37 protein-coding genes and 2 pseudogenes are annotated in these 44,564 nt (G+C 39.2%); 7 read left to right on the top strand and 32 right to left on the bottom strand.

The window, feature by feature from the left end; genetic code table 11:
- Positions 1 to 458 precede the first annotated feature (458 nt).
- From IEO70_RS12825 to IEO70_RS12805, 5 genes are all read right to left on the bottom strand, one after another.
- Positions 459 to 929, bottom strand: a complete 471-nt coding sequence (locus IEO70_RS12825) for a hypothetical protein (protein ID WP_190998771.1) — start codon at positions 927 to 929, stop codon at positions 459 to 461.
- Positions 919 to 1,299: a hypothetical protein gene (locus IEO70_RS12820; protein WP_190998770.1), complete on the bottom strand. Its 381-nt coding sequence runs from the start codon at positions 1,297 to 1,299 to the stop codon at positions 919 to 921. Before IEO70_RS12820 ends, IEO70_RS12825 begins: the two co-directional genes overlap by 11 nt.
- Positions 1,300 to 1,576: 277 nt before the next feature.
- Complete coding sequence (locus IEO70_RS12815) at positions 1,577 to 2,386, bottom strand: DUF368 domain-containing protein (RefSeq protein ID WP_190998769.1); 810 nt, start codon at positions 2,384 to 2,386, stop codon at positions 1,577 to 1,579.
- Between the two features lie 157 nt (positions 2,387 to 2,543).
- A complete protein-coding gene (locus IEO70_RS12810; RefSeq protein WP_190998768.1) occupies positions 2,544 to 3,056 on the bottom strand; it encodes a VanZ family protein in 513 nt (170 codons plus the stop codon).
- A 270-nt stretch (positions 3,057 to 3,326) separates the two neighbouring features.
- Positions 3,327 to 4,649, bottom strand: a complete 1,323-nt coding sequence (locus IEO70_RS12805) for a PcsB-like coiled-coil domain-containing protein (RefSeq protein WP_190998767.1) — start codon at positions 4,647 to 4,649, stop codon at positions 3,327 to 3,329.
- A gap of 385 nt (positions 4,650 to 5,034) precedes the next feature.
- Between IEO70_RS12805 and IEO70_RS12800 the strand changes: the two genes are divergently transcribed.
- Entirely contained in the window at positions 5,035 to 5,991 is a 957-nt protein-coding gene (locus IEO70_RS12800; protein ID WP_190998766.1) for a patatin-like phospholipase family protein, read from the top strand.
- 22 nt (positions 5,992 to 6,013) lie between these two features.
- Here the strand turns inward: IEO70_RS12800 and IEO70_RS12795 are convergent, their stop codons facing one another.
- The 6 genes from IEO70_RS12795 to IEO70_RS12770 all read right to left on the bottom strand — a co-directional run bounded on the left by IEO70_RS12795 (position 6,014) and on the right by IEO70_RS12770 (position 15,540).
- Positions 6,014 to 6,550, bottom strand: coding sequence for a GNAT family N-acetyltransferase (locus tag IEO70_RS12795; protein ID WP_190998765.1), 537 nt, complete (start codon positions 6,548 to 6,550; stop codon positions 6,014 to 6,016).
- Positions 6,551 to 6,810: 260 nt separating this feature from the next.
- Complete coding sequence (locus IEO70_RS12790) at positions 6,811 to 7,641, bottom strand: crotonase/enoyl-CoA hydratase family protein (protein ID WP_190998764.1); 831 nt, start codon at positions 7,639 to 7,641, stop codon at positions 6,811 to 6,813.
- A 162-nt stretch (positions 7,642 to 7,803) separates the two neighbouring features.
- Entirely contained in the window at positions 7,804 to 12,255 is a 4,452-nt protein-coding gene (locus IEO70_RS12785) for a coiled-coil domain-containing protein (protein ID WP_190998763.1), read from the bottom strand.
- Positions 12,233 to 12,979, bottom strand: a complete 747-nt coding sequence (locus tag IEO70_RS12780) for a DUF6063 family protein (protein ID WP_190998762.1) — start codon at positions 12,977 to 12,979, stop codon at positions 12,233 to 12,235. The genes IEO70_RS12785 and IEO70_RS12780 overlap by 23 nt, the downstream gene beginning before the upstream one ends.
- On the bottom strand, positions 12,980 to 14,488 hold the full coding sequence (locus IEO70_RS12775; RefSeq protein WP_235973604.1) for a hypothetical protein: 1,509 nt from the start codon (positions 14,486 to 14,488) through the stop codon (positions 12,980 to 12,982). It lies immediately after the preceding gene.
- On the bottom strand, positions 14,479 to 15,540 hold the full coding sequence (locus IEO70_RS12770) for a Wadjet anti-phage system protein JetD domain-containing protein (RefSeq protein ID WP_190998760.1): 1,062 nt from the start codon (positions 15,538 to 15,540) through the stop codon (positions 14,479 to 14,481). Before IEO70_RS12770 ends, IEO70_RS12775 begins: the two co-directional genes overlap by 10 nt.
- Positions 15,541 to 15,783: 243 nt before the next feature.
- On the opposite strand from IEO70_RS12770, the gene IEO70_RS12765 reads away from it, so the two are divergent.
- The gene (locus tag IEO70_RS12765; RefSeq protein ID WP_190998759.1) at positions 15,784 to 16,560 is read left to right on the top strand and encodes an SDR family oxidoreductase; all 777 of its coding nucleotides are present in this window, start codon (positions 15,784 to 15,786) and stop codon (positions 16,558 to 16,560) included.
- Positions 16,561 to 16,638: 78 nt separating this feature from the next.
- Here IEO70_RS12765 and fadH read toward each other — a convergent pair.
- From fadH to IEO70_RS12680, 18 genes and pseudogenes are all read right to left on the bottom strand, one after another.
- Positions 16,639 to 17,292: pseudogene (fadH, locus tag IEO70_RS12760) on the bottom strand (2,4-dienoyl-CoA reductase); the annotation flags it as partial.
- Between the two features lie 93 nt (positions 17,293 to 17,385).
- On the bottom strand, positions 17,386 to 17,769 hold the full coding sequence (locus tag IEO70_RS12755; protein ID WP_190998758.1) for a MaoC/PaaZ C-terminal domain-containing protein: 384 nt from the start codon (positions 17,767 to 17,769) through the stop codon (positions 17,386 to 17,388).
- Positions 17,770 to 17,781: 12 nt separating this feature from the next.
- The gene (locus IEO70_RS12750; RefSeq protein WP_328820930.1) at positions 17,782 to 18,180 is read right to left on the bottom strand and encodes an FAS1-like dehydratase domain-containing protein; all 399 of its coding nucleotides are present in this window, start codon (positions 18,178 to 18,180) and stop codon (positions 17,782 to 17,784) included.
- 27 nt (positions 18,181 to 18,207) lie between these two features.
- The gene (locus tag IEO70_RS12745) at positions 18,208 to 19,392 is read right to left on the bottom strand and encodes an acetyl-CoA acetyltransferase (RefSeq protein ID WP_190998756.1); all 1,185 of its coding nucleotides are present in this window, start codon (positions 19,390 to 19,392) and stop codon (positions 18,208 to 18,210) included.
- Positions 19,392 to 20,807 (bottom strand): OB-fold domain-containing protein, encoded by a 1,416-nt coding sequence (locus IEO70_RS12740; RefSeq protein ID WP_190998755.1) that lies wholly within the window; start codon positions 20,805 to 20,807, stop codon positions 19,392 to 19,394. The genes IEO70_RS12745 and IEO70_RS12740 overlap by 1 nt, the downstream gene beginning before the upstream one ends.
- Before the next feature lie 35 nt (positions 20,808 to 20,842).
- Positions 20,843 to 22,015, bottom strand: a complete 1,173-nt coding sequence (locus IEO70_RS12735; RefSeq protein WP_190998754.1) for an acyl-CoA dehydrogenase family protein — start codon at positions 22,013 to 22,015, stop codon at positions 20,843 to 20,845.
- Positions 22,016 to 22,185: 170 nt separating this feature from the next.
- Entirely contained in the window at positions 22,186 to 23,283 is a 1,098-nt protein-coding gene (locus IEO70_RS12730) for a CaiB/BaiF CoA transferase family protein (RefSeq protein WP_190998753.1), read from the bottom strand.
- Positions 23,284 to 23,297: 14 nt separating this feature from the next.
- Positions 23,298 to 24,209 (bottom strand): SDR family NAD(P)-dependent oxidoreductase, encoded by a 912-nt coding sequence (locus IEO70_RS12725; RefSeq protein ID WP_190998752.1) that lies wholly within the window; start codon positions 24,207 to 24,209, stop codon positions 23,298 to 23,300.
- Between the two features lie 103 nt (positions 24,210 to 24,312).
- Positions 24,313 to 25,596, bottom strand: a complete 1,284-nt coding sequence (locus IEO70_RS12720) for an acetyl-CoA hydrolase/transferase family protein (protein WP_235973601.1) — start codon at positions 25,594 to 25,596, stop codon at positions 24,313 to 24,315.
- Between the two features lie 52 nt (positions 25,597 to 25,648).
- On the bottom strand, positions 25,649 to 26,842 hold the full coding sequence (locus IEO70_RS12715) for a thiolase family protein (protein WP_190998750.1): 1,194 nt from the start codon (positions 26,840 to 26,842) through the stop codon (positions 25,649 to 25,651).
- Positions 26,842 to 27,726 carry a hydroxymethylglutaryl-CoA lyase gene (locus tag IEO70_RS12710; protein WP_190998749.1) on the bottom strand — a complete coding sequence of 295 codons (885 nt, stop codon included), beginning with the start codon at positions 27,724 to 27,726 and terminating at the stop codon, positions 26,842 to 26,844. Before IEO70_RS12710 ends, IEO70_RS12715 begins: the two co-directional genes overlap by 1 nt.
- A gap of 19 nt (positions 27,727 to 27,745) precedes the next feature.
- Positions 27,746 to 28,921 carry an acyl-CoA dehydrogenase family protein gene (locus IEO70_RS12705; protein ID WP_190998748.1) on the bottom strand — a complete coding sequence of 392 codons (1,176 nt, stop codon included), beginning with the start codon at positions 28,919 to 28,921 and terminating at the stop codon, positions 27,746 to 27,748.
- Between the two features lie 21 nt (positions 28,922 to 28,942).
- A complete protein-coding gene (locus IEO70_RS12700; RefSeq protein WP_190998747.1) occupies positions 28,943 to 29,725 on the bottom strand; it encodes an enoyl-CoA hydratase/isomerase family protein in 783 nt (260 codons plus the stop codon).
- 48 nt (positions 29,726 to 29,773) lie between these two features.
- Positions 29,774 to 30,964, bottom strand: coding sequence for a CaiB/BaiF CoA transferase family protein (locus IEO70_RS12695; protein WP_190998746.1), 1,191 nt, complete (start codon positions 30,962 to 30,964; stop codon positions 29,774 to 29,776).
- A 330-nt stretch (positions 30,965 to 31,294) separates the two neighbouring features.
- Positions 31,295 to 31,426, bottom strand: coding sequence for a hypothetical protein (locus IEO70_RS20220; RefSeq protein ID WP_268938752.1), 132 nt, complete (start codon positions 31,424 to 31,426; stop codon positions 31,295 to 31,297).
- A gap of 569 nt (positions 31,427 to 31,995) precedes the next feature.
- A complete protein-coding gene (locus IEO70_RS12690; protein ID WP_190998745.1) occupies positions 31,996 to 32,784 on the bottom strand; it encodes a tyrosine-protein phosphatase in 789 nt (262 codons plus the stop codon).
- Positions 32,785 to 32,809: 25 nt separating this feature from the next.
- Positions 32,810 to 33,592 carry an SDR family NAD(P)-dependent oxidoreductase gene (locus tag IEO70_RS12685; protein ID WP_190998744.1) on the bottom strand — a complete coding sequence of 261 codons (783 nt, stop codon included), beginning with the start codon at positions 33,590 to 33,592 and terminating at the stop codon, positions 32,810 to 32,812.
- 69 nt (positions 33,593 to 33,661) lie between these two features.
- Positions 33,662 to 33,834 (bottom strand): annotated as a pseudogene (locus IEO70_RS12680) (CoA transferase); the annotation flags it as partial.
- Between the two features lie 233 nt (positions 33,835 to 34,067).
- On the opposite strand from IEO70_RS12680, the gene IEO70_RS12675 reads away from it, so the two are divergent.
- The gene (locus IEO70_RS12675; RefSeq protein ID WP_190998743.1) at positions 34,068 to 35,603 is read left to right on the top strand and encodes a 2-isopropylmalate synthase; all 1,536 of its coding nucleotides are present in this window, start codon (positions 34,068 to 34,070) and stop codon (positions 35,601 to 35,603) included.
- A gap of 26 nt (positions 35,604 to 35,629) precedes the next feature.
- Here the strand turns inward: IEO70_RS12675 and IEO70_RS12670 are convergent, their stop codons facing one another.
- Together IEO70_RS12670 and IEO70_RS12665 are read right to left on the bottom strand one after the other, a co-directional pair.
- A complete protein-coding gene (locus IEO70_RS12670; RefSeq protein WP_190998742.1) occupies positions 35,630 to 37,012 on the bottom strand; it encodes an MFS transporter in 1,383 nt (460 codons plus the stop codon).
- Between the two features lie 49 nt (positions 37,013 to 37,061).
- On the bottom strand, positions 37,062 to 38,717 hold the full coding sequence (locus IEO70_RS12665) for an FAD-binding dehydrogenase (RefSeq protein WP_190998741.1): 1,656 nt from the start codon (positions 38,715 to 38,717) through the stop codon (positions 37,062 to 37,064).
- A gap of 310 nt (positions 38,718 to 39,027) precedes the next feature.
- Between IEO70_RS12665 and IEO70_RS12660 the strand changes: the two genes are divergently transcribed.
- From IEO70_RS12660 to IEO70_RS12650, 4 genes are all read left to right on the top strand, one after another.
- Complete coding sequence (locus IEO70_RS12660; protein WP_190998740.1) at positions 39,028 to 40,164, top strand: glycosyl hydrolase family 18 protein; 1,137 nt, start codon at positions 39,028 to 39,030, stop codon at positions 40,162 to 40,164.
- A 355-nt stretch (positions 40,165 to 40,519) separates the two neighbouring features.
- Complete coding sequence (locus tag IEO70_RS20215; protein WP_268938751.1) at positions 40,520 to 40,642, top strand: hypothetical protein; 123 nt, start codon at positions 40,520 to 40,522, stop codon at positions 40,640 to 40,642.
- Positions 40,639 to 41,295 carry a PspA/IM30 family protein gene (locus IEO70_RS12655; RefSeq protein WP_190998739.1) on the top strand — a complete coding sequence of 219 codons (657 nt, stop codon included), beginning with the start codon at positions 40,639 to 40,641 and terminating at the stop codon, positions 41,293 to 41,295. The genes IEO70_RS20215 and IEO70_RS12655 overlap by 4 nt, the downstream gene beginning before the upstream one ends.
- Positions 41,296 to 41,600: 305 nt before the next feature.
- A complete protein-coding gene (locus tag IEO70_RS12650) occupies positions 41,601 to 42,323 on the top strand; it encodes a MerR family transcriptional regulator (RefSeq protein WP_190998738.1) in 723 nt (240 codons plus the stop codon).
- Here IEO70_RS12650 and IEO70_RS12645 read toward each other — a convergent pair.
- A complete protein-coding gene (locus tag IEO70_RS12645) occupies positions 42,315 to 44,336 on the bottom strand; it encodes a HelD family protein (protein WP_190998737.1) in 2,022 nt (673 codons plus the stop codon). The genes IEO70_RS12650 and IEO70_RS12645 overlap by 9 nt on opposite strands.
- Positions 44,337 to 44,564 lie beyond the last annotated feature (228 nt).

Below are 44,564 nucleotides of genomic sequence, written 5' to 3'. Positions count from 1 at the left end.
AGCATACCTCTCTTAAGATTGGGCATTTTTTGAAATCCACTTGTTTTCTCCTTACTTTTCTTCGCTACTTGCTTCGTTTAGTTTTTTTATTTTCACAGAAAAAACCGTCACCGGTCCTTTTTCATTTTTGATTTTACTCCCCGATACTACTTCAATGAAAAATGAGACATGCGGGAACCGAAAAGCGGAAGCGGCCCCCAAGTAAGGAACAGCGACTAAGAACACTACGTCCGCATATCTTCGTCGCTGTGACTCTCGTCCTGAGAGCCTCCGACCTGCATAAGACGAATCACGTAGGAAATTGTAAAATTTCTGAAGTGGTTTGGCTTATGACCTCGAGGTGCTGGGCGCTGGAGCTGGACGTCTATACACTTTTTCAACTTATACACCATGTGATTTTATAATTCCTAAATATTCAAAAACCCCCTGAAAGAATCTCTTTCAGGGGGTGAAGAAAATTACTGTCTAAAAATTATCGCGATTACTTCATCTAATGTCATGTCACTCTGAACTTCAAACGTCCCAGGACGCAAATCATGAACTAAATCTTTTTGTTCGACAAGTTTAGTAAAATCCTGTCTGTTCGCAATAATTTTTGCGCTCACTAGTGCATCACCGACATCAATGCTTGTCATGCCTTGTGTAACGGTAATCATAGTTCGGTAAACAACTGTCTCTGTTGTTTCTTCAGGTGCTGCTTGTTCTTGACTTTCTTCAGCTTCAATTTGAGCTGCAGCCAGTTCATCAGCATATTCTACTTCCGTTAAAACTTTATAACCTTCGTTAGTAAGAGCTGTTTTCATTTCTTCAGTTGATAAACTTCCTTGTTCTCCATTGGAAGAATCACCCGAAAGAAAATAAACAGAGCCGCTCACTACTGTTGCCAACAAAAGCCCTGCTGCAAAGCTGCGAATTAAATTAGCTTTCATCGTCAACATTTCCTCTCTTCGGTTTTATCGTTTTAAATGGTTCAATCATTTTTTCAATTTCATTTTCTGATAGGTTTGTTTTAGCGGCAATTGTTTTAAGTGAATACTTACGTCTATGTAAATCTACTACTTCACGTAAAACGGCACGTTGCTCAGAAGAACTTTTAAGATTTGCTTCATAAGCAAGAATTTCAAGATCCAATTCCACATTAGAAATTTGTTCTTGCAGCTGATTTACTTCTTTAATAAATGTTGCAGAAAGCACTTCATTTTCTCGTTTTTGATCCTGCTTAGTCTTGCTAGCTATATAAAACGATAAAATGAGCAACACAACAGCAGCTGCTAGTAAAATAGCTAAAGCCCATTCCATCACCTATTCCTCCCTTACTTCAATCTAAAAACCCTTACGATAAACTATTATACAACTTAAATAGCTAAATAGCATGTTAATAGAAAATTACAAATTTTACATTTTGAAATATAAAAGCAGTATAACCCACGAAGAATTATACTGCTTCCATTTAGCTTTAGGAAATTATAAAAATTCATATTGTATATAAGCCAAAACAATTGTATCAAAGTTCAGCTTCTGCGCCCAGCACCTATTGCCCTTCAGCAACGTCTTTGTAACTCTCATCCTGAGAGCTTTATGCGTTCTTTCTGCTGAAATACAATGTAATACCTAATCCTGCCGCGAATGTTGCAATTGATGCAACCATAGTTCCTGTACTTGATGGAACTCCCGGGAAAACGACAAAAATCGAACCTACGATCAAACCGATAATGACTGCATACGTCATAAAGTGATGATTTTTCAGCAAATAGCTAATAACCTTACTGCTGACGATAAAGCCAAGTGCAACCCCTGCACCTACAACCATAATGATTGGGATGTTAAAGCTTGAAATAGCCGCGATCACAGATGAATAAACACCTAAAATTAACAATATGAATGAACCGCTAATGCCGGGAAGCAACATCGCCATACTGGCCATCCATCCTGAGAAAAAAAGACCGATTCCCGATTTTAAAGATAATGATGTAATAACCGCCGTTTCAACAGGTTTTACAAAAGCTAATGATGCAAGGAAAATAGCCACAATTGTAAGAATTACATAATGTTTAGTTGTAAACTGGCTTTTCACATCTGCTTCTTTCACAATAAAAGGCAATACGCCGATAATTAATCCAAGAAAAAAGAATTGTGTAGGATCGTAATGATTTTCCAATAAATAATCGATCAGCTTGCTCAGCAATAGAATTGCTGAACCCATTCCAATTGCAAGAGGAATTAAGAATCCAATATGCTTTTTCCACTCTCTGCTGAAAAATCCGTTTATAGAAGCTAACAATCTGTCATATATACCTAAAATAAAGGCAACAGTGCCTCCGCTTACACCTGGAATCAAATCACTGACTCCCATAAGCATACCCTTATAAATATTTTTCCATTCCACTGTAATGTATTTACCTCCGAAATATAAATATCTGATATACATAGTACCGTTAAACTATGGAGCAATTCAAGGTGAACTATTACAAATTCCGCAATGAAAGTTTTTCCAATATAAACTTTATGAATCTTCGGTGCTAGCTTATCAATAATTATCTATTTTAGGCATTATAAATAACCAGACCTAAAACGCTTAGTATTGCTGCTATTGGTGCAATTAGTGTCACAGCAAACTTAACTTTACTAAAAACCACGAACTTCTTTAATAATATTCTATAAGCTATTATTCCTATAAAGCCACCTAATCCATTCAAAATTACATCATCAATGTCACTAGCGCCAACTTTAAATACGAATTGTAGGATTTCAACTAATGTACTAATTAAAATTATCCATGAAATATTTTTTAATATGCTTTTTTCTTGAATAAATAGAGGTAAATAAACCCCTAAAGGGACAAATAAAACAATATTACCTACTACATTAGAAAACGCAAATGCACGCAAAAGTTTATTGTCACTAAACAGATAACTGCCTATACTGTGAAATGGCACAATATTTATTGAACTAAACGAATGTGCCTTCATAAAGAGTAACCCAAATAGTATTACTAAATAAAATGCAAAAACTGAATACAATAAAATATTCAGTAGTATTTGTTGCCGAATTTTCATAACCTTTTCCTTTTCAAATTTAATGCTTTAACATATTTAATATTAAAAGGTAAGCAATTTGTACTTTCATTACTATGACTATCTACTAACAAGAACCAAACTAGTTAATTATCAAGATATTTTGACGATCCCCATTAAAACGAATTATCCAATAAATGTTTGTTCTTATTGTAACCCATTATTTGAAGGGTATCCATTTTCAACATCATTCTTTATCAGAGCCAAAAAAAAGAAACAACCGCGATATCGGTTGTTTCTTCTCACTATAAATTATATTGCCGCTCCAGCTCTTCCTAAATAGTTATAAACGTTTTTAACCCAATTGACATTTAAATTGTTAGGATCGTTCGTTGCGCCAACAGGCGAATATCTTGAATGAATTGCTTCAACAGTGTATAAGCCATCGTTAATATATAGACGCGTTAATACAGATCCCATGTATTTTATACTATCTTCAATCGAATTAAATTTCATAGGCCCGTTGAAAATAAATCCGCCTACATTGTTATAGTTATTTAACCAAGCGCTATTGCCGCCCGTTTCAGACATTGCTATTGCCGCCATAAATGCCGGATTGATTCCATAAGAATGTCCCACTTGATAAAAGACAGAACCATAGCCACTTAACTTCCCTGTTAAGATATTCTCAACACTTGAAGCCGTAACACCTGACATATTACGGACATCAAATCCTCTGCCAGACGATGCCGTATTGGAGCTTATGTTGCTATTATTATTAGAAGAACCACTGTTAGATGACGAACCATTGGAAGCCGAATTCTGACTTTCTTGAGCCTGTTTCTCTTCCTCAAGTCTTCTTTGTTCTGCTAATTTTCTCTGTTCTTCTTCTTTTATTTGCTGATCCAAACTATTAGATTCTTGCTCCAACTGAGCGAACTCTGCTTGAAGTGACGAGATGTTATCAATTGTCCAGCCATATTTGCTGTTCAACTCTTCCATATACTCGTTTTTCTTTTGCTGTTGCGCATCCAATTCAGCTTTTGTTCGATCAAGCTCTGCTTGGACCTTTTCAGCTTCTGCCAATTCAGCTTTTGCCTCTAATTTTAGGTTATTATATTCCTCTTCTTCTTTCTCATATGTATCCATAAGAGATTGATCAGAATCAATAATGTACGAAACAGTTAAAGCGCGATTAACAAAATCTGCAATACTATTAGATTCAATTAGAATTGAGAAAATACTGGAGTCAGACTGTTGTTCCTGCAGAGCAACAAGTCGATTCGAGATGATTTTCAAACGCTTATCAAGCTGTTCCTTCGCTTCTTGTTCTTTAATCTCTAACTCGGCAATTCGCTCTTTAATTTGTATCAGCTCTGAAGTTTGTTCATACATTTGGATTTCTAAGTTGGCAACTTGCAAGGATAGAGCTTGTAATTCTTCATATGCCTGTTGCTTTTGTGCAGCTAGTTCTTCAGCCTCCGCCCTTTTTGCTGCCATATCCTCTTGTACAGCATCCGCTTGTTGATTGACAGCATCACGCTGTTCCGTTAATGAAGTAGCACTGACGGGTAAACTAACCGCGAGGGTTGTAATGAGGGCACTACTAATCATTAAATGTTTCTTCCAATTCAAAATGCAATCACATCCTATAAAATTCTGTTTACAATTGATGAAATGGTATTGCGACATCATCGAAATAAGAAATCGAAGAATTAATGTGAACTCTTCAACATTAATAGTCAATGATTCTCTCAACTATTAACTTTAGGCGGCCCAATACACATAAGGATAGCGTAATTCTTATTTGAGAATCAACCTAAAGAACTTCGAATGTCAGAAATTACTAGAGTTTTCTTGCTGTTTTTATATAAAAAAATCCAAATGTAAACATATATTTACATCAGTTACAGTAAATGAGCATATATTTTTTAATTCATCCTTTATTAAAATTCAGTTCAAACGATAAACAAATTTATTGGTTAAAATTATTTCAAATATTAAGTAAAGGGATTTAATTATGACTATAAACCCCATTAACAAACTAGAAGATTTGAAAATCGGGCTGGTATTAGCGGGAGGCGGCGCTAAAGGAGCATATGAGGCGGGAGTTTTTAAAGCTTTATCAGAATTGAATTTAATTGATTATATCGATGTGGTTTCCGGGACATCTGTTGGAGCTGTAAATGCTCTTTTACTGGCTATGAATGATAACAAAATGATGAAAGAAACTTGGACGCATCTTTCCTACTCAAAGTTAATCATATCACAAGAAAATATAAAAATGCATAAAACTCCGGTACTGATTGAAAAATTAAAAAGAGTGAGTAACGGTGAAAGTACGATCATCGAGGAATTGAAATCCAGTGATATCGGCTTGCTTTCCCAGCTGGGCGTCAAGCATTTCATAGAAGAATTTGTTGATATAAAACTGTTAAAAAAATCGAGCAAGAGCATATACGCCTGTGCTTACAATATCGATGACGAAAAACCTGATTATTTTAAGTTAAATGACTATAACAAGGAAGAAATGATAAATATAGTATTAGCTTCATGCGCAATTCCGTATATTTTTAGACCTATTGTCATAAATGGAAAACGATATGCTGATGGAGGCATAAAAAATCCCGCTTATTCACGTAATAATACCGACAATGTCCCGATTTATCCGCTTAAGAAGTATAATTTGAACTTTATAATTGTTACTCACCTTTCTTATGCGACAAAAGTAGAAGTAATCAATAATGCAATACCGATTATCAACATTTATCCATCGACACCGTTAGAAATGATTAATGGTGCCGGAAGCTTTAAAATCAGCAGAAATTCATTAGAAAAACATATAGAATTAGGTTACCGTGATGCTATGGTCATTTTAGCTCCAATCGTCATAAAGATTCTTAAAGGCATTGAATTTGAAGACTTAATAAAAAAGAATGATGAAAAAACAGCCGCTTACTTGATTGAAAAATCATGATTACCGGCTGTTTTCCTTACCTTTATCGACCCTGTTCCCATTCTTCACATAATAATCCCATTCTAATAGAATCATAATAGTTGCCATCATAAAAACGAACTTTCCGAATACGAGCTTCCATTTGCATTCCAAGCTTCTCGCCAACTCGAATCATGCGCTCGTTTCCGGACCAGGTTGTATATCCCACGCGCACAAGAGGCATAGAATGAAAGAGATGATCAATCCACAATTTCATCGCTCGAGTTCCTAGCCCTTTACCCCAATTGCCGCTTTCATAAAAAACAATGCCCATCTCCAGCCATAAAGACGGCTCATGTTCCCAATAATAAGACACCGTTCCACATATATTGCCACCTATTTCAATGACCCAAGGACTCTCTTTTCCAATCCATGATTGTCCAATCGGCAAAAATTCTTCATACGTCTTTGAAGCATGAGGATAATAAGGTGCATCCCATTTCTTCCATTCCGGCTGATTTACCTTATATACCAATTCCCAAAGTCGCTGCAGATCTTTCTCTTCCACAGGCCTGATAATTAATTCTCCATCATGATACATATAATCCCTCACCTCATAGCTGATTAGATACCTCTTCATCATTATGTATTTCAAGATTAATAGAGACGTTCTTTATTGATTTCTTGTAAAATCCATTAAATAATTTCTTAATTTCTTGCTTCTTAAGGACAGACTTCTTTGTTTGTTCGTCAATTTCATAGTTACATAATATTGCTTTTTCAAGGAAATTTCACCATTTCCTGTAAAATAATACGTACTTGAATGATTTGGATTTTGTATCCTTCATTCAAGTGCAACTGTTACTCTTCCTTCCACCAAGGATAGAATGAAGGCAGATCCTCACTTACTTTCATTGAAAATTGTGCCGGCCGTTTTTCCAAAAAGGAGGCTACTCCTTCTTTCGCATCTGATTGATTACCAAGATAGTGAATGATTTTCGATTCAATTTTGTGAGATTCCAGCGGATGAGAGGCGCCGAGCATTTTCCACAATAATTGTCTCGTAAGTGCTACTGAAACTGAGGAAGCGTTTTCGACAATTTCTTTCGCAATCTCCTTGGCAGTCGACATTAAGTCTAACGGAGAGGCGACTTCATTTACTAATCCGCTTATTAAAGCTTCCTCAGCTGTAATAATTTTTCCTGTCATCGTCCACTCCAACGCTTTACTGATACCGACAATCCTCGGCAAAAACCAGCCACTGCATGCTTCAGGCGCAATTCCACGACGAGTAAAGACAAAACCGAATTTTGAAGTGCTGCTTGCGATACGAATATCCATCGGCAATGTCATCGTTGCGCCGACTCCGATAGCAGCACCATTAATCGCCGCAATCATCGGCTTATTCATCTCAAAGATCCGCAAACTTAAGCGTCCGCCCCAATCACGAAATTCAGCTTCTTCGTTATCATCACTTGCAAACGTATCAGATCCTTTTCCTAAATCAGCTCCGGCACAAAATGCCCGTCCATTTCCCGTGACAATAATCGCTTTAATGTCATCATCCAAGTCAGCCCGATCCAAAATATCAATCAATTCATTAACCATCGCTTCTGTGAATGCATTCAAGCTTTCCGGCCGATTAAATATAATTGTTAAAATATGATTCTCTTTTTTGCAGATGAAATTCATAATAAGAACCCCGCTTTCTGTTTTTTGTTATTACAAAGTCCACATCGATAGATTTATATCCTATCATCATTTTATACCATTTAATGGTAGAACTATATGAAAATATTTGACAGAATAAGAAACAAGGTGAAAGCAAATGCCCTCACCCTGTTCATATAAATATTAAATGACTGGCTCTTCCTGATAAATACGGAATGCAGGTACAACTGTTTCTGTAACTATCTCCTTACCTTTTTCACGTAAGAAATCTAACTTATAATAGGAATCAAATCGTTGGCTGATTTCCGTTTTCACCAATTCAGGCGGTGTTACGACGATTAGCTGGAATTTTAATTTTTCCGCTACAGCAAAGATAGGATCGAGTACATGGGCAGATGCGGCTTGTCCGAATGGATTATCGCATACAAGTGGTACCCAGCTTTGATCTGCTTCACTTTTTACCGACAGTAGCATCATCATCATAACCATACGTGCAGACAGCTTTTGACCGCCACTGCCGTCTGATTTCGTTTTCGATCCTTGGTTGATCGTTTGCCATGTCGAATAATGCTCTTTTTGCGGCCTACCGTACATAAAAGCATTATCGGTGCGCATATTGTACACAAGCAGTTCCGGATAGCGATTTCTAAGTGATACAAACAGAATTTGCTCATCGCCGATCAGTTGTTTAATTTCATTGTCCAAGTCACGATTATTATCATCGATTGACTCGAACTTCGCTGTTATTTTTTCAATTGCCGAAACGAAGTGCTGTTTTAGCAATGGTTCGATATCTTCCGCTTTTTTCGGCAGAATATCTTCTTTTAATGTCACAAGCGGGAATGCACCGCGTTCGTTTTTAATCTTCATTTTAGCGATCATTGAACGGATTGCATCACTTATGCTCATTACCTTCATGCTGGCACGGCTCGCCCAGAATGTTTGAGCACGCTCAGCACGTTCTTTATCTCTTTCAAGCTGTTCCAAGCCGCTTGCCGAGAAGCGTTTCATATTGAGCAAGATGCCTTGTATATGTTCGTAATGGCGAGTGTCGAGATGATCCAATGTCATTAACACATCGTTTTTAAAACGAAGCTCCCAATCCTTGCCTTCGATCAGCAGCTTTAATTTACGCAATGCCTGATCGGCTCTGATTCGTTTTTCTTTTTCCTCTTCCTGCAAGTTTTGGTGTTTTTCGCACCATGCCAAAATACAAGCTTTTCCTTGTTTTTGAATTTGCTCAAGATCATCTGTCTCAAAAGCGGCAGCCTCTTCTTTTAAAATCATCGACAGTGTAATTCTGTCGCCTTTATGAGCAGCGATACTTGCTTCTGTTTCGCTGAATAGCTTTTCCGTCTTCTTTAGTTCACTTTTCGTGAGCTTTGTGCGGTCTTTGATTTCTGATTCTTTCACATCAAGATCGTCTTCCCATTTTTCAGGTTGCTTCCCGTGCTTCGATACTTTCTTTTCCGCTTTATCACATTGCTCTTCTGTATGCTTTAATGTTGTTTCAGCAACGGTAACGGCAGTCCCTTGTTCACGTTCAGTCTTCTCACTATCTTTTGCTTCTTTTTTAGCTGCTTGCAGCATTTCTTCCAAAATGTTCATTGGTTCCCCGGCAACTTCCACTGACTTCCAATCTGGGTTTTGCGACTGCAGTTTTTTCTCGATCTTCTTCTGTTGCTTTCGTTCCGCTTCACGGTTAGCCTGAATCGCAAGCAGTTCCTGTGCTTGTTCTTCTTTCGACTTTTGAAGCTGCTTTAATTCATGAATGCTTCCTTTAATGTCATCAAGCACATGCAATGACAGGCTCGGAGTTTCCCCATCATATGGAACTGTTTCTGCAGGCGGAAAATGAACGTCATCAACAAACTGTTGAATTTCTTTCATTTCCTGCTCCAAAGTTAGTTTCCATTCCATATGCGTCTGATTCCATTGCATTGTCATTTGCTGCAATTCTTCATTTTCTTTCTCGACTTCCGTCTGTTCAGATAAAAGAAGCTGATATTTTTTATCTTTCTCTGCTTTTACGCGTTTGTTTTCTTCATTTTCTTCTTTTTCTTTTTCAAGCAGCTCTAATGTTTCTATATCTTTCATGCATGTTTCAATAATCTTTTTCGTTGCTTCGACTTTTTCATGTAAAACCGTTTGCTGCTCTTTCTCTTTCTCTTCGTCTTTTAAAATCGATTGCAATTCATCTTTAGTAGCACGAATAGCCGCTTCTTCTATTTGAATGTTTTTTTCAATTTCAATACAAAGCGTTCCTGCTGATAGACGATCGATATCTTTAATTGTACGGCGAAGCTCATTTTCTGTTTTGGAGATTTCGTTTAATATATCACGCTTCTCCTCAATTTGCTTCGTCATTTCTGTTTGCCATGTAGAAAAAGCTTGATAATCTGTCAGAAGCGTTTCTTCTGTCCCGTGAATAACGACGAAAGATGACTTGTCTTCCCCTTGCATTTCTTCACGCATATATATAGGAACAGGGCTTTTGAACATTCTCCCTTTAAGCACTTGCTGATTAATTTTTTGCCATTGGTTTTGATAAACGACTAAACCATAAGGCAGTAAAGGATATGTTTGCAAGTGCTGGATTCGTTCTTCCTCATTTAACGTTTGTAAAAACTGTGTGCCGTAAAAGACGTCAATTCCGGTCTTTTCATCAATCCATTCTTTCAGCTCTTTTATATCTTGATTGGCAATCCAATAATGTTCATCATTTAAATATTGATCGACTTGCAACTCCCACAGCTCTTTTTTCAGTTGCTCGCTTTGCTCATTATTTTGATGGAGCAATTCTTCAATTCTGGAACTATATTTAGAGAGCTGCGCATGTGAGAACGGACCTGTTGCATCATGTAAAAGCATTTGCAAGCGCTCAAGCAATTCAAACTCTGTCTGTTGTTGCTTATTGAATGCCTCTCGCAGTTCATTGCATTTCACTTCTTGATGCTGCAGTGATTGACGAAGTTCTCCGACCGTCAATGAAATCGTGTTTTGCTTTTCGATCGATTGTTTTTCTTTTTGCTGAAGCGTCTCCAACTCTGACTTATAGCTATCTTGTTTTTGCTTCAATGATTCGATGTAGCCGGGCAAGTCATATTTCAGACGGTCCCCGAACAACTTAATTAGTTCTTCCTGCTTCATTTCAAATTCATGTGTTTTTGTATAAAGACTATCGATTTCTGTTTTAATTTGCGCGATTTCAGCTGTCTTTTTCTTATCGACTTGCGTCAGTTCTTTCGCTCGCTTTTCATTATGACGTTTAAAACTTAAGAAATGCTCATTTTCTTCTTTAATAGCAGTAAAAGCTTGATCCCAAATTAGTTTTGCTTCCTTTTTGATTTCTTCCATGCGAAGATTAACTTCTTCTAAACCGCTGTTTTTCTCCAACGTTTCAATTTGCTGTGTAAGCGAAGCAATGGTTTGCTCAATATCGCTCCATTCTTTTAACTGAACAGCGAATGACAGCTCGTCTTTCTTTTCATTCCGTTCTTGGACGAGTTTTTTCAATTCTTCATGTTTTGCTTTTTCTTCAGTTAATTGCTTTTGCCATTTTGCCAGTTCTTGATGAGCTCTTGCATATTCTAAGTTGTCTTTCTCGAATCTTAGCTGCTCAGTTTGTTCGTTCAGTTCCTCCAGCTTCTTCTCTAATGCCACTAATGCATCTTTTTCGAGCTCAATGACATGATCGAGCGCGCCAAGTAGCTGTTGACCTTGCACCGTACTTGCTGTTACCACTTTTTGATGCTCGACACCAACTGCAATCTGCTCTTCGAACGGCACGATATCTTCCAAAAATTCTTTATGTGCTTGTTCACGCTTTAACAAGACCGGCAAATCCTTGGCAATACTGGCTTGGCTTTTGAAAATCTCAACAAGATCGTTCTTTTGATGCTCAGCACGATGAAGGACTCCGCTCACTGTCGGAATGATTCGCTTTTGGAAAAGCGAATGATCGTCTTCCGCACCTTCAAAGTATTTACCGACACCGCCCTCATCCTTATTGATGTCCTTCATAATGTCCCAATCTTTACGGTTAATTCCGTATGTATCAAGGATTCGGTAATGCTTCTTCGTATCGCGGTACACATCATAACCGTTCCATTTGAAGTAGTCTTTCAGTTCCTCCGTTTCAGCAACCTTACCATCTTCAAATAAAGGAATATGCTCTAAAGCTACATCTTCTTTTCTGTCGAATTCTCGAGCGTAAAAAGTTATATTCGGTATGATTCTATCTTGTTTTTCCGTTGATTGATCATCAGCGCCTTCTTCATTAAAGGAAATACGTTGCTCAGCCGAGAACATCCCACCTGTCACAAGATGTCGTTTATCGGCGCCATCAAGTTCCCATTGAATTAATACATGGAATGTATACGGGATAAACTGTTCATTTTTATTGAAGAAAAATTGCTGATAATAACGGTTATTTTGTTTTCCCCAAGCCGTTCCCGGCTTTAAAACTTGGAAAATTGTCTGTAAAAATACGCCCTTGCCTCCACCATTCATCATGGCAATCAGCCCGTTCGTCGAAGTAATATCATTATGAAAATCAAAGGTTGTATCTTGATATTGCTTCTGCATACCGTCATATTTCAAACCAACTATTCTAATGCGATGGATCTTCGGCATGTTCTTCCTCCTCCTTCGTCATTAATTCTTTCATAGCTTCATAGCGGTCATAGTCATGATATAAATACTCAATCCGTTCAAACAGCTCCTGCTTAGGAATCGCTTTTGGTATGTCATCACGGTCAAGGACAACAATCAACCCTTCTGTCTCCAATACACGCATAGCTGTTGCTATCAGACCAATCCGTGTACGCTTGTTGCCTTTTTTCTGCGTCCATTCATTCGTATCTACTTCCATATGCGTCCACGTTGTTACAATCTCGTTCATATCAATCATTTCCTCTTCGCCGAAATGCGTATTTTCCTTCAGCATAAGCGACCAGCCGACTACCAGTTCATTTACTTTTCTCTCAAGCGCATAAAAAGTGATGCCTTCACGCTTAGTGCGGATTTTTGCTGCCTGATTTTGATCGACCGCCGCAATGAAAGCCATCATAATGATGCTGAGCAAATTAAAATGTTTCTTGCTCTCGACTTGACGATGTTTATCGCGCATATGTGTGAAGTTCGTCGCAAATACCGAACCTGTCGGCTGTACAACAAGATGAATTCGTTTTGGAGATTCAACAAGAAATGTTCCGGCCTCGTCACAAAGCATGAGCACAACTTGTCTCACATCCGGCTCATAATATAATTGAAAGTATTCGCTGTCTTCATCGATTACTTTTTCTTTTAGTAATGCGAAATACACAGCTGACGCTTTTTTTATCGTTTCTGCATTCATCTATTTGCCTTCCTTTATACATAATTTAAATGGCGTAATTTTTGTCCGGTACCATATAATCGGTTCTGCGCGATGGTCGAATTCCGTATACAGTTCAGCGCCTTCAAGCACTTTGAATTCTGGATGCTCATTGATTAATTTATGGAGAAGAATTTCTCGTTCATCACTAAGTTCCGCTTCCTTGCGGTCATTAACCCGCACGCGGAGGGGTTTGCGGTCGAACATCATCCATAAATCGACCGTCTCGCTCTCAGCAAACCATTCATCTTGTGCTTCAAGAGGCAATTGTCCTAAATCCGCTAAAGAAAATTCGCCAAATCTCTGCAAGTGCTCAAAAACATGCTTCCAGGCACTGACAACAGAAGACCAGTCTGTTACTCTTTTCTCGATTAATTCATCTTCTTTTTCTTCCTCTTCTTCGATGTCAACAATTAATCTGTCCGCTAACTCCTGCTCGCCCCATATCCAATCAAGCGGCAAAATGAATTCATTTTTAGGTGAAAATAACGGCGCCAAAATTTGTTCGACAACAGTGAAGTCCTTTACGCCTTCTTTCATAAGCCAATTTTCATATATATGCTCACGGAAGGACACTAAACTATGCTCCCAGAACAAGGACGGATTTTCAGCCTTCAGTTTCATTTCGTAGGAAATATTTTGAATTACAAGCTTGGCGAAGCGATCATGCAATTGTCTCGTATGCTCAAATTTGTCCTGTAGCACAATCAGTTCTTTTTGCACTTGATCGCTTTCTTCCGTTCTTCTCGCTTTTTCGAGCATAGAAGTAATTGTTCTGAAATGATTTTTTTCCTCTTCAAATTGCTTTTCAATTTCAGCTCGGTTATCTTCTCGCTGACGCTCCTGCTCAATCACTAATATTTTCGGATTGTTCATCATCTCTTTTTGGAAAGCATATTCCTTTGCCATTAAGCGATTAACTCGTGAAACGAGATGATCCAAGTTTCGAGTCGCTTTTTTGAAATTGCCGTTCTTAATCAGCTGCATACTGTACAGCTGTTCAATTGTTATCGAGAATTCTTCCGCCATCTCTCGGCTCATAAAAATCATTTCTTGGGCAACGTCTGTTAATTTATAAACTATCGAACCGCCCATTTCCAGATTCGTATACAGTTCATCCATCGTCACGTAACGGAACGTCTGCGTTTCCCATGATTTTTTATTTTCATTAAAATACAGCGCTTCGAAAGGCTTGCTGTATTCTTCTTTACCTTGATAGAGCAGACCGCTCGTAATTCGCTCTATTTGCTTTTCATCTGCTTCAAGCTTCATTTGCTTTACAATATCCTCAACCATGAAGGAAATATCTGATTTGCTTCGGTCGCTGTCATCATTCAGCTCACGGTAAAAAATCGTCAACAAAACCTGCATCAAGATTGATTGTATGTATGGTTTCAGTTCGCCGATTTCCATCCCTTTTCCAAGCTCAAACAGCGGATTGAGCCTCTGCATACGTTGTGCGAACCCTTCCCATGATTCGTTCAAGTCCATCTCCCCCATGATTCTATTGTCAATACTTCCTGCGGTATACGTTTTCGTTGTTGCCATAAATCCATCATGATCGCTTTCTCATCCTCTGAGAACCATGTGAAGAAGGCATCACGGTCTGTTTCGTTTTCAACCTGTTTTAACTGATCATTTGCCTGTTCGCTACAATCCAACATTTTTCGATAAATTTTTAATGCCGGTTGCATCGCATAGTCTTCGTATCGTTTCTTCAGGCGGACAAAAATACTGTATCCTTCCGCGTCGATGTCTCCCGCATAATAAAATAAATAATCGTTCGGCGGAAAAAGACGTTCAAAGAACGAAAGACTGCTTTCAATCTGCTTGCCCGCTCCATAAATAATCAGCTCCGGCTCATAATCGAGTTGATTTCTTTCCATGAGCTTTATGCAAGTATGGTAGAATGATAGATTCTCTACAATAAGCACACGCTTTATATCTTTAATTTCTTTACCAGGCTTCAGCCAATGAACGAATGGCTGTCCTTCTTTTACAGCTTTAATCTGTTCGACAGTGACACCGATTCGTTGTAAGAATCCTTTTCCTTCCGGGAACAATTTATCATCCGTCAGAAATTTTTCATGACCGAACAATTGCAGACTTCTTTCTTCTATTGAAATAAGTTCTCGGGAATCATTTGAGTGGATAAAATGATATAAACTTTCAATCCGTTTCCATTCGGCATCTGTTTGCCATTCCGGATGATTTTCATAATAGGAGAAATCAAAGAGATCGCTCAGCTTCATCATTTGCAGTCGGTCCCATGTCGACTCTCCTTTTTTCACGTTTACCCAATAGTAGAGTGAAAGAGACGGGACTTTTCCGTTTTGCTGTTTATTGAGGATTGGCGTCATTTGCCCCTCTTCCTCCAGCAATCGTATGGCATCATAAAACATCGAGTAGCCATCCATATCGAAATAATCTTCCGTTTGCTGTCTTATTTGAAATTCAAGATCATTTATATTGATTTTTTTCTTTTGTTTCGGATGTTGAATATCTTCTATAAAACCTCTGACTTGCGTTTCAACACGATTCATTCATAAACCTTCTTTTCATGATAATTACTATAAAAGTATAACAAATGCTGTCAATGATGAACACCTATTAAACAAGGGATTTCATGCTATTTCAAAAGTTAGAAAAAACGGCACAGGTCCTTTTTCATTTTTGATTATATTCTTATATAGTAGATATATTCTTTTAACGGAAACCAAAGAGGGTTAAAATATAAATATGGATAAATATGTATTCCTGAACTAACTTTCAATTGGAGGGATCTTATGAGCGCACTTAAAGATAAAATCGCCATCGTGACAGGAGTAAGCCGTCAAAAAGGAATTGGAACCGCAATATGCAAAGAATTAGCTGAGGAGGGTTGCCATATCTTTTTCACGTATTGGACGGATTATGATCGCCGGATGCCGTGGAGCGTTGAATTGGAGGAGCCATTGAAATTGAAAGAGGAATTATTGCAAAGCGGCGTGTCAGTTTCATGTATGGAATTAGATTTAACTCACCATGATGCACCAGAGCTGCTAATCAATAAAGTCATTGAAAAGTACGGTATTCCTGATATTTTGATAAATAACGCCGCTTATTCGACTAATAATGATTTTTCTAATTTGACTGCTGATGAATTGGATAAACATTATAAGGTAAATGTTCGTGCGACAGCACTGTTAAGCAGTCAATTTGGGCAAAAGTTCAATAAGAAATCCGGAGGAAGGATTGTCAACATAACTTCAGGTCAGTTCCAAGGACCAATGCCGGGCGAATTGGCTTATGCCGCAACTAAAGGGGCTGTTGATGCGCTGACTATCACATTGTCGGCAGAATTAGCCCCGCTTGGCATAACTGTCAATGCCGTAAATCCGGGCCCTACTGATACCGGCTGGATGACTGAGGAAATTAAAAAGCAGCTGTACCCGATGTTTCCTTTTGGACGAATCGGTCAACCGAAAGATGTAGCAAAAGTCATTAAATTTTTGGTAAGCAGTGAAGCAGACTGGATTACGCGACAAATTATCCATTCCGAAGGCGGATTTAAAAGATTTTAATCAAAAAATAAATAAAAGCCGTTAAGTGACCATAGTAGTCATTATTGGCTTTCAAGCAATCAAATTATTAAACTTTGTCTAATTATTTAACCATTTGCCTCCATCAATCGTAATGCATTCTCCATTAATATATTCAGACTCAGGAGACAATAAGAAGTAAGCTAAACGAGCAACCTCTTCCACTTTTCCGAATCTTTTTAGCGGTATCGAATTAACTGCTTGCTCATATACGTTACGCTCCTCTACTAATCGCTTTACTCCCTCTGTATTTTCAATTGGTCCTGGGGCTATTGCATTTGCTCGAATTCCATACTTGCTGCCCCATTCGACCGCCAATGTTCGCGTTAATGACAGAACGCCCGCCTTCGCTGCTGCAGAATGAACGGTACCTGGGCCGGCACCCCACGCATAGGTTGCAACGATGTTCAAAATACTTCCTGATTGCTCTCTTTTAATCCACTCTTTCCCAACTGCCTGTGAGCAATACCAAGTGCCGTTTAACACTATATTTATAACAGAATTCCAGCCGTTTATAGACAGGTCCTCAGCCGCGCAAACGGAATTGCCGGCTGCATTATTGATCAAGCCGTCTATTTGGCCGAAGTGCTCTACAGCAGTCTATACCATTTTATTAACATCTTCCGGGTTACGGACATCCATCTGAAAGTCGAGTACGTTCCCTTGTAAAGATGCCAACTCTTGTTTTGCATCTCTTAAACGTTCGGCACTCCTCCTTTTCTATTTAATTAAATAAAAATAGAGCCGGGAGTTATGTGAGAATGCTGAAATAGAAGATGAAATCCGCAAGCTCTATCAGTATCCTAATCACTTTTTCTTTATCTCAAAATACGCTTTAACCTTTACTTCACCATCTTCATTCACAGCTTCCGCTTGGCAAATCCAGCGATTGGCAGTTTCTTCTACTACACTTCCGGTTACTGTAATTTTCTCACCGGGTCTTGTCATCGCTTTAAAACGAGAGGAAAACTTCGCTAAATCTTTGACGGAAAACCATTGCCCGATTGCTTGGCCGACAAATCCCATAATCATCATCCCGTGAGCAATTACTCCGCCCAGGCCTGCTGATTCAGCAAACGGCACAACGGTATGAATTGGATTAAAGTCACCGGATGCACCGGCATATTTGACAAGCTGCGTATGCGTAATTTCTTCTTTTACAAGCGGTTCAAAAACAGTGCCTGCTTCCATATTTTCTCCTCCTTAATGTCGCTCGATAATGGTCGAACGGGCAATTAGTACTGTTTCCCCGTTCTGATTTACAAATTCCTTTTTCAAAATGAAGAAATTCATCGCTGCTTTTACATAGACATTTTCCACAATACCGTTCACCGTAATTACATCGCCCGCTTTAATTTCGCCAAAGTATTCGTATTCCTGTTCACCATGCAGTACTTTCTTCACGTTTAAGTTAAGCAGTTCGGAAGTCGATGCCCCTCCTCCCCAGAAATCAATAACTGTCGGAAATGTCGGCATGATTGCTTCTCCGTTCAAATACTCTTCTTTTAGATCGCCTATTGCCAATGCCAACTCTTTAATTTTTGATTTTTCTACTGTAAAGGTGTAAGTTTCCAGCTTCTTTCCGATTAAATCTTCAATCACTTTATTCAACTAATTCACCCCATTAAATTAAGATAATTCCTTGCCGACAATCGATATAAACGAAACGCATTGCATCGGAGTGCCTCCTAAATTATGCGTTAATCCGATCTTCGGATTATTAAGCTGTCGTTTTCCTGCTCTTCCCTGAAATTGCAGATACATTTCATAAAGCATCCTTAAACCGCTTGCCCCAATCGGATGGCCGAAAGACTTCAAACCTCCATCCGGATTGACAGGCAGCTCTCCTCTAAGCTCGAAAGTACCGTCTAAAACATCCTTCCATCCCTTGCCTCGTTCACTAAATCCTAAGTCTTCATATATGACTAATTCTGTCGGCGTAAAGCAGTCGTGTACTTCGGCCATGTCGATTTCTTTGCGCGGATTTTTAATGCCGGCTTCGCGATAGGCAGCCAATGAGGAAGCGACATTTTCTTTTATATAAGTAAAATCATAGTCTTGACGCAATCTTCCGTCTCCCGGACCCGCTGCAATTGCAAGCGCTTTAACATACATCGGATCTTTCCGATATTTCAGTGCATCTTCCGAACGGACAATAATTGCAGCTGCTGCACCATCAGCAACACCGGAACAATCCATTATGCCAAGCGGAGCTGCAACCATCGGTGATTTAGAAATTTTCTCAATTGGCACTTCGCTGCGATATTGCGCCTTCGGATTTAAAGAGCCGTTATAATGATTTTTCCATGCTATACGCGACAATACTTCTTTTCCTTGTTCGGCTGTCAGACCGTATTTCTTAAAATAAGCGGGCGCCAAAAATGAAAATGAAGCCGGGGCGGAAATATTAGGCGCCGTTCCATCGCTTGGCGGTCTGGCTGTATTCAAACCGCTATATCCGGAATCTTTCAGCTTCTCGACGCCAATAGCCAGTACAATATCATACGCTCCGGATGCTACTGCATAGCAAGCGTTACGGAATGCTTCTGAACCGGTAGCGCACATATTTTCCACTCGTGTAACCGGAATGAATTGCGTCTTCAAAGGTCCTGATAATGTAATACCGGCATAACCGGATGTCATCGTACCGAGCCAGGCAGCTTCTATATCCGTCGGCTCAATACCGGCATCTTCAAATGCTTCATAGGCAGCATCTATAAGTAAATCATCAACACTTTTATCCCAATGCTCGGCAAATCTGGTACAGCCCATTCCTATTACGGCTACTTTATCGCTAATGCCTTTTTTGCTCATTATTTTTCACCGCCTTTTATCCGCACTGGACGCGCTTTCCAGAAATAATTGCTTATTCCGCTGGCGACGTATAATCTTCTGAATGTCATTTCTACATCCATACCGATTTCGACTTCTTTCGGATTGCAATCAGTCAATTCACAAATCACCCTTCCTCCATTATCAAAATCAATTACAGCGACAATCATCGGTGGAGCGGGAGATGCAGCCAAATAATCAATTGTATAAGTTGCCACTTTGGCCGACTGACCGATAAACCGATAGTCCTCCATCTGATCTTTAGCATGGCATTGCGCACAAACCCGCTGCTTCGGAAATTGCGGCGTTCCGCACTCTCTGCATTTTGAACCGGTAAATGATAAATTTTGCTGATAGCCCCGATATAGAGCCGGAGCGGATGGTCGGTCAATATCCGGTCTGCGCGGAGGTTCAACTCTCAGTAAGTTTTTCCATCTTAAGTAATCACTGTAGGATGTTTCATTATTTTTTATATCCAAATAGCCTTGAATACCTTTTCTGTTTTGCAATTTTTCAATTGCATCCGTGACTTCTACAAGAATGACATCCAATCCTTCCGCAAAAGCGATGATCAATAACTTATCGCCCGGCTTAGCGGTTTCCAATGCAGCAATTAACATCATTGAAATGTGGGCAGTACCTGCTGCTCCAATTGAATTCAAGAGAGGATCTTGCACTTGATTGTTTTGAAAACCTAATGCAGAGGCTGCCTGTATATGTGCTCTTGTTCCAGGCCCGGAAAGGATGACTTTATTGATTGCATCTGCGGTACAATTGTTTTTCTCCAGAAATGGAGTGACAGTCTGCTTTACTTGTTTCAAAAAAGTTGTGGTTCCAAAACGTTCCTCCCAATTTTGCGTAAAAGGTTCCGTTTCGTTTCTCCATTGACTTATAATCTCGCCTTGCATCGTTTTATAGTCGATGATTTTCGCAATTACATCGCTTCCGCTTCCTATTAAAAAGGCCGCAGCACCATCTCCAAACCATTGTTCATTTTGACCTTTCGGGGCGCTAGTACGACAATCAGCTGAGATAATTAACGTTCGCTCATTCTCACGGGCTAATAATAGAGAGGAAGTACCGCTTCTTAAAGAAGATGTTGCTTCGATTCCCTGAATGTTATCGTTTAGCTGCAACGCTCCAGCAATTGTCGCAATTGAGCCTTTTTCTTTATAGGGCGCACTGACTGTCGTAAAGTAAACTGCTGCAATCTCACTTGTATCTGAATTTTTTAAGCAGTCTAGTGCGGCTTGAACCCCCATTGATACACTATCCTCGTCATAACCTGCAACTGCTTTTTCGCCTCCAAAAACAGGTTTACCGAAAAATTCGCCGATTTTCTTGCGCTGAAGACGATTATAGGGAATATAGGCGCCATACGAAACAATCCCTTTCATCTAAACCTCCCCCTCTCGACATTATTGTTCAATACTCATGCATTGACTGTTGGAGCTGTTTTTTTATATTCCTTATGCAATTGGGCTGCAATAATATTCTTTTGAATTTCCGAAGTTCCTTCATAAATTTTTGTAATGCGGGCATCACGGTAATATCTTTCAATCGGATATTCTTTTATATAGCCGATGCCTCCATGAATTTGAACGGCCTTGTCGGCAATTCGGTTATAAATCTCCGAACCGAGAAGCTTCGCCATCGCTGCTTCTTTTATGACATTCATGCCTTGATCAACCATCCATGCCACTCGATATGTAACGGAACGCAATGTTTCCACATCCAATGCCATTTCCGCTAAATAATGCTGGATAATCTGCTGTTCAAAAATCGGCTTTCCGAACTGTTCTCTCTCGTGCGCATATTTAATGGAAAGTTCCAATAGTTTTTGGCATGATCCAAGGTTACGCGCAGCTAAGCCTGCACGCCCATTCGCCAAAATCTTCAGTGCATTTACGTAGCCGAATCCCTCTGTGCCAAGCACGTTTTCTGCCGGCACCTCACAATCTTCAAAAAATAATTCTGATGAATGTGAGCCGCGTAAGCCCATTTTTTCTTCTGTTTTACCGATAATCAAACCTTTAAAATCTTTCTCTACAATAAAGGAAGTGATTCCTTTTGCACCTTTGCTTGAATCAGTCACAGCCATAACGGTAAATACATCTGCTATCGGAGCGTTCGTAATGTAATGCTTCGATCCGTTTAATATAAATTTTTCTCCTTGACGAACAGCTTTTGTTTTTAAAGCAACCGCATTTGAACCTGCACTTGGCTCAGTTAATGCGAATGCTCCAATCAGTTCACCCGATGCCATACCAGGCAAGTATTTTCTTTTTTGTTCCTCTGTTCCCATTTCAACAATTCCTACTGAACCAATTCCGGTATGAGCGCCAATGACAGTCGTATATCCATTAGAAGTCCTGCCTATTTCTTCATAAATGGCACATTTCCCGACCATGTCGGTACCCAAGCCGCCATATTCTTCGGGAATACTGAGTCCGAAAAGTCCGATTTCCTTGCTCATTTGCATAATGTGTTCCGGAATAAGATCTTCTTTTTCAATTTGATCAGCTAATGGATCGACCGTGTTATCTATAAAATCCCTTATTGCTTTTTTCATTTCAATTAGTTCCGGAGGTAAGTTAAAATCCATTCAATCACTCCTCATTCAGTTTACCAACTGGATTTCCTATAAACTCTTCTACAAGCTTTCGTCTAAGTACTTTTCCGACAATCGTTTTCGCCTGTAAATTGAATTACCGCCAAATCCTCCTGCGGATTGATATTTAATAAGGGAATTGATATCCATTCTGCAGTCCCTTTCTATTTCACTTTTCCTTCTATATGGGAGATAATCTGTTCGGTATGCTCACCAAATTCAGGTGCAGTCTCAGCAGATATATCCAAAGCGTGATAATTCGTTAATGTATAGCAGAGGTCTTCCGTCTTTACGATCAATCCTCTATCCTTCATTAAAGGATGGTTGACTATCTCACTTGTTTCTAATACAGGTGCCAAGCAGCAATCTATTTCCAGCGAGAATTTGCACCACTCAGCAAATGTTCGGCTCGCAAACAATGCTTTCAATTCCTCAAAAGTCGGATTGCTCTCTTCCGCTAGTGAAAGATGTGCCGGGACCCATGCTTCTTTTCCGACGGCTTTACAGAAGTTTTGCCAAAATTTCGGCTCTAAAGCTCCTAAACTGACAAAACGATGATCACTCGTTTCATATAAGTAGTAGCAAACAAGCTTATTATTCAACTTGTCTACCCCGTGTTCTTCACCTGTTGCATTAGCTATCATGACATGATTAGACATTAATGGCACCAAGGAGTCTGTAATAGAAAGGTCGATGTAGGAGCCTTCACCTGTCTTGAATCGTTTCACTAGAGCAGCCAAGATTGACTCACTCGCAGAAATACCCCCGATAAAGTCTGCAATTGTATTGCTCGGCTGCACAGGCCGACCATCTTTATCCTTTAATTGTGAAAGCATGCCGCTTAGTGACAAATAGTTTAAATCGTGCCCGCCCAGATGGCTCATTCTGCCCGTCTGTCCATAGCCTGTAAGCGAACAATAAATAATATCTTTCTTCACTTTAACCGCCTCGTCATAACCGATACCAAGCCGATCTATTACACCAGGACGAAAACTTTCAAGGACAACATCTGCTTCAGCTATAAGCTTTAAAGCAAGTTCTTGATCTTTTTTATCCTTTAGATTTAGTACAATGCTTTTCTTCTTGCGGTTTTGTGCCAAAAAGACATAACCTGCTCCGTTATCATCAAGAGAGTTCCGGGCCGGGTCACCATAAGGAGATTCAACTTTTATAATTTCGGCACCTAAATCCGCCAAACGTAATGTTGTATGTGGACCAGGCAAATATTGAGAAAAATCAATTACACGAATTCCTTCAAGCATGTTTTTCACCCCTTCTATAATAATGGTTCATACGGGAATACATCTGCACTGACTTCCAGCGGTGTAAAACTTGATTGCAAAGAGCCTTTGATATCACTTAAGCTATCAATCGACCAGCCTTCTGCATTATAAACGGAGCGTACCGGGCGAGGCTGAGAGAATACTATAATTTCTTTGCCTCTCACCCCGAAAATTTGACCTGTCACATCCGATGCCTCATCTGAGCTTAAAAATGCTACAAGCGGTGCGATATGCGCCGGAGACAACTGTTTTAATTTCGCTACTCTGGCTTTTTCTTTATCTGTTTCTGTCGGTATCGAACCAATTAATCGGCTCCAGGCAAAAGGAGCGACAGCATTTGATGTCACATTATAACGAGCCATGTCCAAAGCGGCAATTTTGCTTAATCCCGCAATACCTAGTTTTGCAGCTGCATAATTGGCCTGGCCTATATTGCCGATTAAACCGGATGTAGAAGTGAAATGGATAAAACGCCCACTCTTTTGCGCCTTGAAATATGGCGCTGCCGCTCTTGTCATGTTGAATGAACCTTTTAAATGAACAGCGATGACAGCATCCCATTCCTCTTCACTCATTTTGAATAGCATACGGTCTCTTAAAATACCTGCATTATTGACGACAATATCGATTCGTCCGAATGCATTTAATGCTGTTTGGACAATATTATTCGCGCTTTCATATTCTGCGACCGAATCATAATTGGCAACAGCTTCTCCGCCTGCCTCTTTTATTTCATAAACAACTTCATCTGCTACTTTCGAATCATTGCCTGATCCATCAGCGCCTCCGCCTAAATCATTTACAACAACTTTTGCGCCTTCTTTTGCCAAAAGCAAAGCAATTTCCCTTCCGATACCTCGTCCTGCTCCTGTAACAATCGCGACTTTATTATTCAGGTTACTCATTCGCTTTTAGTCTCCTTTTCAAAAATATATTAAAATGCAGGGGCAAAATATGAGAAACATACTAAGGAGACAAATTAGATCCGCCCGCATTAATGTAAAAGACTCATTTCATCATTTGCTCGTTCATCTGGGATGTCAGTTCTGCCCGAAAGTCCGGATGGGCAACAGCAATTAACTCTTTCGCTCTTTCTTGCAACGACTTTCCAAACAGCTTAGCAATTCCAAACTCAGTAACGACATAATCAATTTCAGATTTTATAGAAGTCACATATGGCACATCAAATTTTATTCGCGATTCCTTACCTTTTTTTGCTGTAGAGGGCAACGCGATAATGGCTTTTCCACCAGGTGAAAGTCTGGATCCGAGAATGAAATCCATTTGACCTCCGACACCGGCAATCGGGTAATTACCTACTTGTTCAGCGTTGATTTGTCCGGTGATGCTGACCTCTAAAGCCGAATTAACCGAATAAAAGTTGCTTATATTCGAGATAATGGTCGCATTATGGGTATAGTTAGTCGGCATAAGCTCTATCTTTTCGTTGCGATCGCAATAGTCATACAACTCATTCGTACCTGTAAGAGTCGTGCATACTGTCTTATGGCGTTTCACTTCTTTTCGCTCATTCGTCACAACCCCCATCTCCATCAATTCAATGACAGGGTCAGTGATTGATCCGGAATGGATGCCAAGTCCTTTTTTATTTTTAAGCGACAGCAAGACACTATTGGCCACTTTTCCAACACCAACTTGAATTGTGGCGTAATCCGGTATTAATGAGGCCACATATGTACCGATTTTCAGTTCTTCTTCAGATGGTTTTCCATATGGAATTGTAAGTAGTTTATGTTGCGATTCAATAAAATGATGAATTCTCGAGACGTGCACAAATGTATCGCCATAGGTAAAAGGCATATTTTGATTAACTTCTGCAATCACGATTGCAGCATGTTGAATGAGCGTTTGGACTACATCTACCGAAACGCCTAAATTACAATAGCCTTCATCATTAGGCGGCGATACTTGTATAAGCGCGATATCGATTTTCTCTTCTTTAATCAATTCCGGAATTTCGGATAAATTAACCGGCACATAGTCGCAAGTTTTATTAATGAAGGCCTGCTTTAATTGTGCTGAACTTAGAAATGTACGGATTTTGAAATGTGAAAAACATTCAGATGCTGCGTAAATACATGGACTCCCTATTACTATGTTATACAAAGAAACTTCCCGAAGCCGATCCTTTTGCCGGACTAGTTCTTCTACTAACGTTTGCGGCTCGTTGCAAAAAGGCGCCAAAAATACTTTATGATAGGATTGAATAGTAGAAACAGCTTGCTCCACAGTTGTTTTTCTATTCTCGTAAATTGCTTTCCAATCTGTCATATTCATGTCTTCTCAACTCCGTAGTTTTTAAGTAAATGCTTTATTCCTTCTTCTAAACTTGTAAGTTTTCTACAATCGTTGTAATTCCTAATCCTCCGCCGATACAAAAAGTGACTAATCCGTACTTTTCACCGCGTCTTTCCATTTCGTGAAGCAGTTTCGTCATCAGCACTCCTCCAGTACCGCCAAGCGGATGGCCTAACGCGATAGCTCCTCCATTTACATTTACCTTATTAAGGTCAAGATTAAGCTCTTTAATTACTGCCAATGCTTGTGTGGCAAAAGCTTCGTTCAACTCAATCAAGCCAATATCTTCTAACTTTAATCCGGCTAATTGTAGTGCTTTTCTCGTTGCCGGTGCCGGACCGATTCCCATAATTTCCGGAGATACTCCGGCTGATGCCTGAGCGATAATTTTTGCTTTCGGTTTTTTGCCGTAGCATTCAGCCGCGCTTTCTGACATCATCAATACCACACCAGCGCCGTCATTGCGGCCACTTGAATTACCGGCTGTTACTGTTCCGTTCTCTTTAAATACCGGCTGCAATTGCGATAACTTCTCCAACGATGTTTCACGCGGATGCTCATCTACTTTGAAATCAATCGTCCCTTTTTTCGTTTTCACTTCAAACGGAACAATCTGGTCGACAAATAATCCTTTTGAAATGGCATTCAATGCATTTTCTTGACTTCTCAAAGCAAATTCATCCTGCTCCTCGCGGGAAATTGAGTACTTTTCCGCTAAGTTCTCTGCTGTCATTCCCATTGTCAAATGTCCGTATGTTTCAATCGGTTGCGCCCGCGGCTGGCTTTCTGTGTTTGAATCAAGCAATTCTCCGTTACCGGCCCGATAGCCGTAGCGAGCTTTACGAAGATAAAACGGCGCTGTACTCATACTTTCGGCGCCTCCGGCAATGACAATATCCGCCAGACCGCACATAATTTGCTGAGCGCCGCTATTCATCGACTGAATGCCGGAACCGCACTGCCGATGAACTGTATACCCCGGAACTTCTATGGGAAAACCGGCTCGAAGCAATGCTAATCGCGCAAGATTAGGAGCATCCGTGCTTTGCTTTGCCTGACCCAGAATCACTTCATCAACCGCTTCTTTTGTTATTCCCGTTCGCACAGTGATTTCATCGAGCACTTTTGCAGCTAAATAATCAACTTCAACATCCTTTAATGTACCGCCCATTCGACCGACTGCTGTACGAACAGAATCTATTATTAAAGCTTGTTTCATTACAACCTCTCCTTAGCATGGATTTCGATACGGGAAGACAGACTTTTTGCGAATGGAGCTGCCTTCTGCAACTGAAGATAATCAATATTCGTTTGACAGCCCATCTGCTCGAGCATCTTCACTAACTCTTCTGTCGCAACATTACCTGTTGCACCCGGAGAATACGGACAACCGCCTAATCCTCCGATTGAACTATCAAATTTCTCTACGCCTGCCTGCATAGCGGCAACAACATTCGCCAGTGCCATTTTCTCTGTATCATGAAAGTGACCGACAAAGGTTGCATTAGGATACAAATCTCGCAATCTCGAAAAACGTTCGTATACCATTCTCGGATTTGCTTTTCCGTTCGTATCTCCAATGTCAATTTCATCTGCCCCAAGTTCACTGAAACGATCACAAACGGATTTCACTTCTTCAAATGTCACTTCTCCTTGAAAAGGACAGGTAAATGCCATCGAAACGTATGCACGTACAAACATCCCTTTTGCCTTTGCTCTTGCAAAGATCTGCTCGCAATCATCGAGAGATTCTGATGTCGTTTTGTTCACATTCTTTTTATTGAAAGTATTGCTGGCACCTATGAATACCGCTATTTGCGGTGCGTTGGCAGCGATTGCCCGTTCGAGAGCTTTTATATTTGGAGTTAAAGCAATGAATGTAATTCCGAGTTGTTTGCAAAAGTGGGCGATTTCTTCAGAATCGGCCATTTGAGGAACCCATTTCGGGTGAACAAACGATGCTGTTTCCATTCTTGAAAAACCAGCCGCGGCCAATTGGGTGATGAGCTGTTTTTTTTGTTCGGTTGAAATAGGCAACGGTTCATTTTGCAAACCATCACGCGGACCAACCTCAATAATTTCAACTTCATTCGGAAAGTACAATAAGACTACCTCCTAATTCTTAATAGGATCTAGGTAAGCCAAGGACATGCTCCGAAACATAGGAGAGGATTAAATTAGTCGAAATAGGAGCTACTTGATATAATCTTGTTTCTTTAAATTTCCGTTCAATATCATATTCTTCCGCAAAGCCAAAACCACCGTGAGTCTGTAGAGCGACGTTCGCCGCCTCCCAAGAAGCATCCGCTGCCAAAAGCTTTGACATGTTTGCTTCTGCTGCACATTTTTGTCCGGAATCGAATAATTCCGCTGCCTTAAAGCGCATTAAATCAGCCGCTTCAATATTTACATGTGCCCGCGCTATCGGGAATTGCACTCCTTGGTTTTGACCAATTGGACGATTGAAAACGATTCTTTCATTCGCATAATTAGTAGCACGTTCGATGAACCAGCGGCCATCACCGATACATTCGGCTGCTATCAAAATACGTTCAGCATTCATGCCGTCCAAAATATATTTAAAGCCTTTTCCTTCCTCACCGATTAAGTTTTCAACCGGCACTTCTAAATCTTCTATAAATAGTTCAGTTGTTGCATGATTCATCATTGTTCTGATTGGCCGAATTGTAATGCCGTTACCGACAGCTTCTCTTAAATCGACCAATAAAACCGACAAACCTTCTGTCTTCTTTTTCACTTCCTCAAGCGGAGTTGTGCGAACTAGCAGTATCATTAAGTCTGAGTATTCAGAACGGGAAATAAATACTTTTTGACCGTTCACGATGTATTTATCTCCTCGTCGCTCTGCAAAAGTTTTCAATTTTGTCGTATCTGTACCCGTATTCGGCTCTGTTACGCCAAATGCCTGCAGTCTCAAGGAGCCGTCTGCTATTTTAGGCAAGTAGTGCGCTTTTTGCTCCTGGCTGCCGTGACGAAGCAGTGTGCCCATAATGTACATTTGCGCATGACAAGCACCGGCATTGCCGCCGGAACGATTTATTTCTTCTAAAATTATGGAAGCCTCTGTAATGCCTAAGCCGGAACCGCCGTATTCTTCCGGAATAAGCGCCGCTAAGAAGCCATTTTTCGTAATTTCAATCACGAACTCCTCCGGATAGGCCAATTTTGCATCTAACTCTCTCCAATAGGCATCAGGAAACTTACTGCAAATGTTTCGGACACTCGTTCTAAGTTCTTCATGAAATTTAATTTTTTCTTGGACACTTATTTGACTCATTCTCGGATTCCTCCTAATTATTTATCTGCCGCTAAATTGAGGAGCTCTTTTTTCTACAAAAGCACGGACACCTTCAAGACGATCTTCCGTATTGATGCACTGATTATAAAATTCTATCTCTACTTTTCTGGCATCCTCATTCGGCATTCCGAACAGTGTATCTATAGAAGCTTTACAGTTCTGCACAGCCAACGGGGCATTAGCGCTTATTTTTTCAGCCATCTTAAGGGCAATTTCTTTAATTTCAGACGAATCAGCTAAAGCATTCAGCAACCCGGCCGCATTTGCTTCTTCTCCGGGCACCATTTTCCCGGTACAAACCCATTCCTTCACCTTATGAACTGGAATACGCTTCGTCAACAATCGAGTACCGCCGCCGCCAGGCATAATCCCTCTTGTTACCTCAGGCAATCCGAATACCGAAGTGAAAGATGCTATAATCATGTCGCAGTTTAAAACGATTTCAAAACCGCCGGCCAAAGCATATCCATCTACAACTGCAATAACCGGCTGCTTCAAATCCTGAATGCTATTAAACATTTCTTGAAACAATAAGTGCTGATTTTTCCATTCGATTTCGTTCATACTATTTCGCTCTATTAAATCTGCTCCTGAGCAAAATGCTTTCTCATTGGATGATGTTAATAACACTACACGGACATCGCTATCTGCTATAGCTTGAAAAGTTTTTAATAATTGCTCGGCCATTTCCGTATTAAATGCATTCCTGCTCTCAGGTCGATTTAAAATCACTTCAGCAATATACCCGTTTGTGCCGATCCGTTTCCAATCAACGAACGCCATATTTCTCCCTCCGTTTTATGGGAAATTTTTCAATCCGTTAATTCCTTTTTATTTTTTTAGCCGTCCAATTACTCCGTTTTCCTCTAAAGATAAAATATTTTCTTTTGAATAGCCGATTTGAAGCAAAATCTCCTCAGTATGCTCGCCAAGCATCGGCGAATGAGCATATATTTCACCGGGTGTTTCTGAGAATTTGATTGGGAAACCAATTTGTTGAATCTTTCCTGCTGTCGGGTGCTGCATCGTTGTAAACATTTCTCTTTCTATTATTTGCGGATCTTCATATAATTGATTTAAATCATAAATTGGTCCGACACATGTATCTTTAGTTTGCAGCAAATCAAGCCAATACTGCTGATTTTGCTGTTTAAACAATTCGGCCATTTCTTGTTTGAGACACTGCTGTACTTCTTCAGGACCCTCATGAAGGTCAATCCATTCCGGCTTGCCTACCAGCTCGCATAGTTCTATCCAAAATTTCTTCTCAGCTGCGCCGACTGACAGAAATTTGTTATCTTTTGTTTCATACACATTGTAAAAAGCAAAATGCCCATCAAGTCGGTTTTTCCCTCTTTCGGGAACGGCTCCTGAGGCAAAGTAATCAGATGCCGCAGCATACAGCCATGTTATCGCACCGTCAAGCATCGAAACATCGATATACTGACCTTTGCCTGTCTTTTCTTTATGCAATAAAGCCATTGTAATCGCAGAAAGTGCCATCAGCGCCCCTCCGCCGAGATCAGCTATTTGCACTCCGGGAATAACAGGCTTGCCGTCCTTTTCACCGATTAAACCTAAAATACCGCTGTAGCCGACAAAGTTAATATCATGTCCGGGAAGCTTACTATATGGACCCGTTTGGCCATATCCGGTCAAAGAACAATATATAATTCCTTCATTAAGCTTTGCGATTTCTTCGTAACCGATGCCTAAACGGTTCATTACACCCGGTCTGAAACTTTCTATAATAACATCACTTTCCATCGCCAGCCTTTTAAAAATCTCCCTGCCCTCTACAGATTTCAAATTGAGCTCGACACTTTTTTTATTCCGGTTGATCGTTAGATACCGGGCACCGATACCGTTGATTGCCGGCTTTCTCCAGCGAATATAGTCGCCGGTTTCCGGCTCCTCCACTTTAATAACTTCAGCACCATAATCCGCCATCATTAATGTGCAATATGGTCCCGGAAGCAATCGGGTTAAATCCAGCACTTTTATGCCAGTCAAAGCCCCCATAACTCCACCCCTCTAATAATCTTTAAACCTTGTAAACTTCCCGCTATGTAATGTAATAATCTATTGATAATCTCATCAATGTTACAACAACCGCATTTACTGGAAGCGCTTTCTGTCACAAGTTAAAATGTCAAATGCATTTTAATGCTGGAACACAATATTTTTCTATAAATTCCATCACACCACTTTCCATATTATACCATTATCTTACGAATCATTTTATATAGAAAAAGATTTTCAATCAATAAAATTAATAATCAGGTCATTTTTCTACAAGCAGGGTGGCTTCTAAAATGTCTGCTTGACACTTAGAATACCCATCTATCCTCCTTAGCGAATAATCTTAAATGTTCCAATAGATTTTGCTAACATACGTCCGCCGGCATCTTTTATGCCTAAATGATTGTTAAATGGACTGTTCCCATAGATTTTCCTCTGCTCTTCCAAGGATTCTATATTCATGTATTACCTCCATTAACTTAAAGGTCAATCTTCAAATCTTTAATGCTTCCTTGTGAATGATTAATTGAGTATGCCATGCCAAAAGCGATAATTGACACAGTTAATCGGCGGGTTAGCAAAACATACTACCGCAATACGTCCGTGTTTCTCTAAAAAACAGTTCTCTTCATTAATCCCCCCTTTTTTTCGATCTGTATGAAAAACTCAAAAGAATTACATTTTCCGGGGGCATATATTCATCTAAATATATGCAATTCTTATGCCAAGAAAAACACTATTGACAATTGGTTCATTTAAAGTAAAATTGTTTGCTATGTAAGACAGCTGAAGTGCATAGTTGTATCGAAAACAAGACAGTGTCTCATTTTATAAACATCTGGAAATGAGACACTGCTTTCGTTCATTCAAGATTCGGCAACCAAATTGCAATCTCCGGAAAAATCATCACTAATACCATCGTAATTTTTATGAATAAGCCGTTCACAATTTTATAAAAAATTGACAGAATATAATTTATAAATAATTAGGAGCAATCAGCAGAAATGAATTCTAGCAGATTGCCCCTATTTTCACACTAAACAGAAACGCCTTATATGATTACGCACTTCTTCGTCAATATTGAATTCCTCCAAAAGATAAACATCAAAGTCCCGATATGTATCGATAATGGAATAATAGGCCGTTTGCAAATATTCTTCCTGCAATAGAAACCCTTCTTTAAATTGCTTCATTTCCTCTTCATTAAAGAATCGGGCAGCTTTTTCAAATACTTTATTATGAAACGTTTCTAACATTTTATTGGATAACAAATAATCATCTAGTACCGTTTCGAACGGGACGCCTATTGTCATCAATATAATCATCGCTCCTACTCCAGTTCGGTCACGCCCCCCCGTGCAATGATGAACAAGAGGTAAATTCTTCTCAGGTGTTTTTACAAGCTGCATCAATCTTTTATATGATGGATTTTGGATTGGTATCGTTTTATACAAATTCAGAAAGCCTTCCTTTGTATATCGTTCATAAAAGGCTCGATTAATCTCTTCGTCTTTTGCATTCATGTTTGCTGCAATATTATTATCGATCATCACCGGTACCCGCTCGTTTATTGCATTCTTTATGGGCGGATCTGGTTTTCGGACAGCTTCGGCATCACGTCGATAATCGAATATTGTTTTTATGTTCATTTTTTCTAACAAATTAATATCTTCATCTGTCAGTCCTGTCAGCTCAGCCGCTCGAAATAAAATTCCTTTTTTTACATATTTACCATCTGATGTTTGCAGACCACCCATATCTCTAAAATTAACGGCACCTTTTAACGGTAAAACAACATCCGACTTTTTCTCCGCTCTCATCCAATTCTCCTTCCATCCAAAAAGATTATAGCGCCTCGCCCTTGCCGCCATCTATATTAACTGAAGTTCCTGTAATATACGATGCCGCATCCGAGACTAGGAATGTGATAACATTAGCCGCTTCTTTCGCCTCTCCTATTCTACCTAACGGAATATTATGCTCCGACAGCCCGGAAAATTCTTCCCATGACAAATGGCTATGTCCTGATTGCCACATTTTTTCGATCTGCTCACTTCGAATTAAACCGATACATACTGTATTGACACGAATGCGATCCTTCCCTAAATCTTTGCTCATTGCATTCGTTAACGTCATGCCCGCTGCACGACTGACGCTAGTCGGCAAAGAAGAAGCAGGAGCCGTTTTCGCCATAGTCGCAGTAACATTGACAATTGAACCGCCACCTCTTTCACGCATATATGGTATAGCTGCATTAGCGCAATTAATGGCGGCGAACAGTTTTAAATCCAAGTCTTGTTTCCACAATTCAGCGCTAATCATTTCAAACGGCATCGCCTCGGATTTACCGGCATTATTGATTAAAATATCAAGTCCTCCAAAATGCTCTGCAGCTTCTTGAATGAAATCCTCACAATCTTGTTTAATGGAGACATCTTTTGCTGATATGTATATTTCTTTTCCTGTCTCCTCTTTGATAAGCGCAGCCGCTTCTTTCAGTTTATTACGATCTCGTCCGCAAATCGCAACATTCGCTCCCTCTTTGACCAGCATTAAAGCGGTCGCAAATCCTATTCCTTTACTTCCTCCAGTGATGACAGCAATCTTGTTTTTTAAGTTTAAATCCATGTTATACTTCCTTTCTGTATAATTTAAATCCACTGTAATGCTTCTCTTATTTCTGTTTGATGATAATTAGTAGCAGCTTTCTCCATTTACTGTTGGAGGAGTAAATCTACTTGTTTCATCCCCGGAATGCGGCTGTTCTACTTTAATAATCTCCGCCCCATATCCCCCAGCATCATTGTACTGAATGGACCGGCTAATGTTCTGGACAAATCAAGCACTTTTATTCCATCTAAAGCCTGCAACTATAATCAACTCCTTTACTATATACATACCCTTTCAACCGTCATTACAACTGAAATTATAACATTATTTACAATGATCAAATTTAATATTTTACTTTTTCTGTAAATATATTGAATACGCTTTCACTATGTAGTAATATACTTTTTAAAATAAAAAGGGAATATTTGTAATTAGCCTGAGTGGTTTTATAACTGCTATCTTATTTAAACAAATTATGAGGGAGGCTTAAAAAATGAATAATAGAATTTATTTATTCGATACTACATTGCGTGATGGCGAGCAAACACCCGGTGTTAACTTGAATCAGGATGAGAAGGTGGAAATCGCTCTTAGACTAGAAAAACTAGGAATTGATATTATAGAAGCTGGATTTGCTGCCGCCTCCCCTGGAGATGCAGCGGCGGTGCGAGCTGTTGCAAAAGCTGTTACGAAACCTCTTGTTGTCAGTCTCGCTCGTACTAATAAAGAAGATATTGATGCTGTTATAAATGCAATTGGGGATTTTGATAATACTGGAATTCATATTTTTATAGCGACTTCCCCTATTCACCGAGAACGAAAGCTCGGAATGACGAAAGAACAAGTTCTAGAAAAAGCGGCAGAAAGTGTTGCCTATGCAGCGAAACATTTTAGTCATATTGAGTTCTCATGTGAAGATGCGACACGAACTGAGTTGGAATTTTTAAGTGAAGTGGCAGAAAAAGTAATAGAAGCCGGGGCAACTGTTTTAAACTTCCCTGATACTGTTGGCTATACGACGCCAACAGAATATATTAAACTATTCGAATATGTCAAAGCCAATACTCCTGGTATCGAAAAAGTACGATTAAGCTGCCACTGCCACGATGATTTAGGTTTAGCCCTTATTAATAGCATCTCTTCCATCGGTGCAGGGGTGACACAAGTCGAAGGATGCATAAACGGCATCGGTGAAAGAGCCGGTAATGTGGCTTTAGAAGAAGTCGCAGCTTTACTAGAAACAAGAAAAGATTACTACGGAAAAGAAACCGGTATTAATCTAGTGGAAATCGCCAGAACAAGTAAGCTTGTAAGCCGTCTTACAGGTATTGCAATTCCTCCTAATAAAGCAGTAGTCGGAGGAAATGCATATTCGCACTCTTCCGGCATTCATCAAGACGGCGTAATTAAAGATAAATCAACTTACGAAATTTTAAAGCCGGAAACAATCGGATTTACAGAAACGAAGCTGGTCATGGGTAAACTATCCGGCAGAAATGCCTTAAAGAAGCGTTTTGAAAAACTTGGCTATACTGTTGGAGATGAACAACTGAAGGAGATATTCTCTAAGTATAAAAATCTGGCTGACCGTAAGAAAGAGATTTTTGATGAAGATATTATTGCTTTATTAGAAACACAGCCTTCGAAAGATCAATCGTACATTTATAATTTTAAGGATTTCAGCCTTCATATTTTGCCTGACAATCAGTACAGAGCGTTCGTCAATATTGTCCATCAGGACGGCTCAGTAATTGAAGGAATCGGTGAAGGAAACGGTCCAATTGATGCCATCTATAAAGGAATAGATACAGCCATTTCCATACCAGATACAGAACTAATCGACTATAAAATTAATTCTATTTCCAAAGGCAAGGACTCAATCGGAGAAGTTTTTGTAAAGGTACGCAGCAAGGGCTCACTATATCAAGGAAGAGCCATTAATGTCGACATCATTGTTGCCAGTGCAGATGCCTATATTGATGCGATTAACCGAATAAGCGCACATTCTGAAGACTATTCAACAATATAATAAAAAGCTAACAAAAAGACCCTCGATCATCTGTCGAGGGTCTTGCTTTGTGAAATCTTCAATTGTCTATAATAAAAAAGATAAACCAAAACTGATATGGCAATTATACTAGCAATAATTAGGAATAAATTTCGGTATGCTGCAGCCGAAGTCAGTCCTGTTTGAAGTGTAAAAAGCAAACCTGCAATCGTTACACCAAATGACCCGCCAAAAAACTGGACCATTTGCGACAACCCGACACCTGTTCCAATATCTTTCAAGGGAAGAATTCTAGTTACTTCATTAGACAGACAAGAGTTTAAAGTGGAAAATCCGATACTTATGAACATATACATAAATATAATATAGTAATGAGAGCTTGTTGACAGTATCGCAAACAAAAGAGTGCCTGCTGCTAGAAATAACTGACCAATTATGAAAAAACGGACAGTGCCGAACAGATCTATCATTCTACCGATATACTGTGCTGAAATCGCCCCTAAAATAGCTCCTGGAAAAATCATCAAGCCAATTTCTACAGGAGCCCTGCCAAATTCATTGGTCAAAATGATCGGAATGATAAACATTGTAGAAAAATTAGTAAAAAATGTTGCAAATCCAACAAAGAGAAGCTTCAAAAATTGCTTATTTTTAAGAAGGTGAGGCTGAATAAACGGCTGCGCTGCTTTGTTCAAATAGATCCACGTTGCAGGAATACATAGAAGCGCTACGCAAACGATCAGCGGCGAAGGTGTCGAAATGAATAATAAAACGAAGGTGACAGAAACAGCTGTCAGCACTGCACCCCAAATATCAAAATAACCTTTCTTAACCCCTTCAATCGGGATTAGCTTTGAAAATACCGGAATAAATAAAACAGCAATCCCTGGAACTGCGAATAAAAAGTGCCACCCTAAAAATTGCGTAATTATCCCTCCGACTACCGGTCCAAGCCCGAATGCCAAGGAAGCGGCAGATGCTATGAAGGACATGGATTTGCCTCGTCTAGATATTGGGATATATCGTCGCACAACCACCAATCCCAAACCTGGAACTGCACCGGCACCAATTGCTTGTAAAATGCGGGTTAATAACAGCAAATAGAAATGTGATGAAAAAAAACCGATGATAGACGAAATTCCCATTATAATAACGCCAATTAAAAGTAATCTTGATATAGGCAAAAAATCTGAAAGTCTGCTGAAAGTCAAGGTAGATAAAGCAAATGCGATCGAATATCCGGAGACAATCCATGAAGCGGCAGATGAACTTAACGAAAGGTCGCTTAATATAGATGGCAAGGCGACATTCAACATTGTTGTATTCATGACAACAATCCATGTAAGCAGGCTCCAAACTAGAAGCAATTTTGTTTCAGAAACAACTGATTCACTATCTACGCTTGTTTGAACAGTCGAAATAGATGGCATTATTTTTCACCCAGATTCATTTTTAATAGTTTACTACTATGATCATGCATTATGACAGCTCCTTAACGATTGCCATTCCCGTTTGTTTGCCTGTAAAGAGGCAACCGCCTAAAAAAGTGCCTTCTAAAGATCGATAACCGTGAACACCGCCGCCGCCAAATCCGCAAGCCTCACCCGCTGCATATAAGCCGGGAATACTTTCACCGGAAGAATTCAGCACCCTCCCCGAAAGATCTGTTTGGAGCCCGCCTAATGTTTTTCGGCTTAATATGTGCAAACGGACAGCAATCAACGGACCGTTTTCCGGATCAAGAAACTTATGCGGAGCAGCGACACGGATCAACTTATCGCCTAAATAATTTCGAGCTCCGCGCAGTGCCATTATTTGCAAGTCTTTCGTAAACCGATTGTCTAACTCCCTGTCGCGCGCTCTTATTTGACCTTCTATGTCTGCCGCATTTAAAAGCTTATTGCCCGCCAGCTTATTCATTCCTGCGATTAAGTCTTGCAAATTATCGGAAATCACGAAGTCTTCTCCTCTATCCATAAATGCTTGGACAGGATCGGGTGGTTCTGAACCGATACGGGTTAGTAACTTCTTTATGCTTTTTTCGGTTAAATCAGGATTTTGCTCGGATCCTGAAAGCGCAAATTCCTTTTTAATTACTTTTTTAGTCAATATAAACCATGAATAGTCGTAACCTGTATTTTGAATGGCTTGTAAAGTTCCTAATGTATCAAACCCCGGAAAATTAGGAGCCGGTAATCTGCGGCCTGTTGCATCCAGCCAAATGGAAGAAGGACCGGGAATAATGCGAATGCCATGATTGCTCCATATTGAATTCCAATTTTTCAATCCTTCTGTGTAATGCCACATCCGATCTCGATTAACGATTCGGCTTCCTGTTTTTTCAGCTATTTCAAGCATCCGGCCGTCAACATGTGCTGGTACGCCTGTTACCATTGATTTCGGTGCTTCACCAAGACGTTTCGGCCAATTTTGTCGTACTAAATCTAAGTTTCCTCCTATCCCTCCGCTAGCAATTAAAACCGCATCAGCTTTATACTCAAAGTCTCCAATCACTTCTCTTGAGCTATCTTCTCCACGGGCAACTGAACTGGGCTTTAATATTGAACCTCGCACGCCAAATATTGCACCATTTTCTTTCAGCAGCTCATCAACCATATGTCTTGCCTGAAAAGTGACGGTACCATTTTTTATATGCGTGCTCACTCTTCTTTCAAACGGCTTCACCAGTCCGGGGCCTGTTCCCCAAACAATATGGAATCGTGGCACCGAGTTTCCGTGTCCTTCAGCTAAATATCCTCCTCTTTCTGCCCAGCCCACTACCGGAAAGAACCGAACTCCCATATTATGCAACCATTCTCGCTTTTCCCCTGCTGCAAAATCAATATACTTCTCTGCCCACTTCCTACCCCAGTAATCTTCGTCTTCTTCGCGGTCATAGCCCGCGGCTCCCAGCCAATCTTGCCATGCTAAATCTCTTGAATCTTTTATCCCCATTCTTCGCTGCTCCGGTGAATTTATTAAAAATAGTCCGCCAAATGACCACCAAGCCTGTCCGCCCATCGAAGTTTCCGGTTCCTGATCAAGGAGCAAAACTTTTTTCCCTGCATCCGCCATTTCAGCGACTGCAACTAGCCCCGCCAATCCCGCACCAATAACGATTGCGTCGTATTTCATTTTTTCCCTCCTTTCATTGTATATGTAAGTATTTGTTAAACAAACGAGGTTGTCCTGCTATTTATCGATATTTTTCTTGTATTTAAAATATCAACCTAGTTATAATCTTTTCCTTGCTGAATATGTTTTTATATTCTATTGAGTATTTGGAACATAGTTGTTTCTGAATATAGGCAATATTCTCGATAATCCTCCCTTACCCGAATAAATGTTCTCCTATTATTGCAGATGGCTGACATTACCAACCATTCCTCAGTGCAATATCTGTTACAATTTTTAGGAGTTTAACAGATTAAAGGAGGAATATCGCGTGCTTAATCGAATATTCTTCCTCTCCTTTGTCATAATTATTGTTTTCATAGGCGGATTTTTCACAGGAAAAATCTTCACCGAAAAACGGATTCCGATAACAGAAAGCGAACCGTATGTTTTGGATGAGGAAGAAAATATGACTGAAGATCCAACAGAGGAAAAAGCAGCTGATTTAAATATAAACAATACAAATGCACTAATAGCCTATATTCAGGACTTTCGCGATCCGGAACAAATAAATTACGAACAATTAACACATATCATCTTCTCATTTGCTCATCCAACAGCGGATGGAGAAGTACTTCTCAGCGGAGAGACGGCAGAGTCTAATTTGAAAACAATTGTCACAAAAGCTCATGAAGCGGATACAAAAGTGATGCTTGCTGTCGGCGGCTGGTCCCATCTATATGGCGGAGAAAGCTACGACTATTTTCAAGTTGCCATCAGTAATCCAGAATCCAGAGAGAGATTAGTTGATTCGCTTATCCGTTTGGTTGAACAAGAACAGTTAGATGGCATTGATATCGACTTTGAGCATCCTCGCTCGCAAAAAGATGCAAATAATCTAGCAAACTTTACGAAACAATTGAGCGACCGGCTTCATCCTGAAGGTCGTGAGCTTTCAATCGCCGTCCATTCTAAAATCAATGCCTTCACATTAACCGAAACAGACTACGTCACTTATGAACCTTCTACTTTCGAATATGTCGACCATATCAATATTATGGCGTACGACGGGCAGTGGGATGAAGGCTATCACGCCGAAAATCTGTCTACTTACATTTTCACAGAAAAGGTTGCGCTCTATTGGAGAAATCTATTCGAACAATATAACTTGCCGACAGAAAAGCTCATATTAGGGGTTCCTTTCTATGCCCAGCCGGAAGAAGCTTCTGTTAAACAAGTTTCTTATGCTGCCATCATTGAGAACAATCCAAATGATGCTTCCAATGACACAATCAGCATGAATGGAACGACTTATTATTTTAACGGCAGCGAGACAATGAAACGGAAAACAAAACTGGCTATGAAAGAAGGCTTTGGAGGAATAATGGCATGGGAAGCAGGTCTTGATTCTCCCGGTCCTTTAAGCTTACTATCAGTTATTTATGAAGAGCTGTTCGAATCTAATTAATGTTTAAGGCCACTCACTTTTGAGTAGCCTTTTTGTATTCTCCATATTTTCACAGAAAAGAAAACTTCATCTATAAACGCTATTAATTTTCTAAATCAAAAAAAATTGTTATGATAATATATATTTCAAGAAAATTGAATCAATATACTAAAACATTAATACAACTGGGGGGTTCATATTGGGATTTACTTTCATCGTCACCTATTTATTATCCGTTATCATCCTATTTGCTTTGTTATATACAAATAAGAGTCGTATACTTTCTTATTTAATTTGCATTTTCCCTTTCTTTAACACTACTCTTCTACTTTTGTATACTGTTAATTGCTTAATTAATTATTCGCAGCAGACTTTCATGAAAGTTAAGCGAAAAAAAGAATGGACAACACAAGAACGAAAGATGAAGGCTCAAGGCGTTTATATCATTATGATTGACGGTAAAAAGTATACCGTTCACGAAAAGGAATTATTCCAATGATGAAACTGGTTAAGTATTTTCTCTCGTTGCTTAACGCCTTGTTTAAATCAGAGATTCATATTTTCCTCGATAAAATCGAAGAAACAAGCAAGCTGCTAGAAAAATCGATCAGTGAATCTGAAAGAACCATCGATAATATGAAAGCTTCCTTAGCTAAGCAAATTGCGCTCGGCAAATTTTTCAAAGAAAAAGAAAGCACCTTTTCCCATCGAATCGACAGCCTCTCTAAACTGGCTGAACAATTGTTAGTCATTAACGATGAAGCCGCGGCAAGAGAGTGTATTCGAGAAAGAATCAAAGAGCAAAACAAGCTACAAGAATTACATGCAACGATGGCTTTGCATTCTGCAAATACCCATAAATATCAGCAAAAGCTAAAGAGAGCAATATATGAATTAGATGATATGATTGTGAAAAAGGAAGCATTGCTTATAAAGCATAATATCGTAAGAAACGAAATCGAAATGAATAAAAATTTCGGCGGAATCAATACAAAATTGTTGCTTGAGAAAATTCAAAATGAGATTTTGGCAACGGAAGTATTAAATACTGAATCAGACTCATCCAATAATGATCACTATGAAATGATTGAAGAAGTCGATCATGAACTAGCTCTACTTAAACATCAACTGCTCAATGTAGCTGAGAAATAATTAATTAAGCACAATATAAATTAATCCAATCTTACAGAGTTAAAAACAAGGCGCTCAACTATCGTTGATGCCTTGTTTTTCTTAAGGAAAACACTTCTTTATTGAACTGAGCATATATAATCCAAGAGCCTTTTTCTCCAGATGCGGCGTTTCGCTATACATCGCTGGACATTCAAACAATTCTAAATGATCAACTTCGATTTTTTAAGGTAATTATTTAAGTATTCTCGTATGATAAATCTTAATTATTCAATAGTAAACTTTATTTCATTACATCCTATCTTCAGTTAGTAGAGGTTTTATTTATGAGAACTAGTGAAATTGCTGAATTATCTCAGGTTCATCCAAATACAGTACGACTGTATGAAGAGTGGCATTATATTTCGCCTGTACCAAGAAAATCGAATGGTTATAGAATTTTTTCTGACCTACATCTCAAGCAAATGAAAATTGCTAGACTTGCATTTAAACAAGAATTTATTCAGAATAATCTTCGCAAAAAGGCAACAAACATTGTGAGACTTAGCGGTCGTGAACAGTTTAAAGAAAGCTTGCAAGCAGCTGAATCCTATTTAACTTATTTGCAAACAGAATATGAGTATGCTTTAAAATCAATTAAAACGGTGAAACAGCTATTACAAAACAAATCAACAGCAGATAAAACATACTCCCATAAGTCTGTTTCAGTATTGCTTCAGTTAACGGAAGAGACCTTACGGAATTGGGAACGTAATCATTTATATGTTGTAGAAAGAAATGCACAAAATCGAAGAATATATACAGAGCGTGACCTACAAAAATTACTTGTAATCCGGACGTTACGTAGCGCACATTTCTCGATTACTAGCATTGCCCATTTATTTCGTGAACTGGAACAATCAGGGAAAAAGACAGATATTCTGCAAATGTTACAAACGCCCACCTTTTCTTCAGAATTTTTTCATGTAACAGATGATTTAATCAATCAAATCCAAATAACAATGAATGATGTCAAATCAATCATTGCTATCTTAAAGGATTTACAATAATGGTGAAGGTGCTTCTTTATCCACTAGTACAGTTAATTCATGCATCGCTCTAGTTGAGGCAATATAAAGTAATCCACGGTCAAATTCAGTTCGATAATTGGTTTCGTTCACAAAAGGTATGATAACAGCATCAAATTCAAGACCTTTCGCATACTGAATAGTTGTTAAAAGGAGGCCTGTTTCAAACTTTTCTGTTTGGCCGTCTAGTATTGTAAAAGGTATGTTTAAACGTTCGTGCAAAATCTGTAAGTCTTCCTCCATTTTACAGATAATTGCCGTAGTTCGATAATCATTCATGGCACTTTCATGGACTTGTTTCAACATTTGTTCAAGTGTCAAATAAATCAATTCCTTCGGTTCTTTCCCGTGCCTTGCAATTGGATGAATTTCCCCATTACGCATGAATTTTTTTGAATACATCACAATTTCATATGATGACCGATAAGTGGTTGTTAACTCTACGTATTCCAGATTACGAAACATGGCCTCAAATGCCTCTTTGGATATCGTTTCGTATGGCAAAAGAGCCTGACTGAAATCACCAATGATTGTTCGCTTACATGTAAACACTTTAGATAATACAGCATATTGGATCGGTGAATATTCCTGCATTTCATCTAGTACAAAGTGCTGGACGAGATCATACTGCTTAATTCCTTTAAAATAAAGCTGTACAAATAGATAGGGATATACATCATTAAATTCAAAACATTTTTTCGGAAATTTAAACGAGTTTTCTCTAAGCGTTTCGGTAAAAGCACGATAAATTGCTAACGGTGAAGGAAACAAGAGACGTTTTTTTAAACGCTTTATGATTTCATTTTTACTCGGTAACTTCCCTTCCCTATCCCACTTAGATTTAAGCACTTGAATAATATCATCGGCCATAAGCTCTAAACGTGTAACAACCGGCTCTTTTCGATATTGAAGGAAGCGCCCTTGTAAATAATCAGCTTGTATTACTACACCAACAATGGAGATGCTTTCGTTTTTAAGAAGTCTTAAATCTAAGTTAGATAAAAAGGATTGCAGTTTTTGAACAAACGAATAATTCCCCTTAATTTTTGCACGTGAAGCCAACGCCCCATCTGGATTCGATAAAATTTCTTTTGTTTCTTCCTCAAATGATTTAAACGTTACAGCTGCCGGCAACAAATTTGCCGTAAACTCGTCCAATGTAAAGGAGCGAATTGGCTCTTCACCAAGCTCTGGTAAGACGGTAGAAATATAATCACTGAATATTTTATTTGGTGACAAAATAAAAATACGTTCTGCTCGTAACGTATCACGGAATTTATATAAATAATAAGCGATGCGGTGCAAGGCAACGGCTGTTTTTCCAGAACCAGCAACTCCTTGAATGATGACATTATAAGCTGACTCATTCCGTACAATTTTATTTTGTTCTCGTTGAATTGAAGTAACAATTGTTTTCATCTTATCATTTGCATGCTGGGTTAATGTTTGTTGTAGAACTTCATCTTGTATCGTTAATGAGCTATCAAGCATATACTTAAGCTTAGAATTTTCAATTTTAATCTGACGTTTCTTGATTAGTTCACCGTCAAATTGGTGATCCATCGCAATATAATAAGCTTCACCAATTTCAAATTCATAGTACATATTACAAATAGGTGCACGCCAATCATAGATTAGTTGTGTCCCTTCTTCATCAGCAAAACCGAAGCGCCCGATATAGATTGTCTCTGCCTCACTCGGATGGTCACCAAGATATATAAAGTCAAATCGTCCGAAGTACGGAGATTCTATAAGCTTTCTTACTTCCTCACGTTCCATCACTTGTGCAAACCCCCTCTTGTCTATCATGCTTAAGGTTTGCTGGTAATCATACACCTCGAATTTATCTAGTTCACTTTTATATTCAACCATATATTTTTGTAAACTTTTAAAATTGTGGTCTTGATCAGTAATATTTGACGAAAGCTCCTTATATGCCTTTGTTAAATAACTTAAAGTTTTTTCAAGATAAGCAATTTCGTTTATGTCCGTCACGAAATCCCCTCCTTTTAAAGTGTATCACCAAGCATAACAAAAAGTTTTTCGCTGGTGTTTAACTGGAGGGTTGTTTTTTTCTTTCGGCCTATTTATGTCTATTCTTGTTTAACTAATCTCCCTCAATATAGAAAGCGAAATCTCCCGATTTCTCGCGTTTTCATAGAATTTCATGGTGGTTTGATTTTAATGATTATCTCCCAGAAACTATCTCATAAGGGGATATTT

The organism is Peribacillus faecalis, assembly GCF_014712675.1.
GTDB lineage: Bacteria > Bacillota > Bacilli > Bacillales > DSM-1321 > Bacillus_AD > Bacillus_AD faecalis.
Note: the sequence above shows the minus strand (reverse complement) of the source record. Positions and strands in the feature narration are given on the sequence as shown.

Bases quoted from the DNA above. Each gene is read 5' to 3' on its own strand.
- IEO70_RS12825 (WP_190998771.1), bottom strand. From the start codon at position 929: ATGAAAGCTAATTTAATTCGCAGCTTTGCAGCAGGGCTTTTGTTGGCA.
- IEO70_RS12820 (WP_190998770.1), bottom strand. From the start codon at position 1,299: ATGGAATGGGCTTTAGCTATTTTACTAGCAGCTGCTGTTGTGTTGCTC.
- IEO70_RS12810 (WP_190998768.1), bottom strand. From the start codon at position 3,056: ATGAAAATTCGGCAACAAATACTACTGAATATTTTATTGTATTCAGTT.
- IEO70_RS12800 (WP_190998766.1), top strand. From the start codon at position 5,035: ATGACTATAAACCCCATTAACAAACTAGAAGATTTGAAAATCGGGCTG.
- IEO70_RS12795 (WP_190998765.1), bottom strand. From the start codon at position 6,550: ATGTATCATGATGGAGAATTAATTATCAGGCCTGTGGAAGAGAAAGAT.
- IEO70_RS12790 (WP_190998764.1), bottom strand. From the start codon at position 7,641: ATGAATTTCATCTGCAAAAAAGAGAATCATATTTTAACAATTATATTT.
- IEO70_RS12785 (WP_190998763.1), bottom strand. From the start codon at position 12,255: ATGCCGAAGATCCATCGCATTAGAATAGTTGGTTTGAAATATGACGGT.
- IEO70_RS12780 (WP_190998762.1), bottom strand. From the start codon at position 12,979: ATGAATGCAGAAACGATAAAAAAAGCGTCAGCTGTGTATTTCGCATTA.
- IEO70_RS12775 (WP_235973604.1), bottom strand. From the start codon at position 14,488: ATGGACTTGAACGAATCATGGGAAGGGTTCGCACAACGTATGCAGAGG.
- IEO70_RS12770 (WP_190998760.1), bottom strand. From the start codon at position 15,540: ATGAATCGTGTTGAAACGCAAGTCAGAGGTTTTATAGAAGATATTCAA.
- IEO70_RS12765 (WP_190998759.1), top strand. From the start codon at position 15,784: ATGAGCGCACTTAAAGATAAAATCGCCATCGTGACAGGAGTAAGCCGT.
- IEO70_RS12755 (WP_190998758.1), bottom strand. From the start codon at position 17,769: ATGGAAGCAGGCACTGTTTTTGAACCGCTTGTAAAAGAAGAAATTACG.
- IEO70_RS12745 (WP_190998756.1), bottom strand. From the start codon at position 19,392: ATGAGCAAAAAAGGCATTAGCGATAAAGTAGCCGTAATAGGAATGGGC.
- IEO70_RS12740 (WP_190998755.1), bottom strand. From the start codon at position 20,807: ATGAAAGGGATTGTTTCGTATGGCGCCTATATTCCCTATAATCGTCTT.
- IEO70_RS12735 (WP_190998754.1), bottom strand. From the start codon at position 22,015: ATGGATTTTAACTTACCTCCGGAACTAATTGAAATGAAAAAAGCAATA.
- IEO70_RS12730 (WP_190998753.1), bottom strand. From the start codon at position 23,283: ATGCTTGAAGGAATTCGTGTAATTGATTTTTCTCAATATTTGCCTGGT.
- IEO70_RS12725 (WP_190998752.1), bottom strand. From the start codon at position 24,209: ATGAGTAACCTGAATAATAAAGTCGCGATTGTTACAGGAGCAGGACGA.
- IEO70_RS12720 (WP_235973601.1), bottom strand. From the start codon at position 25,596: ATGACAGATTGGAAAGCAATTTACGAGAATAGAAAAACAACTGTGGAG.
- IEO70_RS12715 (WP_190998750.1), bottom strand. From the start codon at position 26,842: ATGAAACAAGCTTTAATAATAGATTCTGTTCGTACAGCAGTCGGTCGA.
- IEO70_RS12705 (WP_190998748.1), bottom strand. From the start codon at position 28,921: ATGAGTCAAATAAGTGTCCAAGAAAAAATTAAATTTCATGAAGAACTT.
- IEO70_RS12700 (WP_190998747.1), bottom strand. From the start codon at position 29,725: ATGGCGTTCGTTGATTGGAAACGGATCGGCACAAACGGGTATATTGCT.
- IEO70_RS12695 (WP_190998746.1), bottom strand. From the start codon at position 30,964: ATGGGGGCTTTGACTGGCATAAAAGTGCTGGATTTAACCCGATTGCTT.
- IEO70_RS20220 (WP_268938752.1), bottom strand. From the start codon at position 31,426: ATGAATATAGAATCCTTGGAAGAGCAGAGGAAAATCTATGGGAACAGT.
- IEO70_RS12690 (WP_190998745.1), bottom strand. From the start codon at position 32,784: ATGAGAGCGGAGAAAAAGTCGGATGTTGTTTTACCGTTAAAAGGTGCC.
- IEO70_RS12685 (WP_190998744.1), bottom strand. From the start codon at position 33,592: ATGGATTTAAACTTAAAAAACAAGATTGCTGTCATCACTGGAGGAAGT.
- IEO70_RS12675 (WP_190998743.1), top strand. From the start codon at position 34,068: ATGAATAATAGAATTTATTTATTCGATACTACATTGCGTGATGGCGAG.
- IEO70_RS12670 (WP_190998742.1), bottom strand. From the start codon at position 37,012: ATGCCATCTATTTCGACTGTTCAAACAAGCGTAGATAGTGAATCAGTT.
- IEO70_RS12665 (WP_190998741.1), bottom strand. From the start codon at position 38,717: ATGAAATACGACGCAATCGTTATTGGTGCGGGATTGGCGGGGCTAGTT.
- IEO70_RS20215 (WP_268938751.1), top strand. From the start codon at position 40,520: ATGAAAGTTAAGCGAAAAAAAGAATGGACAACACAAGAACGAAAGATG.
- IEO70_RS12655 (WP_190998739.1), top strand. From the start codon at position 40,639: ATGATGAAACTGGTTAAGTATTTTCTCTCGTTGCTTAACGCCTTGTTT.
- IEO70_RS12650 (WP_190998738.1), top strand. From the start codon at position 41,601: ATGAGAACTAGTGAAATTGCTGAATTATCTCAGGTTCATCCAAATACA.